Source organism: Parasphingomonas frigoris (assembly GCF_036663815.1).
Lineage (GTDB): Bacteria > Pseudomonadota > Alphaproteobacteria > Sphingomonadales > Sphingomonadaceae > Sphingomonas.
On record NZ_JAXOJQ010000005.1, the window covers coordinates 1 to 57671 of the forward strand.

At 61.5% G+C, this 57671-nt stretch carries 54 protein-coding genes and 1 pseudogene (1 of these 55 running past the window's edge); 40 read left to right on the forward strand and 15 right to left on the reverse strand.

Annotated features, from left to right (window positions below; all coding sequences use genetic code 11):
- Nucleotides 1–293 precede the first annotated feature (293 nt).
- Genes U1872_RS15840 through U1872_RS15850 form a run of 3 tightly spaced genes read left to right on the forward strand, consistent with a single transcriptional unit; the run spans nt 294 to nt 1037 of the window.
- Complete coding sequence (locus U1872_RS15840) at nt 294–614, forward strand: conjugal transfer protein TraD (protein ID WP_332793886.1); 321 nt, start codon at nt 294–296, stop codon at nt 612–614.
- A 19-nt stretch (nt 615–633) separates the two neighbouring features.
- Nucleotides 634–858, forward strand: a complete 225-nt coding sequence (locus tag U1872_RS15845) for a conjugal transfer protein TraD (RefSeq protein ID WP_332793887.1) — start codon at nt 634–636, stop codon at nt 856–858.
- 5 nt (nt 859–863) lie between these two features.
- Nucleotides 864–1037, forward strand: a complete 174-nt coding sequence (locus U1872_RS15850) for a hypothetical protein (RefSeq protein ID WP_332793888.1) — start codon at nt 864–866, stop codon at nt 1035–1037.
- Here the strand turns inward: U1872_RS15850 and U1872_RS15855 are convergent.
- The 3 genes from U1872_RS15855 to U1872_RS15865 all read right to left on the reverse strand — a co-directional run bounded on the left by U1872_RS15855 (nt 1034) and on the right by U1872_RS15865 (nt 3292).
- Nucleotides 1034–1957, reverse strand: coding sequence for a nucleotidyltransferase and HEPN domain-containing protein (locus U1872_RS15855; RefSeq protein ID WP_332793889.1), 924 nt, complete (start codon nt 1955–1957; stop codon nt 1034–1036). The two genes, U1872_RS15850 and U1872_RS15855, sit on opposite strands and share 4 nt — an antisense overlap.
- A gap of 70 nt (nt 1958–2027) precedes the next feature.
- Nucleotides 2028–2372, reverse strand: coding sequence for a sigma-70 region 4 domain-containing protein (locus tag U1872_RS15860; RefSeq protein ID WP_332793890.1), 345 nt, complete (start codon nt 2370–2372; stop codon nt 2028–2030).
- Nucleotides 2369–3292, reverse strand: a complete 924-nt coding sequence (locus tag U1872_RS15865; RefSeq protein WP_332793891.1) for an ArdC family protein — start codon at nt 3290–3292, stop codon at nt 2369–2371. Before U1872_RS15865 ends, U1872_RS15860 begins: the two co-directional genes overlap by 4 nt.
- 709 nt (nt 3293–4001) lie before the next feature.
- Here U1872_RS15865 and U1872_RS15870 point away from each other — a divergent pair.
- The 3 genes from U1872_RS15870 to U1872_RS15880 all read left to right on the forward strand — a co-directional run bounded on the left by U1872_RS15870 (nt 4002) and on the right by U1872_RS15880 (nt 5495).
- On the forward strand, nt 4002–4205 hold the full coding sequence (locus U1872_RS15870; RefSeq protein ID WP_332793892.1) for a helix-turn-helix transcriptional regulator: 204 nt from the start codon (nt 4002–4004) through the stop codon (nt 4203–4205).
- Complete coding sequence (locus U1872_RS15875; protein WP_332793893.1) at nt 4198–4413, forward strand: helix-turn-helix transcriptional regulator; 216 nt, start codon at nt 4198–4200, stop codon at nt 4411–4413. The genes U1872_RS15870 and U1872_RS15875 overlap by 8 nt, the downstream gene beginning before the upstream one ends.
- 473 nt (nt 4414–4886) lie before the next feature.
- Nucleotides 4887–5495, forward strand: a complete 609-nt coding sequence (locus U1872_RS15880) for a histidine kinase dimerization/phosphoacceptor domain -containing protein (protein ID WP_332793894.1) — start codon at nt 4887–4889, stop codon at nt 5493–5495.
- Here the strand turns inward: U1872_RS15880 and U1872_RS15885 are convergent.
- Nucleotides 5492–5908: a low affinity iron permease family protein gene (locus U1872_RS15885; protein ID WP_332793895.1), complete on the reverse strand. Its 417-nt coding sequence runs from the start codon at nt 5906–5908 to the stop codon at nt 5492–5494. The two genes, U1872_RS15880 and U1872_RS15885, sit on opposite strands and share 4 nt — an antisense overlap.
- Before the next feature lie 333 nt (nt 5909–6241).
- On the opposite strand from U1872_RS15885, the gene U1872_RS15890 reads away from it, so the two are divergent.
- The 10 genes from U1872_RS15890 to U1872_RS15935 all read left to right on the forward strand — a co-directional run bounded on the left by U1872_RS15890 (nt 6242) and on the right by U1872_RS15935 (nt 16450).
- Nucleotides 6242–6715 (forward strand): DUF2721 domain-containing protein, encoded by a 474-nt coding sequence (locus U1872_RS15890; RefSeq protein WP_332793896.1) that lies wholly within the window; start codon nt 6242–6244, stop codon nt 6713–6715.
- Between the two features lie 360 nt (nt 6716–7075).
- Nucleotides 7076–8143 (forward strand): catalase family peroxidase, encoded by a 1068-nt coding sequence (locus tag U1872_RS15895; protein WP_332793897.1) that lies wholly within the window; start codon nt 7076–7078, stop codon nt 8141–8143.
- 102 nt (nt 8144–8245) lie between these two features.
- Complete coding sequence (locus U1872_RS15900; protein WP_332793898.1) at nt 8246–8470, forward strand: hexameric tyrosine-coordinated heme protein; 225 nt, start codon at nt 8246–8248, stop codon at nt 8468–8470.
- Between the two features lie 43 nt (nt 8471–8513).
- Nucleotides 8514–9905 carry a cytochrome ubiquinol oxidase subunit I gene (locus U1872_RS15905; protein WP_332793899.1) on the forward strand — a complete coding sequence of 464 codons (1392 nt, stop codon included), beginning with the start codon at nt 8514–8516 and terminating at the stop codon, nt 9903–9905.
- Nucleotides 9906–9908: 3 nt separating this feature from the next.
- Nucleotides 9909–10919 carry a cytochrome d ubiquinol oxidase subunit II gene (locus tag U1872_RS15910; RefSeq protein WP_332793900.1) on the forward strand — a complete coding sequence of 337 codons (1011 nt, stop codon included), beginning with the start codon at nt 9909–9911 and terminating at the stop codon, nt 10917–10919.
- A gap of 100 nt (nt 10920–11019) precedes the next feature.
- The gene (hemA, locus tag U1872_RS15915) at nt 11020–12288 is read left to right on the forward strand and encodes a 5-aminolevulinate synthase (protein ID WP_332794118.1); all 1269 of its coding nucleotides are present in this window, start codon (nt 11020–11022) and stop codon (nt 12286–12288) included.
- A 580-nt stretch (nt 12289–12868) separates the two neighbouring features.
- The gene (locus U1872_RS15920) at nt 12869–13978 is read left to right on the forward strand and encodes an NAD(P)-dependent alcohol dehydrogenase (RefSeq protein WP_332793901.1); all 1110 of its coding nucleotides are present in this window, start codon (nt 12869–12871) and stop codon (nt 13976–13978) included.
- Nucleotides 13975–15510: a linalool dehydratase/isomerase domain-containing protein gene (locus U1872_RS15925; protein ID WP_332793902.1), complete on the forward strand. Its 1536-nt coding sequence runs from the start codon at nt 13975–13977 to the stop codon at nt 15508–15510. Before U1872_RS15920 ends, U1872_RS15925 begins: the two co-directional genes overlap by 4 nt.
- The gene (locus tag U1872_RS15930; protein ID WP_332793903.1) at nt 15507–15983 is read left to right on the forward strand and encodes an SCO family protein; all 477 of its coding nucleotides are present in this window, start codon (nt 15507–15509) and stop codon (nt 15981–15983) included. The genes U1872_RS15925 and U1872_RS15930 overlap by 4 nt, the downstream gene beginning before the upstream one ends.
- A 104-nt stretch (nt 15984–16087) precedes the next feature.
- On the forward strand, nt 16088–16450 hold the full coding sequence (locus U1872_RS15935; protein ID WP_332793904.1) for a TehB family protein: 363 nt from the start codon (nt 16088–16090) through the stop codon (nt 16448–16450).
- On the opposite strand, the gene U1872_RS15940 is transcribed toward U1872_RS15935, so the two are convergent.
- Nucleotides 16426–16944: an Rrf2 family transcriptional regulator gene (locus U1872_RS15940; protein WP_332793905.1), complete on the reverse strand. Its 519-nt coding sequence runs from the start codon at nt 16942–16944 to the stop codon at nt 16426–16428. The two genes, U1872_RS15935 and U1872_RS15940, sit on opposite strands and share 25 nt — an antisense overlap.
- 237 nt (nt 16945–17181) lie before the next feature.
- On the opposite strand from U1872_RS15940, the gene U1872_RS15945 reads away from it, so the two are divergent.
- From U1872_RS15945 to U1872_RS15990, 10 genes and pseudogenes are all read left to right on the forward strand, one after another.
- On the forward strand, nt 17182–17580 hold the full coding sequence (locus U1872_RS15945; RefSeq protein ID WP_332793906.1) for a group III truncated hemoglobin: 399 nt from the start codon (nt 17182–17184) through the stop codon (nt 17578–17580).
- Nucleotides 17577–18791 (forward strand): NO-inducible flavohemoprotein, encoded by a 1215-nt coding sequence (gene hmpA / locus U1872_RS15950; RefSeq protein WP_332793907.1) that lies wholly within the window; start codon nt 17577–17579, stop codon nt 18789–18791. Before U1872_RS15945 ends, hmpA begins: the two co-directional genes overlap by 4 nt.
- A 27-nt stretch (nt 18792–18818) precedes the next feature.
- The gene (locus U1872_RS15955; protein WP_332793908.1) at nt 18819–19052 is read left to right on the forward strand and encodes a hypothetical protein; all 234 of its coding nucleotides are present in this window, start codon (nt 18819–18821) and stop codon (nt 19050–19052) included.
- Nucleotides 19052–20980 carry an FTR1 family protein gene (locus U1872_RS15960; RefSeq protein ID WP_332793909.1) on the forward strand — a complete coding sequence of 643 codons (1929 nt, stop codon included), beginning with the start codon at nt 19052–19054 and terminating at the stop codon, nt 20978–20980. The genes U1872_RS15955 and U1872_RS15960 overlap by 1 nt, the downstream gene beginning before the upstream one ends.
- A 230-nt stretch (nt 20981–21210) precedes the next feature.
- A pseudogene (locus tag U1872_RS22880) lies at nt 21211–21324 on the forward strand (IS3 family transposase); the annotation flags it as partial.
- Nucleotides 21325–21550: 226 nt separating this feature from the next.
- On the forward strand, nt 21551–23122 hold the full coding sequence (locus U1872_RS15970; RefSeq protein WP_332793910.1) for an MFS transporter: 1572 nt from the start codon (nt 21551–21553) through the stop codon (nt 23120–23122).
- Nucleotides 23119–24309: an HlyD family secretion protein gene (locus U1872_RS15975; RefSeq protein WP_332793911.1), complete on the forward strand. Its 1191-nt coding sequence runs from the start codon at nt 23119–23121 to the stop codon at nt 24307–24309. Before U1872_RS15970 ends, U1872_RS15975 begins: the two co-directional genes overlap by 4 nt.
- Entirely contained in the window at nt 24306–25712 is a 1407-nt protein-coding gene (locus tag U1872_RS15980) for an efflux transporter outer membrane subunit (RefSeq protein WP_332793912.1), read from the forward strand. The genes U1872_RS15975 and U1872_RS15980 overlap by 4 nt, the downstream gene beginning before the upstream one ends.
- A 105-nt stretch (nt 25713–25817) precedes the next feature.
- Entirely contained in the window at nt 25818–26279 is a 462-nt protein-coding gene (locus U1872_RS15985; protein ID WP_332793913.1) for a carboxymuconolactone decarboxylase family protein, read from the forward strand.
- A gap of 136 nt (nt 26280–26415) precedes the next feature.
- Complete coding sequence (locus U1872_RS15990) at nt 26416–26838, forward strand: organic hydroperoxide resistance protein (protein ID WP_332793914.1); 423 nt, start codon at nt 26416–26418, stop codon at nt 26836–26838.
- Here U1872_RS15990 and U1872_RS15995 read toward each other — a convergent pair whose 3' ends face one another.
- Nucleotides 26839–27762, reverse strand: coding sequence for a LysR family transcriptional regulator (locus U1872_RS15995; protein ID WP_332793915.1), 924 nt, complete (start codon nt 27760–27762; stop codon nt 26839–26841). It abuts the gene before it with no gap.
- 488 nt (nt 27763–28250) lie between these two features.
- Here U1872_RS15995 and U1872_RS16000 point away from each other — a divergent pair, with 488 nt between their 5' ends.
- The 7 genes from U1872_RS16000 (at nt 28251) to U1872_RS16030 (ending at nt 34064) form a co-directional block, all read left to right on the forward strand.
- The gene (locus tag U1872_RS16000; RefSeq protein ID WP_332794119.1) at nt 28251–28541 is read left to right on the forward strand and encodes a cupin domain-containing protein; all 291 of its coding nucleotides are present in this window, start codon (nt 28251–28253) and stop codon (nt 28539–28541) included.
- Between the two features lie 10 nt (nt 28542–28551).
- Complete coding sequence (locus U1872_RS16005; protein ID WP_332793916.1) at nt 28552–29136, forward strand: NADPH-dependent FMN reductase; 585 nt, start codon at nt 28552–28554, stop codon at nt 29134–29136.
- Nucleotides 29133–30617, forward strand: a complete 1485-nt coding sequence (locus U1872_RS16010; RefSeq protein ID WP_332793917.1) for an aldehyde dehydrogenase family protein — start codon at nt 29133–29135, stop codon at nt 30615–30617. Before U1872_RS16005 ends, U1872_RS16010 begins: the two co-directional genes overlap by 4 nt.
- 10 nt (nt 30618–30627) lie before the next feature.
- The gene (locus tag U1872_RS16015; RefSeq protein WP_332793918.1) at nt 30628–31278 is read left to right on the forward strand and encodes an OmpW/AlkL family protein; all 651 of its coding nucleotides are present in this window, start codon (nt 30628–30630) and stop codon (nt 31276–31278) included.
- A gap of 69 nt (nt 31279–31347) precedes the next feature.
- Nucleotides 31348–32322, forward strand: a complete 975-nt coding sequence (locus U1872_RS16020; protein WP_332793919.1) for an NADP-dependent oxidoreductase — start codon at nt 31348–31350, stop codon at nt 32320–32322.
- A 27-nt stretch (nt 32323–32349) separates the two neighbouring features.
- A complete protein-coding gene (locus U1872_RS16025) occupies nt 32350–32808 on the forward strand; it encodes a DUF4126 domain-containing protein (RefSeq protein ID WP_332793920.1) in 459 nt (152 codons plus the stop codon).
- Between the two features lie 590 nt (nt 32809–33398).
- Nucleotides 33399–34064, forward strand: coding sequence for a response regulator transcription factor (locus U1872_RS16030; protein WP_332793921.1), 666 nt, complete (start codon nt 33399–33401; stop codon nt 34062–34064).
- A 264-nt stretch (nt 34065–34328) separates the two neighbouring features.
- On the opposite strand, the gene U1872_RS16035 is transcribed toward U1872_RS16030, so the two are convergent.
- The 3 genes from U1872_RS16035 to U1872_RS16045 all read right to left on the reverse strand — a co-directional run bounded on the left by U1872_RS16035 (nt 34329) and on the right by U1872_RS16045 (nt 38342).
- A complete protein-coding gene (locus tag U1872_RS16035; protein ID WP_332793922.1) occupies nt 34329–36401 on the reverse strand; it encodes a TonB-dependent receptor in 2073 nt (690 codons plus the stop codon).
- 65 nt (nt 36402–36466) lie between these two features.
- Nucleotides 36467–36865, reverse strand: coding sequence for a response regulator transcription factor (locus tag U1872_RS16040; RefSeq protein WP_332793923.1), 399 nt, complete (start codon nt 36863–36865; stop codon nt 36467–36469).
- Complete coding sequence (locus U1872_RS16045) at nt 36858–38342, reverse strand: sensor histidine kinase (protein ID WP_332793924.1); 1485 nt, start codon at nt 38340–38342, stop codon at nt 36858–36860. The genes U1872_RS16040 and U1872_RS16045 overlap by 8 nt, the downstream gene beginning before the upstream one ends.
- 288 nt (nt 38343–38630) lie before the next feature.
- Here U1872_RS16045 and U1872_RS16050 point away from each other — a divergent pair, with 288 nt between their 5' ends.
- Both U1872_RS16050 and U1872_RS16055 read left to right on the forward strand, forming a co-directional pair.
- Nucleotides 38631–39479, forward strand: a complete 849-nt coding sequence (locus tag U1872_RS16050; protein WP_332793925.1) for a helix-turn-helix domain-containing protein — start codon at nt 38631–38633, stop codon at nt 39477–39479.
- Nucleotides 39480–39623: 144 nt separating this feature from the next.
- A complete protein-coding gene (locus tag U1872_RS16055) occupies nt 39624–40688 on the forward strand; it encodes a helix-turn-helix domain-containing protein (protein WP_332793926.1) in 1065 nt (354 codons plus the stop codon).
- A gap of 801 nt (nt 40689–41489) precedes the next feature.
- On the opposite strand, the gene U1872_RS16060 is transcribed toward U1872_RS16055, so the two are convergent.
- Entirely contained in the window at nt 41490–42698 is a 1209-nt protein-coding gene (locus U1872_RS16060) for an MFS transporter (RefSeq protein WP_332793927.1), read from the reverse strand.
- A 431-nt stretch (nt 42699–43129) separates the two neighbouring features.
- Between U1872_RS16060 and U1872_RS16065 the strand changes: the two genes are divergently transcribed.
- Nucleotides 43130–45400: a TonB-dependent receptor gene (locus U1872_RS16065; RefSeq protein WP_332793928.1), complete on the forward strand. Its 2271-nt coding sequence runs from the start codon at nt 43130–43132 to the stop codon at nt 45398–45400.
- Nucleotides 45401–45498: 98 nt separating this feature from the next.
- Here U1872_RS16065 and U1872_RS16070 read toward each other — a convergent pair whose 3' ends face one another.
- Nucleotides 45499–46881, reverse strand: a complete 1383-nt coding sequence (locus tag U1872_RS16070; RefSeq protein WP_332793929.1) for an amidase — start codon at nt 46879–46881, stop codon at nt 45499–45501.
- 98 nt (nt 46882–46979) lie between these two features.
- Nucleotides 46980–48836 (reverse strand): alpha/beta fold hydrolase, encoded by a 1857-nt coding sequence (locus tag U1872_RS16075; protein ID WP_332793930.1) that lies wholly within the window; start codon nt 48834–48836, stop codon nt 46980–46982.
- On the opposite strand from U1872_RS16075, the gene U1872_RS16080 reads away from it, so the two are divergent.
- Nucleotides 48762–49991 carry a cupin domain-containing protein gene (locus U1872_RS16080; RefSeq protein WP_332793931.1) on the forward strand — a complete coding sequence of 410 codons (1230 nt, stop codon included), beginning with the start codon at nt 48762–48764 and terminating at the stop codon, nt 49989–49991. The two genes, U1872_RS16075 and U1872_RS16080, sit on opposite strands and share 75 nt — an antisense overlap.
- 315 nt (nt 49992–50306) lie before the next feature.
- On the opposite strand, the gene hisD is transcribed toward U1872_RS16080, so the two are convergent.
- Nucleotides 50307–51608, reverse strand: a complete 1302-nt coding sequence (hisD, locus tag U1872_RS16085; RefSeq protein WP_332793932.1) for a histidinol dehydrogenase — start codon at nt 51606–51608, stop codon at nt 50307–50309.
- Nucleotides 51609–51764: 156 nt separating this feature from the next.
- On the opposite strand from hisD, the gene U1872_RS16090 reads away from it, so the two are divergent.
- From U1872_RS16090 to U1872_RS16100, 3 genes are all read left to right on the forward strand, one after another.
- Nucleotides 51765–52793 carry a LacI family DNA-binding transcriptional regulator gene (locus tag U1872_RS16090; protein WP_332793933.1) on the forward strand — a complete coding sequence of 343 codons (1029 nt, stop codon included), beginning with the start codon at nt 51765–51767 and terminating at the stop codon, nt 52791–52793.
- 278 nt (nt 52794–53071) lie between these two features.
- Nucleotides 53072–55393, forward strand: a complete 2322-nt coding sequence (locus U1872_RS16095) for a TonB-dependent receptor (protein WP_332793934.1) — start codon at nt 53072–53074, stop codon at nt 55391–55393.
- Between the two features lie 100 nt (nt 55394–55493).
- Nucleotides 55494–56780 (forward strand): MFS transporter, encoded by a 1287-nt coding sequence (locus U1872_RS16100; RefSeq protein ID WP_332793935.1) that lies wholly within the window; start codon nt 55494–55496, stop codon nt 56778–56780.
- 53 nt (nt 56781–56833) lie between these two features.
- Here U1872_RS16100 and U1872_RS16105 read toward each other — a convergent pair whose 3' ends face one another.
- The gene (locus tag U1872_RS16105) at nt 56834–56965 is read right to left on the reverse strand and encodes a hypothetical protein (RefSeq protein WP_332793936.1); all 132 of its coding nucleotides are present in this window, start codon (nt 56963–56965) and stop codon (nt 56834–56836) included.
- A gap of 396 nt (nt 56966–57361) precedes the next feature.
- A protein-coding gene (locus U1872_RS16110; protein ID WP_332793937.1) for an HpcH/HpaI aldolase family protein crosses the window boundary here: on the reverse strand, nt 57362–57671 show its final stretch. 443 nt of this gene lie beyond the right edge of the window; only the last 310 of its 753 coding nucleotides appear in the window; its start codon lies off the right edge, out of view — the gene reads right to left on this strand; the stop codon is at nt 57362–57364.

The following is a 57671-nucleotide window of genomic DNA, read 5'->3' on the forward strand; positions in this document are numbered from 1 at the left end:
GTCGTGATGGCGATCGAGCCGGTTATCGTAGAGCCGCGAGGCGGAGCGATAGGCCGCAGCAGCGAGCGCATTGGAGCCGCTGCCGCGCGAGATGACCTTTGCCGAGAAATGGTAGATTGCCATGACGGCAATCCACTTACACCTCAAAGCGCACGTCGGCACGACGTATAAGCGCGCCCTCAAAAGATTTCATCTTTCTCGGGACTGGGCAATCCCAAGAGATTTCAGGATATTGTGCCTGATCGACCGTGACGATAACTGGTTCGTCCTCACCCCGAGAAGGAGGAAGAACCATGCGCAAACCCTGTGACTACGACGCGGAACTGAAGTTGCTGAATGACAAGACGCGGCAACTCAAGGAGCAGCGGCTGCGCCAGCTCGGTGAGCTGGTAATCGCCACCAATGCCGATGCCTTGCCGCTCGAGCAACTTGCGGGCGCTCTGCTTGGCGCCACAGAGACGGAAGAGCAGACGACGAAGGAGGGTTGGCGCCGGCGCGGTGCCGCGTTCTTTCAGGTCGCAAGCAAAGCTGGCGGCGGCGCTCGCGACACTGCACGCTGCGAGCAGACGGACCGTGGCGGCGCGGCATCGGTTTCAGGCGAGGGCGGCGCGTAATGACAGCCGGGCATGGGCGGTGAAGCGTCGCGAACGAACGCGACAGCTGATCGAGCTGGGGGGCCTCGTTGCCAAGGCTGGCCTGATCGAGCTGACCGACGACGATCGCGCCGTGATCTTCGGATTGCTGCTGGGAGGCGTCGCGATGTTGCAGAGCGAACGCCGCGAAGAAATGCTCACGCTCTGGCGACGCCGCGGCAAGCGCGCCTTCGCGTTTGCCGCCGATGCAGCCACGTCCGAATAGGAACGATGAATGATGACCCACTGGCCGTGCTTACCGCCACGATCGCGCGGACGCCCGAATGGATTCGGCAGGAATTGCTATCGAAGGAGAAGGCCACGCGCGCCCGCGCAGAGGAAGCGCTCGCCGCGATGATCGCGGGCGCGCTACAGCGGAACGACGGCGATACGTCAGAGCGTTAAGCGGCCGCCTTCTGTTCGAGCGCGGCGATGCGTTCCGAACAGATCGCATGAACGACGCGACCCAGTTCGTCGACCTGCTCGCCAAGCCAGGAAAGCTCTTCCTCGCTGATCTTGTAATGCTTCGAGTAGCGCGCTTTCACATAGGCTTCCCGGAGCTTTTCGAACATCGCGCGCTGCTTGTGATTGTCGCGCGGCCAGACGTGAGTGAGCCGTCGATCAAGGCGCTCGGCTTGCGTCCGAAGGAAGCCGAGATTGTGGACGTGCGGTGTGTAGAAGGTACAGACCAGCAGCACGCAATGATAAAGGCTTTCGGCAGCCTGATGGAGCAGGAAGGCAGATTTCTTGTTCCATTTGCGGCTGGCCGCAAATTGCGCCGTCTCTAGGAACTGCTGCCCGCTGGGGAGCCATTCCTCGAAATAGTCCTTGGCCATGCACAGCGCCTGCGCCGGCGTCTTGGGCTTGGGCTCGTGAAGTTCGCTATCCTCGCTCTGATAAAGCGCGATGCCGTCCTTCGCGACGTCCATGAAGAAGTATCGGCCATGGGCCAGGCCGTCATTCACCTCGCCCAAGGTGTGGACGATGAAATTGACCGGCGTGCGCAGCGTCTTGGTGACCGACAGCTCGCGGATCAGCCGGTCGTCGAGCTTCGACCAATATTCGACCCGATCGGTCAGGCGCTTGTCGGTGACGATGATCAGCAGATCGAAATCGGATTGATATCCCTTGGCGGTATGGGGCTCGTCGACCCAGCCGCCGCGCGCATAGCTGCCGTAAAGGACGACCTTCTGAATGCGACCCTTCTTCTTCCACGGGTGCGTGGACAGCGCAAAGGCATCCTCGAATTCCTCGAAGATGATCTGCACGACACGCTCCAGCTCGCGCTGCTTGGCCGCCGGCAAATGGTCGAGCTCGGATTTCATAAACTCCTCCTAGCGTTACGTTGGCGCTGCGCCAATATCACCCGGCATGCGCCGGGCGATGTGCCGGATATCAAGAGAACCACCGTCGCCTTCGCGCATCCCACCAGCGCTGCCAGGACGTGCGGTCGTCACCGTCCAGGAAGCGTGACAGCCAAAGCAGCGCTTTCACCATGTGCCGCTCAACCTGTCGGATGCTCAGCCCGGTTGCCCGCGCGATTTCGGCATAGCTCGAACCGTCCAGCCGATGCGCGAGAAACACCTCGCGCGTCGTGCGCGAGAGAGACAGCATGGCGCGCTCCATCGTCGCCAGTTGCTCGGGATGAACCGGCCCGTGCCACTCGCCATGGTCCGCGTCCGTCGATCGATCGAAGGCGCGCCGGGCGCGCGCCTTCAGGTCTTCGGGATCGCCGGTCATGCGACCGACTCCTGCTGGGTAACGTCGGCACCTTCGCCGCGAAAGGCGAGCAGGTAATCCGCCGCCTTGCTAGCGGCGCTGGCCGCGCGGAAGATCGCCTTTTCATCTTCACGCAGCACGGCAAGCCAACTGCCAATATAGTCGGCATGCCGCACGGTGGGCTGGATCGACAGCGATGCACAGGCGAACGCGCTGGCCATCTCGGCAACCAGTTCCTCGCGGGCATAGTCACCACTGCCAAAGCTGCCGCGCTGATCACGATCCAATCGGCTCTTGTGCCCGGTCCAATGCCCGAGTTCGTGCAGTGCGGTGCGATACCAGTTGATCGGCTCGCCGAATGCAGCCTGCGGCGGCACCGCGACATAATCGCCACCGGGAGAATAATAGGCTTCCCCGCCCCCGACGTGAAAGTCTGCACCACTTGCTGCGATCAGAACCCGCACCTGCGGCAATATCTCCGCCTCAGCCGGCATGTCCGGCGTTGCGGTCAGCGCCTCGGGCAGTCCCTCACACTGGTCGACATTGAACACGGTAAAGCGCTTGAGAAACGCAATCTGCCGCGCATCGCGATCCTCGTCCTGCGCTCGCGCTTCCTCGCCCTTCGGCGTAAAGCGATCGGCATAGCAAACGGTCGTGCCCCGCTCACCCTTGCGTACATTGCCGCCTGCCGCGTGCGCCTGCCGGTAGGTCAGCCAGCGCTGCGACGCGTACCGTCCCTCGATCACCGCCGCCCACAGGATCAGTATGTTAATCCCGGAGTAGCGCCGCTCAGTCCCCGCATTGTGCGGCATGGTGCAACCGCATGACGCTGCGTCCCACGGTTGAACCCAAGGCAACCGTCCCGCCTCCAGCTCAGCAATCACGCGCGCCGTCACCTCGGCATAGAGGCTCGCACGGTTGGTCTCGGTCTTGTCCTGCATCGTCCTCACTCCTTCAAACCACCGCAACCGGCGCCGGAATGGCGGGGGTGGGCGGCAGGAGCGGACCGGCAGTCCCGCAAGAGTGGCGGGCGGCACCCGCAGGGCCGAAACATGAGTGGAGGAGCCGGCACAGCTGGCTTGCGACCCTCCGCGGCGGGACTACAGGGTAGCGACGCCCACCTCCGCCAATTCGAAAGCCGGAGGCCAACGACATCGCGCTCGCGCGATGTCCGCAGCACCGCAGCGCGAGGCGCTGCCCAGCTCCATCGGAGCTGCACAAAGACGCACTCTCGAATCCGGTCGGCGGCGCAACCGCGTGCGCGCGGGCATGTGGGTCAGCCGCCGCCGCGCCCTCCGGTCGTATCGAGTGTGCCACGCGGAAAACAAAAACGCTGCGACCCCTGACGGCTTCGCAGAAGGCCGTCAGCGCGCGCTCAATTGGTCCCCGCGTACCGCTTCACACGGCCGTGCCGCTGCGTCAGTGATAATCATCCCCATGGACCAAGACGCGTAAGCGACTCGGCGGCGCGCATGCGCTGGAAAGCACGGCCGCACGACAGCGCGGAACGTAATCCGACGCCTCCATTCAAAGAGGGCTACGCCCCAACAAGTCTTTGCACGCTATGGTACGAGGCGTGCGATCAGCCTCTTGATCCTTAAAAATTAACGCTGAATGCTCGCCAAGATGTATTGAAATCAGGAAGATGTCATGGCGAACGACAGCTCCGACCGTATCATTCGGCTCAACGACGTCCTTTTGAAGACAGGGCTTACCCGCTCGACGCTCTACCGCAAAGTCGCGTCCCGAACTTTCCCTCAACAGATCGCCATCAGCACCCGCTGCATGGGCTGGCGCGAATCCGATCTGAATGACTGGCTCAAAAATCCGATGGCGTATTCCGTTGATGAATAGCGATAGCGCCGATCGTTTGATACGGCTCGACGAAGTGAAACGTCGCGTCGGGCTCGGCAAGACGATGATCTATCGTCTGATCCAGCAGCAGCGCTTCCCAGCGCCCTACAAGATTTCACAGTTCGCCTCGCGATGGAGCGAACGCGAGATCGTCGCCTGGATTGACGCTGTGAAGGATGGGTTCGAAGGCAAGAAGCGGGTATTGTGACGAAATTTTCGGCTTCCAGCGTGCTGCGGGGTGGCCAATTCCTCAAATCAGGGGACAGGGCAGGGCGTTCATTGCGTCGATGCGATTTCACCGACCTGAAAACAGCGCATTAGGCCGTAAGTTCGGCGGCCTCCGCGCCAGTCGAGGCCGCCTGCGGCCTACTCTCCGCAGCCGCACGCGTTGATGCCGCCTTCAAAAGATTTGGGTAGGTTCTCTATGCGAATGCTGATGATCCGGCCGAGATCGCGCCAGCGTTCAGGAGGCACTGGGGCACACCGGAGCATTGTGCCGTTTTTTCTTTATCGCCGACGAGCAGCCATGCCAGCGCGGGCAGACTAATGAGCGATTTTCGATTTTCGAATTGTCATGGCTTTTGCCTGTCATCCGAGGTCTTGAGCGATGCAGTCAAAATGCGCGCGCGAGAACCAAGAACGGATACCTGGACCAGGGTATCCGTTCTCGGGGAGGCTTCTATGAAAACGACGCTCAAGGTTTCGAAGGATCTGCACGAGGTGCTGATTACCGAACTTCACCACCGTTTCTATAACAGTTTGCAGGTCATCTCGTCCTTGGCTGGCGGCCTGCTGCGCGCGGACCTATCCGCTCTCGACCAGCGCCGACAGGCGGCGGAGCTGCAGGAACGGGTAGTCGTGATCGGGCAATTGTACCGCCTGCTCTCTGATAAAAACGAAACTGACTTCGAGCGGTCCTGCGAACAGCTGTGCGAAGCGGTCGCCCTTGTTTTCGCGCGAGAAGATGTTCGCTTCCGGCTTGCCGTCGACTCGGGCTCGATCGACGCTCCGAGCGCAGAGGGTCTGCTGCTCATCCTGACAGAGCTCGTTACCAACGCGATAAAGCATTCAGTCGCGGATGCCCCCATCCTGATAGAGGTGGATCTGGCAATCAAGAGGGAGGGCGGTTACGAACTGACCGTCAAAAGCCCCGGCGACCCCCGATGCGGGGACGACCTGAGGCTGCCGAGAGTCGCGTCCCAGCTGGCCCGTGGGCTGGGTGGAATTCTGACCGTCGACGCGAAACCAAAGCACGTTGTTCATGTCCAGGTGCCGAACTCGCTTAGCTAAATTCGGTTTTGCAGGCGCTGCACGGTGCTTCGCGCCGACAATGCGGGAATCTCGCCCTGGAATTCGTGCTCAAGCATGCGCCGCACCGCTTCGATCTCGATGTCCGTCAGATGTTCGATCCCGATAAATTGATTTCGAGCGCCATCGGAGGCGCGTATCAGTTCATCAAGTTTTGCTTGGATGGCGGCGGCATCTCGGTTCTGCGAGTTCTGGATGAGGAACACCATTAGAAACGTAACAATCGTCGTGGCCGTGTTGACGACAAGCTGCCACGTATCCGAATAGCCGAACAGCGGGCCCGTGGCACCCCAGAGGATTATGACGGCGAGCGCCGTGCCAAAAGCGCCTGGTTGTCCGGTCGCGGCCGCAATGCTTGCGGCAACGCCCGTGAAGACGCGATCAACAGCCTTCATATCCTTGCAGCCTCACTCATTGTGAATGCTTTGTCGACTGACAAGGCCCGATACGCCAACCGCCGTCCGCCGCTTCGAGCGCCGCAGCTAGGGGCCTGGACAGGTCTGGGATAGCTTGCATGGGTGTCTCCGTGGAATGGAGGCGGTTAGCCCGTCGATGCATTCGGTTCTTGTCCGTTTCAGGCACTTTTTGTCGGTGCGGGCACCAGTTGGTACTACACGCTGACAGATGGATGCTGCGAGAGCGCTGCTCCGGCTAGCAGGTCACCGTACGTTCGTCAGACTCGCGGGCGTGCGGTTGCCTTGTGACGTACTCCGATGGATGAGGAAGGAATGTTTGGCACCATCGACCCCACTGGCGCGGCGCACGTTGTCCAGCTCGCGCTGACGCCCATCTTCCTGCTGACTGGGCTTGCATCGCTACTCAACGTGTTTTCGACACGGCTGGGGCGCGTAGCTGACCGGGTCGATCGGCTGGCCGAAGATTCGACCGATCATCCTATACAGCTGGCACGCCTTCGATTGCGCTCGCGCGCGCTTGATCTGGCTGTTCTGCTGGCGACCTTTGCGGGTGCGCTCACCTGCTGTGCAGCCTTGACGCTTTTTCTCGGCGTGCTGCGCAACGCGGCCACCGGCTACATCCTGTTCGCGCTGTTCGGATCTGCACTCATCTGTTCGGTTGGAGCGCTGGCGGCGTTTGCCTTTGAGACCATATTGTCCGGCCGCTCGATCCGGGAGCAGGCCCAAGCAGGCGGCGACAAACAGGAGTTAAGCAGCCCGCTCGTTGGCGGCGATGTTGGGCAGTGAGAGCGAATTGACCGTTGGGACCCGAACGTGCGCAATTCCGAGGTGGTGCCATCAATCTCGATCTTCACCCCAGATGTCGTCTGTCGATCGATTGATTTCCGCTTGGCGACAAAGGTCGATCCTATCAGCTTCGCATCCGCGGGCATGCGCGACGCCCCGCGGCGACAGTTCGGGCGGACTGGGCGCAATCTGACCCCCACGTTGGCGTATTTCGTTTCCGTCGCCTTGTGACCGCCGATGCGCAGCAGTCGCAAACAAACGACGGCGGCCGGAGTAAAGAACGTCCCGCCACCAACGCCTATGGTCGTTCTGACGGGCACATCGATCCCGGCGCCAGCGATTGTCACGGGAGGAACCGCGATGAAAAAGATATTCTGGGGGGGCGCCGTAGCGAGTCTGTCGTGCGCATCTTGCCTGCTGTTGGCGCAATCGGCGCCGGCGCAATCGACTTTGCCTCCGGGTGTGCAGGTTGTGCCACCGGCGGATAGCCGGACGATCGCGGACCCCGAACAGTTGGCGGAGCGGACCCCCGGCCACCTCATCCAGGATCTCCACGCGGCCTTCGGTTCCCATGGTGCCCGCGCGGTGCATTCGAAGGGTACGATGCTCACGGGCTACTTCGAGCCAGCTCCGAATGCTCACTTGCTGTCGAGCGCCGCGCTATTCCGTTCCAAGACACCGGTCATCGCCCGATTTTCGGATTTCACCGGTATTCCCGACATCCCGGACACCCAGAACGGGGCTTCGCCCCGCGGATTTGCGATCAAGTTCCTGCTTCCCGATGGCAGCAACTATGACGTCGTCAACCACAGCTTCAACGGGTTTCCCGTATCCAACGCTAGTCAGTTCGGCGAACTGCTGGAGGCCATCGCGGCCAGCGGTGCCCAAGCACCCAAGCCCACGGCGCTCGATGCGTTTTTCGTGACGCATCCGGTGGCGAAGACGTTTCTCACGTCACAGGCGCCGCCTCCGGTGAGCTGGGCCACGACCGCGTATTTCGGTGTAAACTCGTTCCAGTTTATCGATGGTGCGCAACATGCCCGTTTCGTGCGCTACCGGTTCGTGCCCGACGCGGGCGAACGCTATTTGAGCGACGCGGAACTTGTCGGCCGTTCGCCTGACTATCTGGCGAGCGAGATCACTTCCCGAGTCTCGGCCCATCCCGTCCGCTTTACGTGGTATGCGCAGATCGCGGAGCCTGGTGACGTGATCGAGGATCCGTCGATTGCCTGGCCGAACAGCCGCGAACTGATCAAGTTGGGCGTAATCACCCTCGATCGCGTCGGCTCGAATTCGGCGCTTGCCGACCGGTCGGTGCTTTTCCTGCCTGGCACCACGCCCCCCGGCATCGCGCTTGCCGACCCGATGCTCGCGATCCGCAACGCAGCCTATCCGCTGTCGTTTCACGAACGCCAAGCACGCCGGTAGCGGATCCAGATCTGCCCGGGACGCCGCATTCTCGATCGAGACACGGAATGTACCGGGCGCCAAAACGAAAAGCTGCGCACAGCGCCATCGGGAGCAACGGCCATGGTTGGCTATCTACCCACGATCATCACCGAGAATGCCGAACAGGGGTTCGAGCTTGCGCTCAAGCTCTCTCGCCTAGCCGTCAAGAAGACCCAGCCGGACGACGAGGTCCGCGCCCGACTGCGTCCCGCATACGACGAGGACGCTGATGCGCTCATCTCGGCGTCGCTGGTCGTCGCGACGAACTTTCAGACGATCGCCGCGGCTAACAATTATTGGCGCTGACTACCGGGATCATTGTGGCTGACATTTGGAAGGCAGTTCGATCATGCATCTCGATCCACTATTCCTCTCCCGATTGCAGTGGGCGTGGGTGATCGGATGGCACATACTGCTGCCTGCGTTCACCGTCGGACTGGCCTCATACATAGCCGTATTGGAAGGCCTTTATTACTTCACCGGCAATTCGCCATGGTTGCGGATCTCACGCTTCTGGACTCGAATTTTCGCGGTGTCGTTCGCGATGGGGGTCGTGTCGGGCATAATCATGCCATTCCAGTTCGGGACGAACTGGTCGCGCTTCTCGGACGCAGCCGCCAACGTGATCTCGCCCATGCTGGCATATGAGGACTTGATGGCCTTCTTCCTTGAAGCCACGTTCCTCGGCGTCCTGCTCTTCGGGCGAACGCTGGTGCCGCGCGGCGTTCACTTCTTTGCCGCGTGCATGGTCGCAGTCGGGACTCTCTTTTCCTCGTTCTGGATCCTTTCCGTGAACAGCTGGATGCAGACGCCAGCGGGCTACGCGATCCACGATGGGCGCTTCTTCCCGACCGACTCGATGAAGATCATCTTCAATCCTTCGTTTCCCTACCGGCTCGCGCACAATGTCAGCGCGTTTTATGTCACGACCGGCTTCGTCGTCCTCGGAGTGGCCGCATATTTGATAAGACGCGGTGTCCACGCGGCCGATGGCCGTCGCATGCTGAAGATGGCGTTAGGCTTCCTGTCCGTATTCGTCCCAGCTCAGATCCTTCTTGGCGACCTGCACGGCCTGAATACGCGCGAATACCAACCAGCGAAGCTGGCTGCGATCGAAGGCCGTTGGGAAACCGGTCGCCGCGTCCCCCTGACGGTTTTCGCGATCCCGGATCAGGCCGGCGAACGCAATCGTTTCGCACTCGAGGTGCCCCTCGCAGGTAGCCTCATCCTGACCCACTCGCTCGACGGTGAGATCAAGGGGCTCAAGGCGTTCCCCGCAGATCAACGGCCCCCGGTATGGCCGGTCTTCTTCGCATTCAGGATCATGGTCGGGATCGGGCTGATCATGCTTGGCGTGGTTGCGGTCGGCTGGCTCATGCTGGTGCGTGGCAGGCTTTTCTCCAACTGGTATCTTCGGGCTTGCGAGTTCAGCGCGCCCTTGGGTTTCGTCGCCGTGCTCGCGGGCTGGACGACGACCGAAGTCGGGCGCCAGCCCTGGACGGTATACGGCCTGATGCGCACCGCCCATTCGGTTTCCCCATCGCTTACCGGCTCAGACGTCCTTCTGTCGCTTCTCGCTTACATGGCGGTCTATCTGATCATGTTCCCGGCGGGGATCTTGGTCATGGCGGGCATGGTCAGAGCCGGGCCAACGGCTGCGAGCACACCCGACGAGCCGGTCCAGGGTCTGCAGCACGAGGCGCCTTTCAGTGTTGCCGTCAACGAACCCGAGGGGGATTGAGACATGGGCGGCCTTCTGGACCTTGTCCTTATCTGGACAGTGATCATCGCGGTCAGCGTCTTTCTTTACGTGCTGCTCGACGGCTTCGATCTGGGTGTCGGCATCCTGTATGGTTTCGCGGATGAGCACGACAAGACGATGGTGATGAACGCCATCGCGCCGATATGGGACGGCAACGAGACATGGCTCATATTGGGCGGGGTCGCGCTCCTGTCGGTTTTCCCTCTTGCGTTCGCGATCATCATACCGGCCGTCTATTTTCCGGTTCTGATCATGCTTCTCGCGCTGGTATTCCGGGGCGTCGCCTTCGAGTTTCGTTTCAAACAGCCATGGATTTCGCGTATTTGGGCGCAGGGCTTCTGCTATGGTTCAGGAATCGCAACGTTTGCCCAGGGCGCGGTGCTAGGTGCCTTCATTCAGGGGTTCACCGTTCGCGGGCGCGAATTCGTCGGCGGATCATGGGACTGGCTGACGCCGTTCTCGATCACCACTGGCATCGCGCTCATGTTCGGATACGCGCTGCTCGGTGCTGGCTGGCTGGTGATCAAGACCGAGGGCGAGCTGCAACTGTGGGCCCGACGCATGGGCGGCCGCGCTCTTGCAGGCACCGTCGCCGCAATTGTCCTGGTAAGTCTTTGGACGCCGTCGACCGACCCCGACATCATGCGCCGCTGGTTCTCCTGGCCGAACGCACTTATCCTTTCTCCAGTCCCGCTGGCGACCGCCGCGATTTGTTGGTTTGGTTGGACCGGCGTGAAAGGCAGCGGCGGCGACAACCGTATATTCCTGTCAGGCCTGGGCCTCTTCCTGACATCGTATCTGGGGATCGCGATCAGTCTCTGGCCGATGATAGTGCCCCACAGGTATTCACTCTGGCAGGCGAGTTCGTCCCCGGACACCCAGGCCTTTCTGCTGATCGGAACGCTGTTCCTCCTGCCCGTGATCCTCTTCTACACCGCGTGGTCATACTGGGTGTTTCGCGGAAAACTGAAAGCCGGCGTCGGCTACCACTGAATTCAATCACGCGACGCTGGCTAGGCGGAAGGGCACAAAAATGTCGAACGGGGAACACCACGCGGCCGAACGTTGGTCCGGTAGCGTTGCCGGACCAGTGATGGAACGAGGGTCTGCTCTCGAGGCAGTGAATGCCGCTGTCCAGGTTCGGCCGCCTGAGTATCAGCGAGTCTTCCGACAAGCCATCGATCAGCTTCACGACGAGGGACGCTACCGCGTGTTCGTCGACATCCTTCGAGACCGTGGCGCCTTCCCCCGCGCGCAGTGCGTGGCCGGCACCGGCGGCAGCAAGCCCGTGACTGTCTGGTGTTCGAACGACTATCTGACGATGGGCCAGCATCCTGCCGTGATCGCAGCGATGGAAGCTGCGCTTCGGGATGTCGGCGCTGGCTCCGGCGGCACGCGCAACATCGGCGGCAACACACACTATCACGTTGAGCTTGAAGCTGAACTCGCTGATCTGCACGGCAAGGATGCCGCCCTGTTGTTCACGAGCGGCTTCGTCTCCAACGAGGCGACGCTCGCGACGCTTGCCGAGGTCCTGTCGGGTTGCATCATATTCTCGGACGAATGCAATCACGCATCAATGATTGCCGGAATCCGGAACTCGCGCGCCGAGAAGCGGATCTTTCGCCACAACGACGTCGGCCATCTCGAAGGGCTGCTGGCTGCAGCCGGCGCCCAAACACCAAAGCTCATCGCTGTGGAAAGCGTCTACTCAATGGACGGCGACGTCGCGCCCTTGCGCGAAATCTGCGATCTTGCGGACAGATATAATGCGCTGACCTATGTCGACGAAGTTCACGCTGTGGGGATGTACGGAGCCCGGGGCGGGGGCATCTCGGAACGCGACGGGGTCGCTGATCGGATCAGCATCATCGAGGGAACGCTGGCAAAGGCGTTTGGCGTCATGGGCGGATACATCGCTGGCGATCGCGCGATTGTCGACGTGATCCGGTCATACGCGCCTGGGTTCATTTTCACGACCTCGCTGTCCCCGGTTCTGGTGGCCGGCGCGCTCGCCAGCGTTCGTCATCTCAAGCGCTCGGGTGTGGAGCGGGCTGCCCAGCAAGCGGCCGCCCAGCGCCTCAAGCTCATGTTGCGGCAGGCCGGCTTGCCCGTTCTCGCCACGGACACACATATCGTGCCTCTCCTGGTGGGGGATCCAATTCGCTGCAAAGAGATTTGCGACAAACTGCTCGATCACTATGCAATCTACGTCCAGCCTATCAACTTTCCGACCGTGCCGCGTGGCACCGAGCGCCTACGCTTGACGCCTGGGCCGGCGCACGATGTCGCCATGATGCGCGATCTCGTGGCGGCGCTTGCCGAGATTTGGGGGGCGCTGGGGCTGAAGAGGGCAGCGTGATCACGGCCATGTCGCGCTACTAGGAAATAGCTTTCTGCCCACGGCCTACATCGATCTGAACGATCCACGGCAACTAGCACGCCAGTCGATCGGCATTGAACCGACACCTCACTGGTGCACGCTAGCTGGCTAATCCGCGCGCCGACGCGGGCCTAAATCAAGTCTCCATTGTGGAGGTAAGGCGATGCGAGGCGATAACGACGGTGGGTTGGGCCAACTTCTGCGTATCGTCGCTGGGCTGGATCCTCAGTTCGCGTATTTGATGGAGCTCATTGGCTTGGGCGCAGCGCTGTTCTTTAACATCTGGCAAAGTCACCGCCGCGCCGAGCCTCGCAGCCAGACATAACACCTGAAATTCACCGCTTCGTTCAGAACCGAAGGAGGGTTGTGCCGCTCTGATTTCGGCACCCGCTTTGCTCTGAATGTCCAGATCGACTGATCTAGGATGGGGTAGTAAGTCCGGCGCAGTTTCCAATTAGCCCAGTCGTGTCTCCGGGAGCATGAACGTCCGATCCCCGTTCGGAACGTTCAATACGACGCGGGATCCTCGTTGCAATGTTCTCGCCGAAAGGTGACGCACATGAAAACCACGGCTGCCGTTTGCAGAGAGCCTCGAACACCTTTCGTTTTCGAGGAAGTGGAACTGCCCGACCCTGGCGTCGGACAGGTTCTTATCAGGATCGCTGCTACGGGACTCTGCCACAGTGATGTCGCGAGCCGCGACGGGCTGCTTGGCGCGCCTTTCCCTGCCATCTTCGGTCACGAGGGCGCTGGGATCGCTCACAGCGTCGGTCCCGAAGTCACGAAAGTCTCGGTAGGCGACCACGTCGTTCTCGCTCCGATGTCCGATGGGACCTGCCGGGAATGCCAAATGGGTGCTCCGATGTATTGCGCGCATTTCGACGCACTCAATCTTCAGACTGAGCCGCAGGGCCAAGTCGCGCGGCTTGCCGATGGAGGAGAGGCGCGCATTGGCTATTTCGGCCAGTCGTCCTTCGCCTATTACGCGCTCGCCAATGAGCGCAACGCGGTCAAGGTGCCGCCGGAGGCGGATCTCACGCTGCTCGGACCGTTGGGATGTGGTATCCAGACTGGCGCCGGCACCGTGATGAACGGGCTGCGGCCGGAACCCGGTTCGACCATCGCAATCATCGGCACCGGTGCGGTTGGACTGGCGGCGCTGCTTGGCGCCGTGGTGTCCGGCTGCGCTTCCATTATCGCTATCGACCGCGTTCGGAGCCGGCTCGATTTGGCGGTCTCGTTGGGGGCAACGGACGTGATCGATACCAGCGATGGCCGCGACATCGGTTCAGCTATTCGGGCAATCGTGCCTCACGGCGTCGACTATGTCGTCGATGCGGCTGGCGTGCCAGCTCTGATAGGCCAGGTCATGGCAGGGATGGGCAAGCTCGCGACATTGGCCCTCGTTGCAGTTCCCCCCACGCCCGACCGTCAGTTGGAGTTGCCCTGGCTGACCATGCTTCTCGCCGGGCAGAAGGTTCAGGGCTTCATCGAGGGTGACTCGGTCCCCGACGTCTTTATCGATCGCATGATCCAGCTGCAGCGCCAGGGGCGGTTTCCGTTCGAAAAACTGATCCGGGTCTATGACTTCGCCGATCTCAATCAGGCCGTGGAGGACACCCATACGGGCGTGACCATCAAGGCGGTCGTGAGGATGGCGCAGTCGTGAGCGATACACATCATGCCGCAGGATTAGATCGAGAACAGGTCGGGCATCTGCGCCATTTTGCGAATCTATCGCGTCAGAAGCCAAACGACTGGTCGTTGATGAAGGGACGTTCGATCGGGCAGGACGATTTCGGCGGTTACCGTTTCCAGCTGGCCTATATGATGTATGCGCTGGCCCTTGCACATATCCATCGGCTGCCAGCAGCGCCCGGTGTCTTCAAACCGATATTCGAGCGACTGTTCGAGAAATTGCTGCTCCCCGAAGTCTGGATGTATTGGCGCGACGTCAGCCGCGGTGGGAGCATCTTCAACGCTCATTTATCGGACCGCTACCACGAGGAGTGGGATCCGGTCGGCCGGGACAACATAATGTATAGCGCATACGTCCAGTCGGCAGCGCTCCTGTTTCACTACCTCTTTCGCGACGACCGCTTCGCTCGCCCTGAAGCGATTGCCTTTCGGCATTGGTCATTTTTTTGGGGAGGGGAGCCGAAGGAATTCCTATACGACGAAAACAGCCTCAACGAACACGTATACTGGCTGATGGCGGAGAGCGGTTTTCTCGGCGTCGCGTGCGAACCCAACTGCATCTTCCAGATCTGCAATCAGCCCGCGATCCTGGGCTTTCGACTTCATGATCTAATCCATGGTCAATCACGCGCAGACGAGGTTATCCGCGGATACGAGGCTGCCTGGTCTGAATTCGGTCGGGCTGGAGACGATGGTCATTTCCTCATGATGGTGACGGCCGACAGCCGCACCCCGCGTCCCAACGCGCTGCGGTCTCCGTGGGTCGACGCATGGACGGGCGCACTGATGAATGCGTGGAACCGCGACCTGGTCCGTGCCCTCTATCCGCTGCAGAGCCATGATCTTCTCGTCACCGGGCCTGATGACACGATCTCGGTTCGGGTCCCGCAGCGCCCTGAGGTCATGGGTCAGCGCATCGTCAGCGACGATTGCGATTTCGGCTGGGCCGCGGTCTGGACCTCGGAGGTGGGTGATAAGCAATCGCTGACCGGGCTTCTGCGCCACGCTGATAGATTTATGCACCCGACCTGGGCTGACGGTGGCCTGTATTATCCCCGCAATGACCAGATACAGGATGCCGAGGGGAACCGCACCCTAGTGGAACCGCATACCGGGAACGTATTGCTCGGATATTCGCGCCTCAACGTGCCGGACGGGCTTTGGAAGCTTTATAATCGTCCCCTTGATGATGGATTTTTCGAAGCTCCCGCGCTCATCCGTATCGATGAGGATATCGCAGTCAGCCGGGCCTTCGTCAGAGAGGGGGCGTTGCATTTCGATATCGCTGGCCCGCTTGGAAACGAGGTAATTATTGGTCGGATGCCTCAGGGATGCGAGTGGACGCTGCAGCTTTGCGGCGAGGTCGTGGCGGAAGGATGCGGGGCAGGGACACCGCCCGGCAACGAATTTGTGCGCGCCGTAGAGGATGGCCTAGCGGTCCGATGCACATCGAACGGCCTGTTTGCCTTCACGCTGACCATGGCGAGGAGGATCGAGGCGTGATCACTCCGGAATTCAATCTGATAGACCACGATGGGAATCTTGTCACCGAACGCTCCTATCGCGGACGATACATGCTAGTCTATTTCGGCTTCACGCATTGCCGGATCGTGTGCCCACGGGCGCTTGCAAGGCTTAGTCAGTCGATCAAGCAACTCGAAGGCCAGGCGCCCGAAATCGTCGGCTTGTATGTCACCGTCGACCCCGAGCGCGACACGCCAGATGTCATGCGACGCTTCCTCGAACCTTGGCCTGGCTTCACCGGCTTGACCGGCAGCGCGAGTCAGATCGACGCCGCCAAGCGGGCTTTCAAGGTTTTCGCTGGAAACCGTGTAAGTGAGGACGATGGTTACCGCGTGCCGCACAGCGCGTTCACGCATTTTCTGGATCCGGTCGGTCGTCACATCGACCATTGGTCTGACGCTCTCGATGTTTCTGAAATCGTAGGCCGGCTGCGAACCGAGATCGAACGTTAACGCCGCCGCTAGCCGTCCACGGTGCCGACAGTCTCGCGCCCGTCACTACCACGTCACCAGATCATCTGCGGGCGTTTCAGCTGAAGGCCAAGAAGGAGTTCGAAGTGAACGAGATAGCAAATGAGCATGGGCTCGACGCGGATGCCGTTGGACACCCGTCGCGGCATATACCGGGGACCGACTCGCGGGCGCCTTCGGAGCCCTACAGGTCGTCACCCGTCTTTACCGCAGATACTCTTCCGAAAGCCTTGCAGCACGAGCATCGCACGAAGCGGGACGTCTGGGGGGTGATAAACGTTCTGGAGGGGACGCTACGCTATTGCAAAGAGGATGGATCCGCACCGGAAACGCTCACTCCCCAGTCTCCAGGTCTCGTGCGGCCGGACGAGCCGCATCACGTCGAGGTCATCGGCCCTGTCACGGTGCGCATCGATTTTTACGATCATGAGCCTAGGCCGGGACCCTGATCATCGTAGGATTCATCCTGAACTTCCTGAACTTCCTGAGCAACGGCAACGCGCTTAATCGTCTTTTTTAGCGGCTCGAAGGTGCCGAAAAGCGCCCGAAGATCCACACGCCGCACGAGGATGTCTTCGATTGTGTATTTATCGAGGACAGCCAGAAACGCCTCGGTTGCCTCTCTCAGGACACGCGGCATGGTGCACGCAGGGGCGATGAGGCAGGAGCCACAGTCGACCATCTCGAATCCGGGTTCGCTATGCCGCACGACATCGCCAATCCGAATTTCTGACGCGGGCCTGGCAAGTTTCATGCCTCCGTTCCGTCCCCGGACATTCGTCAGGAAGCCTGCGCGGCCCAAATCCTGAGCGACCTTCATAAGGTTGTTTTTCGAAATCCTGTAAGTGCCGGCTATCTCGGCGATCGACGACAGACCTTCTTCGCGCGCACCGACGTGAAGCAGCACGCGGATGGCGTAGTCGGTGAACCGGGTAAGTTGCATCGTCGTCTCCAAAAGCCACTGCGCATCGCCAATACCCCATCGTCGCCTTATTGAAGAGGTCTGGACCGCCGCCCGGGAGCGCCTTCGCGCTGAACTTTGCCGTGAATCCACCTCGGCCCTCGGCTTTGCACCGCCTGCGCTTCGGAGCCGTGCGCCGTCAATAAAAACATTCTTTTTTGTTGCATGTTTTCGTGATGTTTAATAGAGGCATATCAAATGCACCATTTAGGACCCGAGATGAGCGTTCAACCCCAGATCCAGGAACGGGCGATCGAGCCATTGCTCTCGTGCTTCTACGGCCTTGTCCGGGAAGACGAGATGCTTGGCCCAGTCTTCAATGCGGCGGTCGGCGACTGGCCCGCCCATATCCGCCGGCTGACGGATTTTTGGTCGTCGGTGATGCTCACGAGCGGCCGATACAAAGGCAATCCGGTCGCGATCCATCTCGAGCATGCGGCTGCTCTGACCCCCGCGATGTTCGGGCGCTGGTTGACGCTTTGGCGGGAGGCGACCGCAGCGATGCTGCCGGCTGCCGCGGCCGAAGCAATGCAGGCGAAGGCCGAGCGCATCGCGGAAAGCCTCCAGCTGGCAATCACTTACCGTCCCCAACGCACCCAACAGGGAGTAACGAAATGACCAATCAACTGAGCCCGCAGACAATTGCACTCGTCAAGGCTACCGTTCCTGCGCTCGTGGAGCACGGATCGACCATCACGCGGGTGATGTATGAGCGCCTATTCGAGGATGCCGATATCCGCGCCCTCTTCAATCAGGCGAACCAAGGCGAGGGTGGTGGCCAGGTGCACGCACTCTCGGCGGCGATCATCGCCTACGCGCAGAACATCGACAATCTGTCGGCGCTGGCGCCCGCGGTCGAGCGGATATCTCACAAGCACATCGGGTTTGATATCCTGCCAGCGCATTACCCCTTCGTGGCTACTGCCTTGCTTGGAGCCATCAGCGAGGTGCTGGGCGAAGTCGCCAGCGATGAGATCCTTGCTGCTTGGGGCGAGGCGTATTGGTTCCTGGCCGGCGTGCTCAAGGCCCGCGAGGCAGCTATGCGCGATGTGATCGTCCATTCGGAAGGAGGTTGGAGCGGCTGGCGGAAATTCGTCGTCGCCGAAAAGATTCGGGAGAGCGCGTTGATCACCTCATTCGTGCTTCGTCCTGTGGACGGCGGCAAGGTGATCCCGCATCGACCGGGTCAATATCTCACGTTCCGCTTCGATGCGGCAGACGCGCCTGGCTTGAAAAGAAACTATTCGATTTCGTGTGGGCCTCAGTCTGATCATTACCGGATCTCGGTGAAGCGCGAGGCAAACGGAAATGGCGGATCGCGACATCTTCACGACTTTGTCGATGTAGGTGACGTGCTGGAGACAACGCCCCCTTCGGGAGATTTCTTCCTCTCCAACGATCCCGCACGTCCCGTCATTTTGCTATCGGGCGGCGTTGGGCTCACGCCCATGGTCAGCATGATCGAGGCGATTGCCAAGCAACATCCGGCCCTGCCAACCTACTATGTGCACGCGACGGCCAGCAGCGTTACCCACGCCATGGATGCTCACGTTAAATCGCTGGCGGCCCGTCACGCCAACATCAAGGTCGCGACCTTTTACAGTGATGCGCAGGAGACTGACGTCCGGGGCCAGACGCACGACGAGGACGGCTTTGTCTCGGTCGACTGGCTGCGAGCGAACACCCCGCTAATGGAGGCGGAGATATATCTCTGCGGGCCAAAGCCATTTCTGAGGACGTTCGTCAGCGGCCTGACCCAGGAAGGGGTGGCGGGTGAGCACATCCATTATGAGTTCTTTGGCCCGGCCGACGAACTGCTGGCCGCCTGACCACTCGACCTATCAGGGGTAAAATGGATGTCCGTTCGGCGCGCTGAAGGATGGGTTTGCACCGGGTGTGGCGGGCAACTCAGCCGCGATATAACGGCGACGATCGTCGCCATGCCTGTCGTGGCTACGTTCGCCGCGATCGTCGCGTGGGGTGAAGAAACGCTGCCGGTCGTATTGTCATTTTTGACGATCGCGCCGCGGCTGTTCGACTTCGACGAGCAAGCGATCGCCGATGCTCATCTTAAGTTGCGGGACATCTGATGCGGTCGCTCATGATCTGGGTCGCGGTCGTCGCGCTTGGTCTGCTCAGCCCAGCTGTAGCCTTTGCAGGGACGGGCGATGCTCAAACGGCGTGGCGGCTGCTCGACTATGTGGCGGTCGATTATGGGGGGGCAGTTGCCGACGGGTCCGTAAAGAGCGGGTCGGAATATGCCGAGATGAAGGAATTTGCCGCCGACGTGACCGCCCACCTGCGGGCCCTTCCTGTCACCCCCGCGCGCGCGGCACTGGTCCAACGCGCGTCGAACCTTCAAGACGTGATCGCCCACAAAAGCTCGCCGCAGGAGGTGGCGGCGCTCGCGCATCGCCTCGCCGTGGATCTGCTCGCAGCCTATCCGGTTCCGCTCGCTCCCGCGCGGCCGCCTGATTTTGCGACAGGAACGCGGCTGTTCGCACAGAACTGCGCGTCTTGTCATGGCGTCAGCGGCGACGGGCATGGTATCTACGCGGCGAAACTTGCTACCCCTCCCATCGCATTTACTGACGTCGAGCGGGCACGCCAGCGAAGCGTGTTCGGACTCTATCAGGTCATAAGCCAAGGCATAGACGGCACGGCGATGCCAAGTTTCGCCAATCTCCCGGGCGATCAGCGCTGGGCGCTTGCGTTTCGCGCCGGCAGCTTCGCGCTGTCCGATGTGCAGGCGGCAAAAGGTGAGAAGTTATGGAAGTCGGACCCGCGGCTGCGGGCGCAAATTCCCGACCTCAAGACACTCGCTGGGCTTACTTCGGTGCAGCTTGCGGGCAGCATAGGACCGACCAGATCTGACGCGGTGCTCGCCTATCTGCGTCGCCACCCCGATCAGGTGATGAAGGAGAATCCAAGCGCGCTCGCGTTGGCGCGCAGTGATCTCGCGCTTAGCGCTGCTGCTTTCCAACGGGGCGATCTACCCTTGGCGAAGGAGCTGGCGCTGTCCGCCTATCTCGATGGATTTGAGCCGGTCGAACCAACGCTCGCGGCTCGCGACGCGGCGCTCATGTCTCGTATCGAACGAGCGATGGGCGAATACCGTGCCGCGGTTCAAAATGGCAGCTCCAATGATGCAATAAACAACCGGGTAGCGGCCTTGGGACGGCTTCTCGATGACGCCGACGCCGCTCTCGCGCCGAACGTCGCGACGCGGGGATCAACCTTCCTCGGCGCTTTTACGATCCTTTTACGTGAGGGAATGGAAGCTCTCCTCATCGTGGTCGCCATGCTCGCGTTTCTGCATAAGGCGGAAAGATTCGATGCCGTTCGATACGTGCACGGCGGGTGGGTCACCGCGCTTGTCGCCGGCGGGATCACCTGGGCAGTCGCCACTTATGCGATCGGAATAAGCGGCGCGAGCCGGGAACTCACCGAGGGCTTCGGTTCGCTGTTGGCAGCGATCGTGCTGCTGTCGGTTGGGATCTGGATGCACGGCAAGGCGCAAGCCGATCAGTGGCAGCGCTACATTCGGGAGAAAATGTCGCGCGCGCTGTCACGCGGATCTGCTTGGTTCCTTTTTGGGCTGGCGTTCGTCGTGGTCTATCGGGAGGTGTTTGAGACCATTCTCTTCTACGCGGCGCTCTCGACACAAGGGAACGAAGGCACGCTATTTGGGGGCGCCGGAGCTGCGATCGCATTGCTGGGTGTGATAGCCTTCGCGATGCTTCGATACAGCCGGTCGCTCCCTATCACCCAGTTTTTTCGCTATAGTTCGTGGCTGATGGCGGGGTTGACGATCGGGCTCTCGGGCAAGGGGGTAGCCGCGCTCCAGGAAGCGGGAATCCTGGATATCTACCCGGTGGACGGCGCACCCCAGCTCGCGATCCTGGGTGTGTATCCGACTTGGCAATCCATCCTCGTACAGCTTTTTGTGGGAGCGACGATTGCGGTCGGGTTCGGTCGGAATCGCCGAAAACATGCTTCGGCCGAATGCGTTGGCTGATACGGCTTCACTCCCTAGTCGCCAGCACCCTTGGCGATGACATCGGAGATGTCGCCTGCGGCTCGATCCCGTTGAGCTTGCAGGTCTCGATCACGGTGTAGATCGCGGCGGCCCGCTCGCCGTCGGCCTTCGCGCGGGCGTACAGCCAGTCCTTGCTGCCGATGGCGATCCTGTACGTTCCACACTCGGCGACTTCATTGTCGATCTCCGAGCTGCCGTCGTCGATGAGCCAGGTAATTGGCTTGTCGATGGGCGATACAATGACGGCGCAGCATGTCACCGATGCGCTGGTCGTGGCGATCTGGCGGCGCGGCAAGCCCGATGCGCTGCTGCATCGCTTCGACTGGCAACACGGCAGTCTGGCGTGAGCGGGATCGCACAAAGCGACAACGCGCAGCGGATTCCTGCAAGATAAAACCGCCTGTCCGCCGCACGCCCCACTGGGCGCTGTGTTTGCGATTGCTTCGCTTCCAGCACCAATCAGGTGCCACTCAGGCTGATTATCGCACCAATCGGCCGCCTTTATCAAAGCTGCATCGTCAACGCCCACAAGGCAAGAAGGAGCGTCGCATGGTATCGACCGCAGCCCAAGCCCGGCCCCCCATCGCCGCTCTTGCCGTTGCCGGATACGGTGCCGTGCTTGGATCGCTCTTCCCACTGATGGCGGTGATGACGGGCGCCGATATCTCCGGCGGTCTCTCCGTTGCGGCGGACAGCGGGGCTTTGGTCAACACCAGCCAGAATATTGGGGCGGTCGTCGGAATCCTTATCGCCCCGAGTTTTGCCGCCGGCATCGGGCGCGGTCGGACAATGGTGCTGACAGGAACGGGGTTCGTCCTTGCGTCGGTGGCATGCGCGCTGGCCCCATCCTTGGGCTTAATGCTTCTCGCTCGCTTCGTGCACGGCGTCTTCGGCGGCGTTCTGCCGTTGTTATTCATGTTGCTCGTCATGACCTCGCTGCGCCCCGGCGAAGGCAAGTTCGAAGGCATGACCCTTTTTGCGACATCAACGACCCTCTTCTTTGGATTGGCAGCGTCGGTCGGAGCGCTTCTGGTCGATACGTGGGGATGGCGCGCCCTGTTCTGGGCGCAAGCGATTGCCGCTGGCCCTTATTGTATCGCGGCGTCTCGGGTTCTCACCAGCGAAAAGGGGCGGCAGGGCGTGCTCGGGTCGACTGACTGGATATCCCACGCACTGCTATCGTTCGGTCTCGGTTTGATTCTCATCGCCCTTTCTGAGGGAGAGCGCCACTTCTGGCTCGAAGCCTGGTGGATTCCAGCCATGTTGGTTGGCGGCACAATCTTCACGGCGTTTGCCGTCTATAATCTCCTTACCGCAGCGCGTCCGCTTCTGACGCTGGCTGTCTTTCGGAGGTCGACCTTCAGCTGGGCCATCGCCCTCTCGCTGATCTTTCGTTTTGGGTCACTGTTCGCGATCTTCATCGTGCCTGCATACCTTGGCCGGATCCAGGGCTTTCGCCCGGCGGAGATCGGCGAAGTCCTCGCCTGGATGACACCTGCAGCTGCTGTATCGATTGTTGTCGCCTGGGCCGTCGCGAGGCATTGGGACACCCGGTGGCTGCTGTCCGCCGGGCTGGGCTGCTTCGCATTGGCATCATATCTCTGCGTTGGCCTCGGCTCCGAATGGGCAGTCGAGCAACTCCGCGAGGCGGCTGCCATCGCCGGCTTCGGCATGGGCCTCTTCGCCGTGGCGGTTCTGCGATACGCCGTGTTTGGTGCCACCATGCAGGACGGGCCCACCGTCGGGGTCATCTTCAACCTCGCGCGGGTTTTCGGTATCGTCGTGGGCCTCGCGATCCTCTCCCATCTGGTGGCAGAGCGCGAGAAGTTTCACTCCGCCATTCTGACCGAGCGCTTGGCAGCCACCGATCCCGAGACAGCGCAGCGCCTGGCCCTGTCGGCGGGCAGCTTCTCACGGTTCAGCGCTGACGCGGTCGCCGCGCAACGTGACGCCTTGGCGGGGCTCAGCCGCGCAGCGGCAGGGCAGGCTTTCACCTTGGCGTTCGCCGACGCCTTCACCGTCACCGCAATCGCGCTCGCTCTGGGCGCAATCCTGGTTTGGGCGCTTCCCGGCATTCCCGCCGAAGTTGCGCCCGCAACACGAGAGAGGAGCCTCGCATGACCACGATCACGTCGATCCAACCAGCGACGGCCGAAGGGCTGTCGCCTCCCGAGCCAACCGGCGCGCCTGGGCGCCGTGGCCTCACCGCCGGCCGCCGTCTTGCGGTAGCGTTTCTGGCTGCCGGAGCCTGCATCGCGCTCGTTGGTGTCGCTTACCGCGAAGGTCCCCAGACTGTCGGATTCGTTCGCACCGACAACGCCTATGTGAAGGGTGATGTCACGTTTATTTCACCCAAGGTCGCCGGCTACGTCACGCAGGTTCTGACCGAGAATGACAGGAAGGTGGCGCCGGGTGAGGTGCTCGTCCGGATCGATCCCACGGATTACCGTTCAGCGGTCGCGGATGCTGAGGCCGTTGTCGCGCAAGCCCGCGCGGCGATACGGCAGATTGCAGCGCAACACCTACTGCAGCGCGCGCAGATCCGTGTCGCAGACGCAGGCACGATTTCGGCGATGGCGACCGCGGGCAAGACTCGGGCTGACTTTGCAAGATCAGACGCCTTGGTCGGCGAAGGCGCGATAAGTCGCCAACTTTTCGAGAGCGCCAGGGCCGATAACGTCAAGGCCAGTTCAAGCGTTTCGCAGACGCAGGCGCAAGCCGACTTCGCGCGCAGGCAGATGGGCGTTCTGGACGCTCAGCGCCTTACTGCGGAAGCTCAGCTCAGCAGCGCTCAGGCGAGGCTTGTTCGCGCACGCGCCGATCTCGCCAGGACGGCGATCGTTGCTCCTCGCGAGGGACGCGTCGCGGCGCGCAACGTGAGGCTCGGCGAGTTCGTCAACACAGGGACACGCTTGCTAGCGATTACGCCAACTAGAGGATTGTGGGTCGAAGCGAATCTGCGGGAGACGCAGCTCGGTCGCATCGTTGCGGGTGACCGCGTCCAGATCTCCGCAGATGCGGTTCCGGGCGTAAACTATTGTGGGGTGGTGGAAGGAATACAGGGAGCCAGTGGCTCGGAGTTCGGCGTGCTCCCGCCCGACAACGCGACTGGCAACTTCACCAAGATCGTCCGTCGCTTCACAGTGCGAATCCAGCTGGACCCCAATCAGGCGGGCCTCGAGCGGCTTGCGACCGGAATGTCCGTCACTCCCAGCATCGCGCTCGGCTCCCACGTCGACGGGCGATCGCATGGCGGACTGATCAGCGGGCTAGTCGGCGGCAGCTTCCGCTGCGGGGGGCGGTCATGAAAAAGATCATTCTCGCCATGATGCTGACGACGGCGTTGGCTGGCTGCGTGACGCCGCCCCGGCTTGGTCCGCAGGCGACGGCGAAACCAGTGACGGCCTATGAAACGGTTGTTGGTTTTTCGGCACCAGACGCGCGGTGGCCGACCGAGCGCTGGTGGAGCGCATATGGCGACAGCCAGCTTGATGCGCTGATCGACGAGGCGTTGACCAACGCGCCAACCATGGCTCAGGCGTCGGCGCGCTTGCGGAAAGCGCAAGCGCTGGTCGGCGTGGCGGATGCAGCGACGCTCCCCACCATCTCGGCCGACGGCTCCTTCACTGCCGGAAAGCCAAGTACGCAGGACGGCATTCCCATCTTGCCGGAGCGTCAGGGATATCACGACTACGGCCGCGCAACCTTGGGGTTTTCGTGGGAACTCGATTTCTGGGGTAAGAATCGCGCGGCTGTGGCGGCCGCCACCTCGGATGCTCAGGCCGCCAATGTCGACGCAGCGGCAGCGCGACTATTGGTGTCATCCTCCGTGGCTGCAAACTACGCGGACTTCGCTCGTCTCTACGCCGATCGTGATGTACTGGCAGACACTCTTGCGATCCGCGAGAAGAGCTTGAGACTGGTCAAGGCTAGGTTTGAACACGGCTTCGATTCCGATGCTGACCTCGCCCAGGCGGAAGCAGGGCCACCCGCTGCAAGGGCAGAACTTGCGCAGGCCGACGAGGCGATTGGGCTGGCACGCAATCGCCTGGCCTCCCTGCTGGGTGAGGGACCCGACCGCGGTCTTCGTATCGAGCGCCCGAAAGCTCCCTTCCTGCGCGCCTTTGGCCTGCCCAAGAACCTGTCGGTTGATCTTCTAGGACGCCGCCCCGATGTGGTTGCAGCGCGCTGGCGAGCCGAAGCCGCAGCGAAGCGGATCAAGGTCGCGCGCGCGCAATTCTACCCGAACGTCAATCTTCTCAGCTTCATCGGGTTCGACGCGCTCGGCATCGGCAACCTGCTCAACAGCGGCGCCGACGTTGGCGGGGCAGGGCCGGCGATCAGCCTCCCGATTTTCGACGGTGGACGGCGGCGAGCGAACTACCGCGCCGCTCGGGCCGACGATGACCTGGCGATCGCAACATACGACGAGACGGTAAATCAGGCCATTCGCGAAGTCGCCGATGTCGTGGTTAGCAGCCGGCAGCTCGCCATCGAGCTAAGCAATGCTTCTGCCGCCGTCGTATCCAACGAACGTGCTTACCGCTTGGCTCAACTCCGTTACACCGCAGGCGCCGCCGATTTTCAGTCTGTCCTGCTTGTCGAAGACCGCCTTCTGACGCGCCGACGCGTCCTAAGCGCGCTCCAGTCGCGCGCTTTCATTCTCGACGTCTCGCTCACGCGCAGTCTCGGTGGCGGCTTCTCGAGCTGAAATCGATTGGCGGCGCTGAGGCATCAATCATGTGAGCCGCTGCTCACTAATCGAGGCCCGAGCGACATTCTATTTGCAGTTTACCAAAGAGTAGAGGAGAAAACAGTGTCCAATCGTCTCGATCACAATGCAGCGTCGCCGGCAGGCATGAAGGCACTTGGCCAGTTGTATGGTCACGTCGCTCAATCTGGTTTGCCCGCGCCGCTCCTTGACCTAGTTTATCTGAGGGTAAGCCAGCTTAATGGCTGCGCGTATTGCATAGACATGCACTCGCGCGACTTGCTGGCAAAGCAGGTTCCAGTCGAGAAGCTCTTTCTAGTCCAGGCATGGCGCGAAGGTGGTGGAATGTTCGACGAGCAGGAACGGGCTGCGCTCGCCTGGGCAGAGTCTGTCACACTTGTGGCCGACACCGGTGTTCCCGATGCGGAATATGCCGCGGTCAGTAAGGCCTTTGAACCGAGGGCTCTTGCGGACCTGACTCTGGCGATCGGCATGATGAACACATACAATCGCATGGCCATCAGTTTTCGCGCGACGCCGGGGTCGGTGATCCGGCTAGCCGGATAATTGGCGAGCTCCGGGCACCAATGAGATGGCAAATCGCGCGTTATGCCGCCCGAGAACCGTCCCTATATCTGTTTTGCGCCTGTCCGTTGACCCCCCACCCCCCACGGGCAGGCGCACCGCATTTTCGGATACATCAATGAGCATCATGTACACCACTCAAGCCACTGCGCTCGGCGGGCGGGCCGGCACTGCCGCCACTGCCGACGGGCGGCTCCGCGTGGAACTGTCGACGCCGCGTATTCTGGGAGGCGACGATGGACCGGGCACGAACCCCGAGCAGCTCTTCGCTGCCGGCTATGCCGCGTGTTTTCTGTCAGCGATCAAGAGCGCGGCCGTCGCCGCGAAGGTCGCGATAGCGAACGATAGCAACGTTACTGCCTCGGTCGGCTTGAGGACGAACGACCGAACCGGCGGCGAGGCGCTTGCAGTATCCTTGTCGATTGATCTGCCCGGCCTTGACCAGCCCACAGCGACGCGTGTGGTCGACTTCGCGCATGCCATTTGTCCGTATTCGAATGCCATGCGTGGTAACGTCGACGTCAGCTTCAGGATAAACTGATCAGCGTTCTATGCCGTTCGCCCAGGGTTGAGTGGCGAAATGTTCACGCAGGAAATCCAGGAGCACCCGCACGCGCGCCGGCCGGGCCCGGCCGGGGGGAGTCACCAGATAGACGGGCCCCGGGGGTGCCGCCCAGTCAGGGAGCAGTTCCACGAGTGCACCACTGTTGAGTTCCTCCCACAGGAAGTATTCGGGCATCAGCGCCAAGCCAAGCCCTTCGATGGCGGCAGGGACTATGGCGGCAACGCTATTGACCCTGAACGCGCCTTTCATGTGAACGGCGATCGGCGCATCGCCTTCCCGCGCGAATTCCCACTCCGAACCCCACGGGACGTGCGTCGGGATGATCGCAGGGAAGCGGATCAGGTCGCTTGGATGTTCCGGCAGGCCAAACCGCTCGATGAACTCCGGAGCTGCGACGAGCGGGCGCCGGAACGAGAAAAGGCGGCTCGTTCGCAGCGACGAATCTGCGCCCTGCCCAATGCGGATCGCGACGTCGTAGCCGTCCGCGACGACGTCGACCTGATCTTCCGTGAGGCACAGGTCGATCTCGATATCGGGGTAGAGCTTCATGAATTTTGGCAGGACAGGCGCAAGGGACTTGCCGCCAAACCCGGTGGTACAGGCCATTCGAACGAGGCCACGCGGTATAGCGGCCTCCTCTAGAATATCCGATTCGATCGCGGCACCATCGGCGAGTATGCGCAGCGCACGCTCGAGTGAAAGCCGCCCCGTCTCAGTCAGTGAGAGTTTGCGCGTGGTTCTGTGAAGAAGCGTCGTTCGCATCCGTTCCTCGAGCCGCGTAATTGTCTTTGACACTGTCGTCTTCGCGAGACCGAGATCCTCGGCAGCTTGGATGAACGACCCTTTTTCGGCGACCTTCGCGAAGATCGCCCATGCTTCGAAGTCAGGGAGATGAGGCATGTTTAGCGTCCCTTCGGTAGCTGTCGGACTTACGCGCGATCAGCCGTTAGATCATTTCCAGTCTAGCGAAAGACTGCCCGGGCGTCGTGAAGCGATCTGCCCACGGGACCTCGGTTTGTAATTGATGTCGGCCCTCAGGGACCCGAAGCGTTTGACCAGGAGACACGCGGCCACGGGCGGCCGAGACGATGCGACATCGATGAATCATCGTGCGGTTTCGCGCACGTATCGGCGGCGTGGCAAGCAGCTGCGAGATTTGCCCCGCCAACTTTGCTGACGAGAGCCAAAGCGCGCGGTGAACCTACAAGAACGGAGCGCGGTACCGGCTCACATGTAACGCAGTCCATTGGAGGTGCGCTATGTATCGTGCTTTGTTTCTTGGGGTCGGTTCCCTTGCATTGGGCGCCTCGGCGCCATTGCCGGAAACCGTGACCCCGGCGTTTCGTCACGCCATTTCTAACATTCCAGGCAAGACGATCTTGGCTGCGATGGTTGATTATCCGCCGGCGGGGGCATCGCCCGCGCATCGTCACCCGGCGTCCGCGTTCATCGTCGCCTATGTCCTGTCGGGCGAGATCCGAAGCTCGGTCAATGGTGCACCGGCGCGCATTTATCGCGCGGGAGAGAGCTGGGTCGAGGCGCCTGGCGCGCATCACACGGTCAGCGAAAATGCGAGCGCGACCGCGCCGGCGCGGTTGATGGCGACCTTCATCATGAACTCGAACGAGCGGGACCTCGTCGTTCCTGATCGGAACGATGCCCCCAAGCCGAAAAGATAGGAGATAGCGCGTGACCTACAAAATCCCTGTGGCGGTCCTGGTCGGCAGCCTCCGCGCCAACTCGTTCAGCGGTCAGGTCGCCGACGCGCTGATCGCTCGTGGCGATCCACGCCTCGTGCTGAGCCGTCTGCCGATCGGAGCTTTGCCCCTCTATAATCAGGATGAGGAACTCGACGCTCCGCCCGAACACACGGCGTTCCGTGAAGCTGCCCTCGCGGCCTCTGCCTTCCTCCTGGTCACACCGGAATATAACCGCGGCGTGCCAGGCGGCCTGAAGAACGCTCTCGACATTGGGTCGCGCCCGTACGGCCAGAGCGTGTTCGACCGCAAGCCAGCAGCCATCGTCAGTCAATCGCCTGGAGCGATGGGCGGGATTTTGGCCAACCACGCGCTGCGGTCAACGCTCATGTTCCTGAACATGCCGACCCTCGCTCAGCCCGAGATGTACCTGAGCAATTCGGCGGCGTTGTTCGACGGGCAGGGAAATCCAGCCACCGAAGGCTTCGCCAAACTCTTGGACAGCTTCATGGAGCGATTTGCCGATTGGGTGGAATTGCACGCGCGAGAAGCACAGCGAGCGGGGCCGGTGGCATGAACACGCAGCAGACCGCTCGAGCGGAAAAGTATCACTTTGGCGACCTCTACATCGCTGGCGAATGGCGCTCGGGCCAATCTGGTGAGGCAATGGATGTGCCAAGCCCGTGGAGCGGGGATACCATCGCACGCATTTCGAATGCCACGACGGAAGACATCGACGCCGCATACGAGGCGGCACAGGAAGCGCAACGAAAGTGGGCTGTTCAACTCCCGGGGATCCGCGCGGAAGTCTTCCGTGCGGCCGGCAGGATCATGGAAGTCCGACGCGACGAGATCGTCGACTGGCTGGTTCGCGAGTCCGGCAGCACTTTCGCAAAGGCGCAGATCGAATGGTGGGCGGTGCACAACTCGGTTCTGGAAGCCGCGACGCTTCCGTCACGTGTGGAGGGACGCATCATATTCGGCGATTATGCCGACAAGGAGAATAGGATTTATCGGCGGCCCGTAGGCGTCGTCGGAGTGATAAGCCCCTGGAACTGGCCGATGCACCTCAGCATGCGCTCGATAGCGCCAGCGATCGCTCTCGGGAACGCTGTCGTCGTCAAGCCTGCGATCGATACCCCAATCACCGGCGGCCTGCTGATTGCCAAGATCTTCGAGGAAGCGGGATTGCCCGCTGCAGTGCTTAGCGTGATTTCAGGCGATGTCCGAGTGCTGGGAGATCACTTTACCGGTCACCGCATACCGCGGGTGCTCTCTTTCACGGGCTCCACAGAGGTCGGCCGCCGTGTCGGGCGGATCGCCGTGTCTTCGCCGATGATAAAGAAGGCGATGCTGGAGCTAGGTGGGAACGGCCCTCTGGTAATCACGGAGGATGTCGACCTCGACACTGCGGTTCACACGGCCGTGGTCGGCAAGCTGTTCCATCAGGGTCAAATGTGCATAGCGGTGAACCGGATCATCGTCGCAGACGCCATCCACGACGATTTCGTCGATCGTTTCGTAACGCGTGCGGCCGCACTGAAAAACCAGGATCCGGCCGATCCCGCGACGGCATATGGCCCGATCATCAACCGCAAGCAGTTTGATCGTCTGCAGCGGATAATCAGTAAGGCGCTCGAGCAAGGCGCTCGCGTCCGACTATCCGGAGATGCCCATGGGCTGATCTTGCCGGTGCATGTCTTCGATAACGTGACGGCCGACATGGATATTGCACGTCATGAGATTTTCGGCCCGATTGCGCCGATCTTGCGCGCGCGCGACGACGACGACGCCGTCGATCTCGCCAACGCCACCGAATATGGACTGACGAGTGGCGTGCTGTGCCGCGACGAGGGCCGGGCGCTTCGGATCGCGCAACGCATCGAGGCGGGGATGACGCACATAAACGACATTCCCGCGATCGACATGCCGCAGCTGCCGTTTGGCGGCGAGAAGAACAGCGGCCTCGGGCGTTTCGGCAGCAAGGGGATGATCGACGAATTCACGACCGAGCACTGGATCTCGGTCCAGCACAGCTCGGCGCAATATCCTTTTTGAGGAGGTTGAGATGAAATGGTTTCCGGCCCTGGCGATCTTCCTCGTCAGTGCGTCGCCCGCCTGCGCCCAGGAAGCGAAGGATCGCTTCTTCATCAGGGGCGGCCCCGCTTTCGCGACCTTCGACGCGACCGCCAAGGTCGAGGTGGCGCGCCAGTCTGTGGCGGGTGCTGATGCCTCGGTCAGCAACAACACCGGATTTGCGTTCGAAGCAGGATGGTTCGTGCGTCCAAATTGGTCTGTCTCACTGACAGTTGGCATTCCACCCACAGCCAGGATTCATGGAGCCGGAACGCTATCGGGCGCAGGCCTGCTGGGGAGTGCTCACTATGGGCCGTCCGCGCTTGGGCTTCAGTATAACCTGCCGACGCTGGGGAAATTTCGACCGTATATCGGGGGCGGTTACAACTACACGCTCGTCTATCACGTTCGGGGTAGCGCGATCCGCGACCTGAAGGTCAGCGACGGCAACGGCCCACTGGTCCAGGCGGGCGCCGAATATCGCGTCACCAAGCACGCCGCTGTGTTCGTTGACGTCAAGAAGATCTGGGTCGCGGTGGACGCGAACGGGAAGACCGACACGGCGTCGGGGACACTTCCGGCCCATGCGCGCGTGGCGCTCGATCCGGTGATCGCCAGCGCTGGCGTATCGTTCCATTTCTAAGGGCATCTCGGCGTTCGCGACTGTCCTCTGGAATCATATCGTCTTGAACTAAGGCTTAGGAGTCACGTCATGCATAGCGAGAGCGACCATTCGCAACCGAATGACGCACCGAGCAGAACTTCGATGCTCGCGGCGCGCGTTCACGCGTTTGGCGGCCCCGATGCGGTCAAGATCGAGAAAATCTCGATCCCAGTCGCATCGGCAGATGAAATCCTCGTGGAGGTCCACGCCGCAGGCGTCGGTCCGTGGGACGGGTGGATCCGCGCCGGCAAGAGCGCCCTCCCGCAGCCATTGCCGCTGACGCTGGGGTCGGACGTGTCGGGCATAGTCGTGGACGTCGGACGTGACGCGACCTCGTTCGCGAACGGCCAGAGCGTATACGGCGTCACCAACACGCGGTTCACCGATGGCAATGCCGAATTCGCGGTCTGCAAGGCCGCGATGATGGCCCGAAAGCCCGAACTGATTTCGCATATCGATGCAGCATCCGTCCCCGTTATCGCTGCTACGGCCTGGCAGATGCTCTTCGATCACGCACACCTCGTCGGTGGCCAGAGCGTGCTGATCCATGGGGGCGCCGGCAATGTGGGGCGCTTCGCGATCCAGTTTGCGCGCGCGGCGGGTTTGAGGGTCTCGACGACGGCAAGCGCCGCCGACGCATCGGAGTTGAGGAAGCTCGGCGCTGACATTGTCTTGGACCGGGATTTCACGGGCGCTGAGAAGGTGGACGCCGCCATCGACCTTGTTGGCGGTGCGTCGCAGGACCGGCTCATCGGGCTGGTGCGGGAAGGGGGCGCGCTGATCAGTGCGGTTGCGGCGCCGGATGCGGCACTCGCTCGCTCTGCCGACATCCGCGCGGCCTTCATTCTGGTCGATGTGACGACGGATGTGCTTGATCGTTTCAGCGCGCTCTTTCGATCGGGCGGTCTGCAGACGTTCGTGGGATCGGTATTATCGCTGCAGGAAGCTCCGACCGCCCACAGAATGCTTGAGGGCGAGCTACCGCGTTCACCGGGCAAAATCGTCCTGAAGGTGCGGGACTGACGAACGGGTTAGACAGGGAGATCTGCTATGGTTCTTTTGCTCGCGCTTTTCATTGGGATGGTCGCTGGTTTGCGGTCGATGACCGCGCCCGCCATCGTAAGTTGGGCGGCGAATGTCGGCGTGTTCCCCGTCGAGGGGACGTGGCTCGCTTTCATGGGCTCGCTCTGGGCGTCATGGCTGCTGACGCTCGCGGCAGCGGTCGAACTGGTGACCGATCAGCTTCCTTCCACCCCAAGCCGAACGGTGCCGATGCAATTTGGCGCCCGTATCTTCTCGGGGGCCCTATGCGGCGCAACGGTGAGCGTCCATTCCAGCGAGCTTGTGATCGGCGCAGTCTGTGGCGCGGTCGGCGCTGTCATCGGCACGCTGGGTGGCGCAGCGTTTCGCGGGTGGCTCGCCACTCGGCTGAAGAGTGGCCGTCATGCCGCGATCATCGAGGACATTGTCGCCATCGGTGGCGGCGTGGTCATCGTGGCCTGTCTATAATGCTTCGATGCGTTCGCGTCGTCCAAGTGAAGCTAGGGCCGCATGCGCCATCTGCGCAACGCCCGCCCGCCACTCCGCCGACGTAGAACGCGGGATTTTCGGGCGGAACGCCGTTCTCTAGTATTTCGGGTTTAACCAGCGCCGTGCTGACCTGGCACCGAATCTGAAGCCCCGGGGTGATCTAGCAACGGAGGTTAAGGGAGTGGGCACGCTGCCACCGTCCACGTTGCTCTGCCGCTTGTGAAATGGCGTTAGATCGGACCCATTCATGCGTTGAGCAACCAATGCGAATGCCTGATGATGCAAAGCGTCATACGCGTTGATCAGCAATGGCTGGATCTCCCGGGGAAATCTCCTCCGGTACAGATCACACTGATCAAGCGGAACTGGGGCCGAACCCAACTTCGAAGCCTACCCCGAGTCCGAACATTTCATGGGCGCGACGAATACGGTGGCGGCTGTGCGTGCACGATCCTTCCAGGTGAGGTCAGACACGCCGAACCGCGACGTGGCGCCTGGATTGCGCAACCTGGGATAAGACGGCACGCGGACGCAGGCATACTTTCTCAAGGAGAAGAAAGGACATCAGCGTGCAGGCATGTCAACTCAGTGCGGAGGTCGATACGGACGTGTCGGTCTCGGGGCGCGTTCACATCGTCGATGATGACGAGCTGCTTCGCGCGGCTCTAATACGCCTTGTCTGTTCGCACGGCCTAGATGCCGTGGGCCATGCGGACGCGGCCGGTCTGCAAGAGGCTCTCTCGACAGAAACGCCGTCCTGCATCGTGCTGGATATGAGGCTCGAACGCGAAAGCGGCCTCGCGGTGCAGGCCGCCCTGCAGGACGGCGGGAGCACCACGCCGATCATCTTCCTTACCGGCTACGGCACGATTCCGATGACCGTTCGGGCCATGCGGTCAGGTGCGGCCGAATTCCTCACGAAGCCTGTGGACGAGACGGTGCTTTTGGGAGCGATACATGAGGCGCTCAAGCTCGATGCCTGTGCCACCCTCGAACGCGTCGAACAGCGTCAGCTCAATAGCCGATTCGCGACGCTGACCGACCGCGAGCGCCAGGTGATGACTCTGGCTATCGGTGGCCTGATGAACAAGCAGATCGCCGGCGAGCTCGGGATCACCGAGATCACCGCCAAGGTCCACAAGGGTCGTGTCATGGAGAAGCTATGCGCGAGATCGTTGCCTGACCTCGTCAGGATGGCTGAATCGCTCGGTGTCATCGCAGCACGCCGGCGATAGGGGGGCGCACTTGTCCCGAGGCGACAAAGAATTCCGCGCTAGACGAAGGCCAAAGTGGAATACGAGGTCGGCGAATCCTGACCGTGGGCGCGCCGGCGCTATTCCCTGCGTTCAGAAACGTCGTTCGATCTTGAAGCCATATGTTCGGGGCGGAGCATAGATTGCGAAATCGCCGGTGTCCTGCGACGCCAATGCCACGGCATATGTCGCCTGAGTGAGGTTGTTGCCCCATACGATCAAACTGGTGAGCCGATCATGCAGGGTTTAGGCGATCCGGGCATTGACCACGTTATAGGCCGGCTGCCGCAGTCGGTTCTCCGGCTCGGCAAAGAAGCCGTCATTGTGGTTCCAGGTCGCGTTAGCGAACACTGTGCCCCAACGCTCCGCAACGATGGTCGTCGGCAGCTTGTAGGTGAGGCTGGCGCTGATAGTGTAGTCAGGCGCCAGGCCCAGACGGTGCCCCTTTACGTCACCACGCGTGAAACCTGTCCCCCCACCGGGCAGCGGGATCGCGATCGTGGCATCGGGAAAGCTCGTGAAGCGATCATGGAGGTACTCGAAGCCCGCGGTGAGCGTGAGTTGCTGTCCAAGGAATGCCTGGGCATCGATGTCGACGCCATATAACCGCGCTCTGGCGGCGTTGCGGATGATCTCGACACCGAGCGGATATTCGACCGTCTGGATGTTCTTATAGTCGTAGTAGAACACCGCGGTATTCAGACGCAGCCGTTTCCGGAAAAAATCGGCTTTGGCGCCCATTTCGTAGGCGTCGAGGGTCTCGGGCTCATAAGACTGGGGCGGCGTTAGATAATCGTTGAAGCCGCCAGCTTTGAAACCGCGATTATAGGACCCGTAGATCATTGCATTGGGCGACAGTCGGGTATCGAGAGCAATGCGCCATGTCAGCTTGCTGAACGTCTTCTGGGCCCGCTCAGCAGGAACCGATGACTTTGCGCCAGTGAAGGTTTCCAGCGTCTCACCAATTTCGAAATTTCGACGTTCGGTGGTGAAGCGCAGCCCGGTTGTGAGGTTGGTCGCCGGCAGAACCTCGCCGGTGGTCTGACCGTAGATGGCGATCGAGTCCGTTTTCTGCTGCGAGGAAACATAGATGTTGTTGAGGCCGTCCGGAGGCGGCCCAAAAGCTCCAAGCGTGGTGATCACCAACGGATCGGATTTGCCGTCGGCATGAAAGAGGTACAGGCCTGTGGACCATTTTAGCCCGCCCACGCCAGTCGAATTAAGCTGCAACTCTTGAGTGAGCTGAGCGTGCTTTTCGAAAATCTGAAGGTTGAGAACTGAACCTGGGTCTCGGGTGAGGCCGCCATCGAATGCCACGAATACGTTGGAAGCGCGATAGGCACTTGTGCTGATCAGCTCCGCACTGCCGAACCTGTGTTTGATCTGAAGGCTGATGCCCCCTTGGTTCAATCGTCCGTCAGGGTCGAAGATACCGTTCAGCCCTTGCGGATCCCCGGTATAGGGCGTGTCGCCGGGTGGCTTCGTGCCCGGTGCGGGGACGTATGCCTGGCGAAAGGTCTGGTGCTGGTAATCGACGCTCAGCCGCACCGACGTGTCTGCCGACGGGGTCCACAGCCATTTGCTGCGGACAGAAAGGTCCAGGGTCTTGTTGACCTCGTTACCGGTAAAGAGGTTGGTCCCGAATCCCTTCCCTTGGTCCTGGAAGTGCACGGCAAGATCGCCTGCAAGCGTGCTCGCTGCCCCGCCGGTCAGGTAGAGATCCGCCACCACGGTCTGGTAGCTGCCGTAGCCGGCAGTGATGGAACCTGCTGGCTGCTGGGAGGGATCCTTTGTGGTTATCTGGATGAGACCGCCGGTCGCATTGCGTCCGAACAGGGTGCCTTGCGGGCCTTTCAAGACCTCGATCTGCTCGACATTGTTGAGGGTCATGATCGAGCCGATCATCGCGCCGTAGTACACACCGTCCACATACAGCGCGACCGGGCTTTCGACGCCAGGTCCCGTGGCGGTCGTGCCTATACCGCGCAGAAACGGCTGGCCGTAGGCAGCCTGCGTGCCGAACTGCAGACCCGGCGTGACGATCGATAGGTCGATCGTTGAGTTGACACCCGACGTCGCCAGCTGATTTGCGCTGAAGGCGCTGACCGCAATCGGAACGTCGCTCAGTCGCTCGCTGCGACGCTGGGCCGTCACGATTATCTCGTCTTCATCCGCCTTGACGGCGTCCACTCCAGTTTGGGTGAGCCCAGAAGCGATGGTCTGGGCCGACAGAGGGGACGCACCCATCCACGTCGCGGTGGCAAGTGAGATAATGAGAAGTCGTGATATCTTGAGTTTTTGCTGCGTGACCCCCCACATACGCGGTCCCCTCCTGAATAGGGTCTAGACGGCCTACATTAAGTAGCGCCGATCATCATGAATGATTACAAAGGCCTATGCCTCGAATCCACTTTAGAGAGCCACGCTTCCAATCGGCCGATGTCCAGCGGTTTTGTCAGATATTCGCTCGCGCCCGCGAGGAGCGCGAGTTCGCGATTTGCTAGGCTCGGATAGGCGGTCATGACCATGACAGGGACTTTCACCCCTCGTTTGACGAGCTCTTTGACAAGGTCGAGGCCATTCATTTGAGGCATCTGTATATCGGTGATGATGCAGGTTGGCAGGAAGTTTTCGATCTCGAGCAGCAGACCTTCGGCGCTTGGAAAGGTGCGAGAGTGATATCCAATTGTCCGGATCAGCCGGCCAATTGCCATTCTAATAGCCTCGTCATCATCGACTATCGCGACGACTCCAGCGTGCGGCTCAACCGCGTTCTCAGTCATGGTAGATTGGCAATGTGAAATGGACTGTCGCGCCTTTTGTGACATCACTCGTCGCCCAGATGTTGCCCCCCTGCGCATCGATGCAATTGCGACAGATGGCCAACCCCATTCCGATCCCATCGCGCTTCGTGGTGTAGAAGGGATCGAATATCCGCTCGAGCTCCGTTGCTTCGATCCCGTGGCCAGTGTCGGCGATGTCGATACGAACGTTCTGGCCATCGCGGCTCAGCGTTAGGGTGACGTCTCTTGACCCCTCCTGATCAGCAACGGCGTGCGCGGCGTTGATGAGGAGGTTCGTGAGGACCTGCTGTGTCTGGACGAGGTCGCCATTCACGCGGGGCAGCCCCGGGTCCGCGCGGAGATGAACCGCCGCACCACAGACCCGCAGTTCTCGTTCGACAAGCAAATTCGCTTCGCGCGCGGCGGCCACCACGTCGAATGGTCCCATCGGCGTCGCGGTGTTACTGATGAAGGCCCGGGTTCGCGCGATGATGTGTTGCGCGCGCGTTGCATCGGTAACGACTGCGGCAATTGCTTCGGTTGCCTCCTCCACGTCTGGGTCAGCCCGTTTCAGCCAGCGAAGGGCCGCCTGTGCATTTGCGAGCACCGCGGCAAGTGGTGAGTTCACCTCATGCGCGATCGAGGCGCTGAACGCTCCGACGGACGAAATGCGCGAGGCCCGCGCGATCGCCGCGTCTGCTGCGAGCAGTTTTGCCTGCTGTATCTTGTATCCAGTGATGTCTAACGATGTGACGAAGATATCGGCGAACCCCTTGAGATCGCGTGGTAGCGTTGCCGTGAACAGGCTTTCTGACTGGGCGCCGCCCGGACGCGTTATGTGGGCTTCAGACCTGAAGAAGCGATCGCCCTGCGCGAATGCCACAAGCCACTGGACAAAGGTCTGATCGGTGTGCGGAAGCATGGTATCCAGCGGGCCCTTCAGCGCGGCCTTGTCGACCGCACCCGCTTCCTCGACCGCGAATGCGTTGCAGTCCTTGATTGAGACCTGGGCGCACAGCTCCCGTAGCTCGTCGGGTCTGGTCGCGAAATATCCTTCCACGTCGCTAACGCCCGCGCGCTTTAGCGCCGATATTTTCCTGCCGACTGCACTCCAGTCCTCGAGCCAGGTCGATACGCTGGCGCGTTCGAACACCGCTTCGTAGCGGGCTTTGTAGTCGGTGAGCGCTGCTCGACTGAGGACGATGTAGGCTATAGCCGTTGCCAGGCTAAGAATGATTGCAAGAGCGAGCGGTAGAGGGACCCAGCCGAGGGCACCTTCGGTCATGCCGCCTGCGAAAGCGAGCGCGGCCGGAGGAAGGACGGACGCCGCTGCCGCCCCTAGCCATCTCGCCTGCTGAAGCCACGCCGTTCGTGACGGAGTGAGCATCCACTCTGGATATTGCGGCTTCGGCCCCTCGTCGTTCGTCCGCGCCGATGGTTGGGTGTGGCTCGGCCAGCGCGAGAAGACCTTTTCCATGGCGTGGGCGTTTCCTTTCGGTCAACCTATTGCGTTGTGCGATGAGGCAATATGATACGGGCGTATAATAGGCGCTGCCACACACACCGCTCATGCATTACACAGACGGCCTATATTCAAGTTTTCCGACGATACTCGGTCGTCATGCTATTTGCTTGCTACGAAACAGGTTGAGGGAATGGTGGTAGGCTGCGGGGCCGGGTTATTCCCGGGTGTTTCCAGATAGCCCAGAGGTTGAGGAGCAACGTTGTGGAAGGGCACGGAATAGAAAAGTTCAGGGACGCTGCCTTGATCGCGACGTCGAAGCACCGCTCGTGGACACTTCTGTCTTCCGAGCTTCGAAGCCATAAAGTCGGCGAGATTCCGGCGTTCACGACCCAGGACGCCGAGATAACCCAAGTCATCCGTGATACAGGGCACGCCACTTCGACGCGTTCCTCGGGCGGGGTCACTCAGGAAGTGATCACGGCTCCAGACACGATGTGGCTTTGTCCGGCCGGCATAAAGGAGGAAGCGACTCGCCTTTCCAGCGACTTTCCCGAAGTGCTTCATATTTACATCCCACAGCACACCTTCGTTCAGGCTCAACGTGAATGGGGGCTTCAATGCACAGCCCATAACATTCGCTACGAATGCGAAGTTTCAGACCCGATCATCAATAATATCACGCGTGAGATCGTTCGTGAACTTCGTAATGAGAGCTCATCAGGCGGATTGAAGATTGACGCACTGGCAATAGAGCTAATTACAACGCTTGCCACTGATCATCTGGAAACATCCTCAAAAATTCCAGTGGCGCTCGCAAAGGGCTTGCTCGATCCGAAACGATTGGCCCGCGTCTTGCACTTCATCGAGGACAATCTTGAAGAAGGGATCAGCGTCAAAGAAATTGCGGACGCCGCATGCTTCAGCCAATTCCACTTTATGCGAGCATTTCAGTTGGCCATGGGGCGCTCCCCCCATGCGTATCTCAGCGAACGCCGACTGGACAGAGCGAAGCATTTGCTTGCCTATTCGGACACACCGCTCGTCGACATATCGCTTACCTGCCAGTTCTCCGGGCAAGCCAATTTCACAAAGGCCTTTAAGCGGGCAACCGGAATCAGTCCGGGGCGATACCGCCAAGCATGCAGATAAGTATGAGATTCTTAAAATAGTTATCAAGCTAGAGATGAGTATTATATGTTCGTATACTTATACATAAGTATCGCCTGATCTCATTTAAGCGCATGTAGCAATATTGGATAATACTGATCTGCGCCACGTGTCCAGACCCTCCTGATGATGGAGGATGACGACATGGCATACTTTTCTCACAAAAAATCATTTGGCCCGGTGCACGTTGAGGTTGAGCGGGTATCGCCCATCGCGCCATCGCGTAACTCGGAAGTCTCCGTTTCGCTTGGGGAAGCTATCGGAGCATCCGCTTGGGTGGGGGGCACAGCGGTCACCGTCTCGGACTACGAGCAGATTGGCGGATTTCGGGGAGCCACCTGCCAAGCTCGTGACGCGTTGGTTCTGAGATTTCCGCTGAGTTCGATTGGCGTCCATCGATCCAGCGACGACGTCGGCTCGGAGCTCGGCTGCGACCTGGGCTCGGATCAGGTGATAATGCTCGACCTCGGCACGAATCCGCGACTCTGGCGCACCGGCTCGTCGCGTTGGCTCCATATCGGGTTTGACCGTTCGTTCCTGGAGGGTGTCGCTGATCGCGCGGGTGGTCATCACTGCGGAGTTATGGATCTGCTTCGGACGGCGTGCGGTCGGGCCATCTCGGACCCGGTCATTCGCGAACTATGCGCGAGCTTGGCGAGTTTCGCAGGCCACGCTGTTTCCCGGCCGACCTTCACGCGAGACCAGATCCTGGTCGCACTGGCTAGTCACTTGGTATTCGAATACGGACGACTCGAGTCGATTACGGTCACCGCCCGTGGCGGCCTCGCGCCGTGGCAGGTTCGTAGATCGCAGGAAAAAATGCGGGCGCGACTGTATGAGCCGCTTAATCTCGAAGAGGTCGCCAACGACTGTGGCCTATCGCTCAGCCATTTTTCGCGAGCGTTCCGATGTTCCGTCGGGATGCCGCCGCATGCGTGGCGGGTTAGGGAAAGAGTGAATCATGCCAAAGGGCTTATGAAAGATCCGAGGAAGACGCTTGCAGAAATCGCAATTGAATGCGGCTTCGCGGATCAAAGCCACTTCACGCGCGTGTTTTCGAGAGAAACCGGGGCTAGCCCGGGCCACTGGCGTCGCAGCACGTGCGACAAGCCTGCTCAGCTTGTTAGGGTTGTAAACAAGGAGCCTTCGCAAGAGCCGAGCAAGGACCGTGTGTTCGATTGCCACATTTGACGTGCGTTACGGATTCGCATCTGCGCAGATTTGCTCGCGCACTCGCGAAATGACGCACGCTAAGAGCCGACCGTTCCGCATCACCGAGTTATCAAGAGCGTTACGCCGCAAAGCGGTCAAAATTGAAAGAGACGTTGGACGCCGGCCGCCAAAGCGGCGCGCCCGCGGCTGATAGCCGCTATGGCTCCCGGACTGTCTGTCGTCGGTGATTTAATGGGTCTGTTCGCGCAGTTAGAGTCAAGATCGACGAACCAAACGCCGTTGCAATTCCCGGCGAAGTTCGAGCGGTAGCTCGCGTAATTGGATTACGCCAACCGACCACATGCACTGTGACGCCGACGTCCACGCACTTGCCTTCGGCGACGTCGAACGGCGACGCAGCGATCGGCGCCAATGACGTCACCGCGACGAGTTTTGCGCGCGTTCGTAACCCGCAATTTAAGTGGTATCGCGCGGATGAAAACGGTTGGCGACTTGTGCGCGTTTTCAGCCAAGTCCGCTCGGATCGGTAAAGACGTTCGCTAGCCAGAAAGACAAAACCGTCTCAACGGTAGCAAGGCAGGCCGCTTCGTACAGATTGAAGCGGGCGGTAGGGTTAGTAGCCGAGTTCGTCGCAGAGATACAGATCAGCCGCCTCCCGCCCTCCCTCCGGGCGCGGCTGCCAGGGGCGCTGGCCTTCCCCCCCCCCCGGCCAGCGCCCCGCCACATTACGCAAGATGACTATTCATACCCAAGTATCCAGGTTGGTCGCTTTACGTCAGCTGATCTTCCCCGTTTTGACGGACTGACCTGCTCCCCCGATTACACGCTATGCTCGTTGAGCGTTTCACGCTGCAGGATCCAGATTACTGCGGCAAGGCAGAAGCTGACGCACGCCGCCCCCATCGCTGCCGCGAGCCCGAAGCTACCCGCGATCTGAGCGGTCACAAGCGGGGCAAAGAAACTGATGATCCGGCCCCAGTTGAAGATGGATGCGGCCGTCGAGCGCAAATGCGGGGGGTATAGTTCGGCGAGCCAAGGTCCCCATATGACGCTTGAGCACAGGGTCGCGCCATAGACGAAGCCTATCGCACTCAGCAGCGCGATGTCGGACGGCGCGGCCAGAAAACACGCTATGGCGACCGACGCGATAACGAAGCCGATAGCGTTGAAACGCCGCCCGAACCGATCCGCCGTCCACCCCCACAGAAAACCTCCGAGAATGTTGCCCGCGAACTGCCAGGCGACAAGCTCGCCGCTAACCGTCGAGGACAAGCCGCGCGTTTCGGTGAGGTAGGTCGTCAGCCATCCACTATAGGCCTGATAGCCGAAGAAATTGAGCCCGGTCATCGTCGCCAGTAACAGCGTCTGGCGACGGAGCCCGGGTCGAAACAGTTCGCCGATCGGAAGTTTGCCGCTCCGAACGTGGAAACGATCAATCGACGAGTGCGCCGGGATCAGGAGCAGGACAACCGCCGAAAGGACGAGCGGCGGCACGCCGCCGATCCACAACAGGATGTGCCAGTCCGCGCCGCCGAGCTTGCCGAGCGCCAAGCCCAAGGCAACGATCGAAAAGCTGAAAAAGGCGTTCAAGGTGCCCGCCAATCGACCGCGGACGCGCGCCTCGAAGAGATTGACGTAAATGCCGACCCCGACAGGGAAGGAGCCACCCATGAACACACCGATTACGAAGCGTTGCAGCAGCAATTCCGGGTAGCTCGCCACCGCGACACCGGCGATCAGCGTAATCCCGTAGCCGAAGACCAGAATCGCAAAAACCAGCCGGCGTCCGAAGCGATCGGCCAATTGGCCAAGCAAGATTGCGCCGATCAGCGCGCCCGCACCTTGCGCCGAATACGTCGATCCAGCCTCGAGCAACGACAGATGCAGGGCGGCGCGTTGAAAGGGGCGAAGGACGTCGACCGAGTTCCAAGCCCAGCCATAAAAGAATTCGGCAATTAGCAGAATCGCAAAAATGGCCAGTCGTCGATTGCGCGACACAGCAGCTCTCATATCCACCGGCTCGACCACTTTGCTACCCGCCCCCCAAACAGACTAAAGGCTTTTAGACTGACTTCGGATGCAATTGTAAAGCCGCTTATTGGCCGTTGCAGCTGGCGTGGCAGAGTGGTCGGTGGGTGGCACAGCAAAGAAATCGAGCATGGGCGTCGGTCGGACGGGGAGATGGATATGCGCCTCGCTTAAACCGTGAGCACTCTGGAAGCGGCGCGCGTTTTACCGGAACCTGTGCGGTATATGAATCGCGGCAGCGCCACCACGTGACGACCCGAACCACCGAAAATACACCTTCTGCATTCGAATGCACAAAATTGTGGACAGTTTTGTTACGCTGCGATAGCTCACTCGAGTCAGTCGCAACAACGCGATGGCTCAAAAAGGGGACCGTCATGCTAAATCGAACGCTATTGATCTGCGCATCAACCATAGCTTTGACGGTCGCCATGTCGCCCGCGACGGCGCAAACGGCACCGGCGAGCAGCGCGGTGGATACCGGCGGCACCGCGGCTCCGGACAGCGAGCCGGGCGATATCGTGGTCACCGCGCAGCGCCGCACCGAGCGTCTGCAGGACGTCCCTATTGCGGTCACCGCGCTTTCGGCCGCCGATCTCAATCGCCTGCACGCCAACGACGTCAGTCGTGTCGCGCTGGTGACGCCCGGTTTCACCTGGGGCCAGCAGGGCTCCGACAGCTTCCCGGCTATTCGCGGCGTGCGCACCAGCTTGGTTAGCGCGCAGAACGATCCGGTGATTGGCTACTATCTCGACGGGATCTATCAAAGCCGTACGCAGCAGCAGAGCTTGCCGATCTTCGACGTTGGTCGGATCGAAGTGCAACGCGGCCCGCAAGGAACGCTCTACGGGCGTAACACCTTTGGCGGAAATATCAGCGTCGTCACCGCCGAGCCGACCAAGGTGCTCGCGGCTGCCTTGAACGCCGACTTCGGCAATTACGCGTCGAAGCGGATCGACGGCTTCGTCAACCTGCCGATCAGCGATACGCTGCAGCTGCGCGTAGCGGGCGTTTTTCAAAAGCATGACGGCTATGTCCGCTCGACCACGCCGGGTGTGCGGCTGGTCGACAATGACGAGAATGCGCAGCGTGTCAGCCTGAAATGGAAGCCCACGTCGGAGCTCGAGGTTCAGATCCACGCCGGCCGTTGGCAGCGCGATGATGCGGGCGCGGGCTCGTACGGCTATAAGGTCGCGGGTACGCTGATCAATCCGGCGACAGGGTACCAGTCGATCAACGGCGTGCCCTATGCCGTCAATCCATCGGTCCATAACGGCACCGCGATCGTCAAGGGCGTCGATATCGGCGTGCCAGTGACCGGTGGTGCCTACACCAACGACTGGGATTATCAGCCGTTCGAGCACATCCTGGAAAACTATGTGTCGGGTACAGCCAGTTACGATTTCGGTCCGGTTACATTGCGTTCGATCACCGGCTACACCTTTTTCCGTTCGCATCGCAGTGCGGATAACGACCAGAGCAGCGTGATATTCCAGGCCCCTGCCGCCGGGTTCGGCTCGGGAATCCAGGAGCCGAACACGCGCGCACGCACCTTCACGCAGGAAGTTCAGCTCGCGTCGACCGCAACGACGCCGCTCCAGTGGATCGTCGGCGGTTACTATCTGCATGACGATATTTTCGAGACCTACCAGCAGAAGATCACCGCGCCCAACTCGACGGTTACCGGCTTCCGCGCCGACGCTGCACTTAAGACTGATGCCTATGCCGCATACGCCCAAGCCAGTTATTTCGTCGTTCCCGATAAGGTGCGGATCATCGGCGGGATTCGCTACAGCAGCGAGAAGAAGGCCTTCAACTTCGCCGATTTCGCCGACGCGGCGCCGAACACCTATAATTTCATCACGCCCTACAGCGTCACGTCGGGAGCGCCGTCGTTCGACAGCACGACCTGGCGGGCAGGACTACAATACACGCCGGACCGCAACACGATGCTCTACGCGACCGCATCGACCGGCTTCGCCTCGGGTGGTGTCAACGACACCGGCGGCAGTGCCGTGATCCCCGCATCCTATGCGCCGCAGAAGGTCAATGCCTATGAGGCGGGCCTCAAGAACCGCTTCCTGGCCGGCAAGCTGCAGACCGAACTGAGCGTCTTCTACAATCGCTATTCGAACCTGCAGATCAACGTCTACACGCCGCTCGTCTCCTATTTTGGATCGGCCGGCAAAGCGCGCAGCTATGGCGCCGAGTTCGCGGTGCGCAGCTTGCCGATCACAAACCTCCACGTGGATGCCTCGCTCGCCTATCTGAATGCGCAATACACGCAGTACATCAGCGGCAATAATTTCTACGGGGCGTCGAACGGGCAGGATCCCGTGTCGGTCAATCTGGCGGGCAAGCGCGTGCCAATGTCGCCTCGCTTCAAGTCGACGGTTCAAGTCTATTACGACCTGGACCTCGGGAATGCCGGCGTGATCGCCCCGTATGTGAACTGGCTGCACTCGACGAGCTACTATACGACCGATTTCAATACGGTCCTCGATCGGCAAGGCGAATATAATCTGATCGATCTGTCGCTGCGGTGGACTGAAAAATCGGGCAAATATTATGTCGAGGGGTACGGCAACAACGTCTTCGGCAAGCCCGTGCTCTACAGTGCCGTGGTCGGGCGCAGCCAGCGTGTCCAGGTCTCGTACGGACCGCCGGCGACGTACGGAATACGCGCAGGCGTTCGCTTCTAAACGAGACCTGCGCCTATCGTTCGACAGGGCCTGGCGCTGCCAGGCCCTGTGTTTCGAGCGACAGGGCCTGGCAATGCCCAGCCCTGTGTTTCAAGCGGTCATATCAGTGGCGGGACGGCACGCGGGCCAACGGCTCGCTCGATATGCCGCGCCAGATCGAACAGGATGTCTTCCTGGTGGGCCTGCGCCAACAATTCGAGCCCGATCGGTATCCCCGACACGGCCCGCCCCATCGGAACCGAGAGCGCCGGCCAACCGCTGCAAGCGGCAAGTTCGGGACCCCATCCGCCCTTGGGATTATCCAGCGACTGGGGCACCGTGACCGAGACGGGGAGAGCCAAGGCATCGAGCCGCAACGCGCTCATCATCTTCGCTAGCGCGGAGCGCAGTTCGGCATGATAGGCGAGCACGGCTGCCCGTTGCGCACCGCCCGAATGCGCCAGCCGCATTCGAAGAACCTCTGCATAGTCGGCCAATGACGCGCCGCTCTCGACGATCGCCGCGACCGAGGCAGGTGCTGTTCCAACGACGAAGTTCGTCGAGAGATACCGATCGAACGCATCGACGAATTCTTCATCGACGATATGGGGCCGATCCACCGGCAAGAGATGATCGGGCAAGGCAGGAACGGAAAGCACCTCGACTCCGTCGCGCCTCAGCGCCTCCAACGCACCGTAGATAGCTGTCAGAACCTCCGGATCGGTGCCGAATGCCTGTTCGACCACACCCACGCGTCGGCCCCTGATCGGGCGGGCGGCATTGGGACGATTGCGGCCCGCCATAAGCGCGAAGATCAGCGCAGCGTCGTCCACGGTGCGTGCGATCGGTCCTACCGTGTCAGTACTCGGCGCGAGCGGAGCGATACCCGTCATAGCCAATCGGCCAAAGGTCGGCCGTAGCCCGACGAGGCCGGTATAGGCCGCCGGCACTCGGATCGATCCACCGGTGTCGGTCCCCAATCCCGCGACCGCAAAGCCGACCGAAACCGCGACTGCGGTGCCTCCGCTCGAGCCCCCCGAGGTCACGGTTCGCCGAAACGGGTTGAGCACGTCGCCGCCAAGCGAACTGCGCGATCGTACCTCGAACGAGAATTCGGACAGATTGGCCTTGCCAATGACGACTGCCCCGGCGCCACGAAGTCTCTGCACTTGCGCGCAATCTGCGCGGGGCATCGCGCCGGCCATTGAACGATTGCCTGACGTGGTGGGCAATCCCGCCACATCGATATTGTCCTTCACGATGACCGGCACGCCGTGGAGGGGGCCAAGCGACCGGCCGGCCTGCCGCTCCGAGTCGCATTTGCGGGCGTAGTCAAAAGCCCGCTCGTCGAGTTGAAGGGTTGCGCCAAGGCGCGCCTCCCCTCTGTCGAATTTGCAAATTCGCGAATGCGACTCGTTCAGGAGCTCGACCGCCGAAATCCGCCCACCGGCTAGCGCTGCCGCCACTTCCCTCAGAGATTTATCAAAGATCGCTTCGGACAAGCGCTCGCTCCCATGCTGTCATCGCGAGATACGCGTCGCCCCGGCATCAACACCAAGCTGGCGGGGATCGCCCGATCCCCGCCAGCTGTCCCGCCGGATTATCCCGCGGCTTGCTGCATCGCTGCCATCTTCAGCTGCACCAGCATCGAGAACTCGTCATAGACCGTCCACTCGTCGATGATCTGGCCGTCGACGACATGATAATGGCTGAAGCCCATCACAGACACTTTGTGTCCGGTCGGCGCGCCCAGCGAGCCATAACCGAAATGATGGCCTTCCATGGTCCAGCGCACTGCGATTTTCTCGCCGCCTTCCTCGCTCTCGTTCGAGCAGATGTGCTGCACGACATATTCGCAGTCTGGGATCATCGCGACCAAGCGCATCGTCTGCTGCAGCACCGCGGCGCGGCCCGACAGTTCGCGCATCAGCGGCCCGTGCCACTGGCAATTCGGCGCGTAGATCTCGTTGATTTTGCCGAACATCCGCATCGTAAAGATATGGTGCAGCCAGCGCAGCATCTGCTCTTCGCCAGGCGTATGCGCGATCGAGACGTCTGCTTCCGACTGCGGGGGATATTGTCCGAGCAGGCGACCGCTCTCGGCGATTTCGGGAACCGCCTCGCCGCGCTCGAGCTTCGCACGCGCCCAAGTCTCGGCATAAGCGTGCGGCTCGATCCCGAGTTGGATCAGCAGCGCCATATTGTCGCGTACGACCCACTCGCGATAGATCTTGTTCTCGAGGATCATGCAATCGACGATCGTGCGCGTGACGAACGGGCGCCCGGTGGGCTTGCCCCACTGGTTGAACTCGGTGTGGCGCCCGACCCCGTGCGTCATGTGGCTCGTATAAAAGCCATCGACGTCGTTGCCACGCCAGATCACCGACGTCGCCATGCCGCGGCGGTCGGGCAATTCGACCAGGCGTGAGATCGTCTCGCGCACCAGCGTCTCGCGATCATACATCGTGAACAGGTTGCCGTAGACGACGCAATTGTGCGTGTAGTGCGTGTAGATCAGACCGACATCACGTTCGTCCCAAATGCGGTGCGTGCAGCGCACAATGTAATCGACGATATCGGTATATTCCGGGTCGAAGCCGCGCATGCTCTGGACGCGCGGCCGATCGGTCGGGATCAGCTGGGTAAGGTCGCGACGCTCGACCTGGAGCACGGCGCGGGGGTCATCCGCAGGCTCATCGACGGGTTTGGGGCTCTTGGAAGCGTCGGTCATGGGATCTCCTGTGGATGGAAGGTGTGGCACGAATGTATCTTCGAGTGGTGTAGCAAGTCGGGCAAGCCACGCGCCGACCTCGGCCGCGACCGCGATCGGACGTTCGAGCGGGGCGAAATGGCCGGCATCAGCGATCAGGACGAGTGTCGCATCGGGAAGGCCGTCGGCGAGCTCTTGCTGCCAAGCGGGTGGGCACAGCGCGTCGTGCGCGCCGGCAAGCACCAGTGTCGGCATGGTAAGCCTCGCCAAGCGCGACCGGCTGTCGCGCCGCGACAAAGCGAGCGCGGTCTGACGTTCGAGTCCGTCGCTACCTACCGCTTTCGCCATCGCCTCAATGCTTGCACGCAGATCAGCGTCGTGCCGGGCCGCGGGCGCGACGTAATCGGGCCATAGCCGCGCGACATGCGCGCTGGCGCCCTCCGCCGCCTCGGCACGGCGCAGGGCGTGGAGATCGGGGACGACGGCGCGGGCGTTGCTGTCGACCAACGCTAGGCCGACAACGCGGTCGGGTGCTATCGCGGCAAGCTCCAGTGCGACCATCCCGCCGAGCGAAAAGCCGAGCAACGCGAAGCGCGGCGGGGCCTCGGCGAGGATCGCAAGTGCGGCGGCGCCGATTTCGTCGTGGCACAGCGGTGCGACGCGCGCATCGATATGGGGCAGCGCGGCCAGCATCGGCGCGAACATCCGTTCGTCGCACAGCGTGCCCGGGATCAGCAGCAGCGGCACACGCACGTCCGTGCTTGCGACGCATCGGCTCGAGGTTGCTACGTTCATCCGTCGTTTCCACATCCGGCTTGCGACTTGGTATCGGATGTTCTACCTGCGATGCATTCGAATGCAAGTATGCGCGGGAGCTTAATCGTGACGACCTCGACTCAAGCGGCAATGAATGCGCGGCTAGTTCGTTATGCCGACCTCATTCCCTGCCGCACCGCCTTTCTCGACACCAAGACACCGGGATCGACCGAGAAGGAAAATTTCACGATCATCGGCGCGGGTGTCTCCGAAAGCGCGGACCAGCACGTCCACATCACCGAAAAGCACGGCTTCAACATCGGCGCCGCGCGCCAGCCGTTCGGGTGCATCAACTCGCAGCATAGCCATGACACCGCCGAGGTGTTCATGATCCATTCGGGACGGTGGCGGCTGCTTTTCGGGGCGAACAAGGAAGACGGTACGCTCGAAATTGGCCCGGGTGACGTGGCCTCGGTGCCGATCCACATGTTTCGCGGCTTCGAGAAGATCGATGACGGCGTCGGCTTTCTGTTCACGATCCTTGGCGAGGACGATCCCGGCAAGGTGACATGGGCGCCTGCGGTGTTCGAAGCCGCCGCCGATCACGGCCTGAAACTCGCCAAGGGCGGCCGGTTGATCGACACTTCGCAGGGCGACTATGTCTTGAAGGATGTTGAATTGGAGGGCGTTCTCGACGCCGATAGCATTGCGGAACTCAAGACTCCGCCGATTGAAAAGATTCTCGAATGTGTGGTGCCTTACGGCTCGGCCAAGGCCAACGCCAACTCTCCGCTGGCCGCCGAGGGTGTTGAGGAAGCTGGAATCATCGTACCGCAGGCGACCGGTGACGGCTTTGCCGCCGGGCCGATCACGGGCTGGTGGCCGCACGGGTGCAACCTGCGCCAGTTGACCCTGCAGACCGGGGCGTATGTTCCGCATCACGCTCGCGCCGAAGCCGAGGTGCTGATTGTGCAGGAGGGGACGTTCGAGGTTTCCTGGGCGGACGGTGCGATCGTGATGGGGGCGGGGGATATGTTGACCGTGCCGATCGGCTTGCCGCATGCCTTCCGCAATACGGCGTCGGTTCCGGCGGTCGTGTTCGTCGTGCGCGGTACCGAGAGTCCGGTGATGCCCGTATTTGGCTAACGTGCCCGACTTCGAGCGGGCGCGCGCCGCTCTGCGACGCGCGCCGCCGCACTACGTCCAATGTCCTGCGGTGCGGTAATCGTACTGCACGGGCAGGGCGCGGCGGCAGGGTGCGGCCTACCGCAGCAGCAAGGCGCCGACTGCGAACTGAGTACCCAGCGAGTTCATTAGCGGGACCCCGGGGGCCACAGGGCTTGCATACCGTCAGTGACGAATATGACTGCTATTGAACTCCCGGGTGTCCGAAAACGAGCTCGTTTTTGAGGGACCCGAGCTGGTCGGCCGAGACGAGGGGCGGCGGACCGCCCCTCACACTTATGCCACTGCGTTCAAGCGCTCGAGACGGATCGCGGCGGCCTTGCGGTGACCTTCGAGTCCCTCGCTATCGCTTTGTCGCATTGCTGCCGGGGCGACGGCCCGGATAGCATCGGATTCGAGCCATTGGTACGTCGCGATCTTGACGTAGGAGCCAACCCACAGTCCGCCGGTATATTTGCCGGCGCCCATCGTCGGCAATGTGTGGTTGGTGCCGACATTCTTGTCGGAATACACAACGCTGGCGTTCTCGCCGACGAACAGCGAGCCATAGTTGCGCAGCTTCTTGGCGAAGCCGTGCGCGTCGGCGGTGTGGACTTGCAGATGCTCGGCGGCGACGTGATCGGAATAGGCGATCATCGCCGCATCGTCGGCGCAGAGGACGATCTCGCCATAATTCTGCCAGCTCGGCCCGGCGATGTCGGCGGTAGCGAGCATGCGCAGCTGGCGCTCGACCTCCTTGAGTGTCGCTTCGGCCAGCGCGCGATCGGTGGTGATCAGCCCGACCCGGGTGCGGACGTCGTGCTCGGCCTGCGCGAGCAGGTCGGTCGCGATCAGTTCCGGGTTTCCGGTCGAATCGGCAACAACGAAAATCTCGGACGGGCCGGCGAGCTGGTCGATTCCGACCGGACCAAAGACCTGGCGCTTGGCCTCGTTCACGAAGGCGTTGCCCGGCCCCATGATCTTGTCGACCGCGGGGACGCTGTCGGTGCCATAGGCCATTGCCGCGATCGCTTGCGCCCCGCCGATCAGGAAGATGCGGTCGGCACCCGAAAGGTGGCAGCCAGCGACCATCGCCTTGTGCGCGTTTGGCGGCAGGCACGCGACAACCTCGTCGCAGCCGGCAACCTTGCCGGGCACGATTGTCATGATCGGCGCGGAAAGCAGCGGGAAGCGTCCACCGGGTACATAGGCACCGACGCGCTGGATCGGGATCACGGTGTGCCCGAGATGAAGGCCGGGCAGCGGCTCGACTTCGAGCGGCAGGATCGTGCCGAGCTGCGCGGTGGCGAAGCGGCGGACATTCTCGATCGCGAATTCGGTATCGGCGCGGGTCTGCTTGTCGAGCTGATCGACTGCGTGCTGGCGATCGGCCGGCGATACTTCGAACTGGTCGAGCGACACGCCGTCGAACTTTTGCGAATAGTCGCGCACTGCCGCATCGCCGCGCTCGCGCACGTCCTTGAGCACCGTGGTGACGAGCTCAATGACTTGGCTGTTGTCACCGATATTGTCGCGCTGCGGCGCTTTGACATATTCGAGGCTGCCCTGGAGGGATTTGGGAGCCGACACGCTGGCCATTCGGGCGATCCTTTCATGGGAAAACTGGCCACGCACGGCCATGCCGACGCGATCTAATGCATTCGAATGCAGATGTCACCCGTCGAGGTGGGTGGAGCGTGTTTATTCTGCGCTCGCGAGCGCGTAGGATCATCCGCAGTCACCCGAGGAAATATCATGAGCGACGAGATCAAGCCGCCGATGCGGCGCCCGACCTCCTACGACGTCGCGCGCGAGGCTGGCGTATCGCAAAGCGCGGTGTCGCGGTGTTTCGCTCCGGGTGGCAGCATCGCGCCCAAGACCCGCGCGCGCATCGTCAAGGTCGCGACCCAATTGGGGTATCGGCCCAATGCGTTAGCGCAGGGGCTAATTTCTGGACGGACGAAGATCGTCGCGCTCCTGATCTCGAACCTGACCAACCTATATTATCCCGAGGTCCTGGCCGAACTCACCCGGCGCCTGACCGAACGCGACACGCGCGTGCTGCTGTTCTCGCTCGGCGCCGAAAGCGATGTCGATGGCGTGCTCGATCAGGTCTGGCGCCACAGCGTTGATGGCGTGATCTGCGCCGCGCGGCTGTCGGACGAACAGATCCTGCTTTTCGCCGAGCATCGCGTACCGCTCGTGCTCTACAATCGCATGCCCGACACTGCGCAGGCGGCGAGCGTCTGCTGTGACTCCGCCGCGGGCGAACGTGAATTGGTCGAAAAACTGCTCGCAGCAGGGCATCGCCGGTTCGGGATCATAGCCGGGCCAGAGGATTCTTATGTCGGCGAGGAGCGCCGTCGAGCCGCGCTGGCACGTCTTGCCGATGCGGGTCTGCAGGAAGTGGCGGTGGTACGCGGCGATTTCAGCTACGAGAGCGGTGGGGCAGGGCTGCGTGCGTTGCTCGATAAAGAAAAAACACTCGATGCGGTTATCGCGGTGAGCGACCTGATGGCGATCGGCGCGATCGACACTGCGCGGGACGTGTTCGATCTGCGGATTCCCGACGATATGTCGATCGTCGGTTTCGATGGCTCTGGCCCGGCGAGCTGGACGAGTTATCAGGTGACCTCGATCCAGCAGCCTGTTGCGCGCATGACAGAGGCGGCGGTGATGATGCTGATCGAGCGGATTGAGGATGACAGCGCGACAGCCGAGCGGCGGCTGTTTGCGGGCAAATTCATCGCCGGGAAGTCCGCTCGAATCACACCCCGATTCTGACGCATTCGAACGCAGTCGCGCGCCTTTCGTTTCACGCACGCGACACCGGTGGACCATGTCCGATATCGGCCACAGGGTGACGACTGGTCCCACATGGTAAATTTAGTCGCTAAATAACAGCGATATGGCCCGGCCGTGCGGCGCGCGGACAACACAAAAATAAGGCCGCGCCCCAATGCATTCGAATGCATTTTGTAATGGACGCTTACCGATCCGCTTGATAGCATTCCATCATTGACCACGGTTTGCACAGCCGGCGGCGGCTTAAGGGGAACGATATGCGCAATCGAGTTTGGCTTTTCGGAGCGTCGGCGATTTCCTTGGCGCTGTGCGCGAGCGTAGCCTCGGCTCAGGAGACGAGCCAATCCTCTTCGTCCGCGATTCCTGCTCCGCAGCCGGCCGACAGCGCCGACATCGTGGTGACCGCGCAACGCCGCAGCGAGCGCCTGCAGGACGTGCCGCTCGCGGTCACCGCGCTAAGCGGTGCCGACCTCGCCCGCACTCACATCAACGACGCGAGCCGCCTACAATATCTGACTCCTGGCCTGACATGGGGCCAACAAGGCGCCGATTCCTTCCCGGCGATCCGCGGCGTACGCACTCAGTTGGTCAGTGCGCAGAGCGACCCGGTTATCGGCTTCTACCTCGACGGGATCTACCAGAGCCGCACCCAGCAGCAGAGCATTCCGATCTTCGACGTTTCGCGGATTGAAGTGCAGCGCGGGCCGCAGGGCACGCTCTATGGCCGCAACACCTTCGGCGGAAATATCAGTGTGATCACGCAGGAGCCGACCAAAAGCTTCGAGGGTGGCCTCAACGCCATGGTCGGCAACTACGACGCTCGCCAGTTCGACGGCTTCCTTAATATCCCGGCGAGCGACACGCTGCAGTTCCGCGTGGCGGGCTATCACAGCGAGCATTCGGGCTATGTCAGCTCGACGACCAACCCCGACATCAAGCTCAACGATGAGAACCAGACCGTGGTGCGGGCCAGCGCCAAGTGGACGCCAACGCCCGAGCTCGAGATTCTCGTCCACGGCGCGCTGTGGGATCGTAACGACGCCGGTGCCGGCGCCTATGGCTACAAGACGGTCGGCACGCTGATTAATCCGACGACCGGGGCCCGCTCGATCACGGGTGTGCCCTATGCGGTCAACCCGAGCGTCCATAACGGTTCCGCGTTCGTCAACGGTGTCGATATCGGCGTGCCCGTCACCGGCGACGCCTATCACATCCAAGCGGATTATCAGCCGACCCAGAAGCTGCACGAGCGCTATATCAGCGGTCAACTTAGCTACGATCTCGGTGCGGTGGTGGCGAAGGCGATCACCGGCTACAATAGCTTCCGCTCGAAGCGCAGCGGTGACCTCGACCAGACCTCGGTCGTCTTTCCGGCAGCAGGCGTGACGTCGAGCTTCGCGGGCTCGGGCCTGCAACAGCCCGACACGCGCGACACTTCGTTCAGCCAGGAATTGCAGCTTTCGTCGAACAGCAAGAGTTCGCCGCTGCAGTGGATCGTCGGTGGCTATTACTTCCATGACATGGTCGACGAGCTGTACAGCCAGGTTTATACCGCGCCGACCGCAACGGCGCTTGGTACGCGCTCGCGCACGCGGATCGATACCAAGGCTTATGCAGCATATGGCCAGGCGACCTATGCGGTTATCCCCGACACGCTGCGCATCATCGGTGGCATCCGATACTCCGACGAGACCAAGAACTACACGATCACGAACTTCACGGCGCCTCCCGGAACGTTCAACTTCGCAACGCAGACCGCGGCCAGGGCATCGGGCGAGGCAAAGTACAACAAGGTGACGTGGCGCGCCGGCGCCGAGCTCAACCTGACGCGCAACAACATGCTCTACGCGACGGTTTCGACCGGGTTCGAGTCGGGCGGCATCAACAACAACTCTTCGAACGCGCTCATCCCGCAAAGCTATGCACCGCAGACCGTGACGGCCTATGAGATCGGCTCAAAGAATCTGTTCGATGCGGGCCACGTCTCGGTCAACATCAGCGCCTTCTACAACAAGTACAAGAATCTGCAGATCACGATCCTCGATCCGAGCACGAACCTGTCCTATTATGCCAGTGCTGGCGCGGCGCGCAGTTACGGCGCCGAGTTCGAAGTGAGGACGATGCTGTATCAGGGGCTCCACGTCGATCTGACCGCGGCCCTGCTCGATGCCGAATTCACCAGCTACACCCGGCCCAACCCGTTCGGCAACACGACGCTGGTCAATCTGTCGGGCAAGGACGTGCCGATGTCGCCCACGTTCAAGGGCACAGCAAGCGCCTATTACGACATCGATCTGGGCAACGCCGGCCGCCTGACGCCACACGTGGACGTCCTGTATTCCTCGTCTTATTATTCGACCGACTACAACACTGTGCTCGACCGCCAGAAGGCGTACGGCGTGGTCGATCTCAGCCTGCGCTACACCTCGAAGCCCGGCTCTTATTACATTGAGGGCTTCGTCAACAATATCGGCAATTACGCGGTGATCTACAGTGCGACGCTCGGCAGCTCGGCGCGCATCCAGGAATCCTACGGCCCGCCGCGGGTCTTCGGCCTGCGCGTCGGTGGAAAGTTCTGATGCGCCGCGGTCCGGCAGGAGCGTATCGCATGTCGCCATTCTCGCGGCCGTCGCTTCCCGCCGGACCGCCGTCCTGGCCCACCGTGCCGGGTGCGGCAGCGTGACCGCCGGGACAGGAACTCTCGGCACTCGAGAAACGCTGCCGCCGGCATTCGCTGACCAGCCCGCCGAGCCGACCACCGCGTATCCCTCGACGCGTCGAGCGGTGGCGGCGTTCGCTTTTCTAATGGTCGCGGAGTTCTTTTACAGCTGGGCGTGGAATTCGATCGACATCCTCCGGCCGTATATTCGCGATAGCCTCGGCCTGACCCTGACCGAGGCCGGATCGGGCTATTCGGCGCAGGGCGCCGGTGCGCTGATCGGCGCGGTGCTGATCGGGCAACTCGCGGATCGCATCGGCCGCCGCAACATGCTCGTCGTGGTCATGGTGGGCTATGGGCTTAGCCTGCTCGCCGGCGTCGCGGTCGCGACCTATCTCCAATTCATCGCGCAACGCTTCGTGCTCGGCGTGATGATGGGCGGAATCTTCCCGATCGTCGTCGGCATCTATGTCGGGCTGTTCCGGGGGAATGTCCGCGGTCGGCTTGCCAGCTTGATCAACGCGATCTTCGGGCTCGCGGTCATCGTGATGGGTATCGCGGTGCGGCAATTGCCAGTGCATGCGGGGGAGCAATGGCACCTGCTGCTGTGGATTGGCGGCGTCCCTCCGATCGTGCTGGCGGCCTTCGCTTATGTCATCGTGCCGCACAGCGTCGATACGCGCCACCGCGAACAGCCGCGCGGGCGCTTGCCGGTACTCGAACTGTTCGGTCCGGGGCTCGCATTGCAGACCGCGATGCTCGCGGCGCTGATGGGACTGAATTTCTTCGCCTATCAGGCGTTCAGCGGCTGGCTGACGACCTATCTCAAGGACGTCCGGTTGTTGTCCTCGGCTGCGATCGGCGCATTGGTCGCCTGGACCTTTGCCGCCAACATCGCCGGCGGCTTCTTCTGGGGCTGGGCGGGCGATCGCTTCGGTCGCCGCTTCAATGCGCTCGGCTTCTTCCTGGGCGCGGCGGCAATCGCGGCCTATCTGCTGGTGCCAGGCAACATGGTGCTGCTCGGCGTGATCGGCGCGCTGTACGGCTTCATGCTCTCGTCGAGCGTGGTATGGGGACCATGGCTCACCGAACTCTATCCGCCGCACCTGAAATCAACCGCGGCCTCGATCTTCAATTGGGGGCGAATCGTCAGCTTCTTCGCACCGCTGATTACCGGCTCGCTGGCAGGCGCGATCGGACTTGGCGCGACGATGGGGGTGGCGAGCGTGATCTTCGTCATCGCCGGCCTGCTGTGGCTCATATTGCCAGAAACGCACCCGAAGCCGCTCTGGCGCTCGGCCGGCTAAAGTAGGGCGGGCGCGGCCCGCGCGTCGCGGACGTGCGAGACCGTGATGCCGGATTATGGCAGCATGATTGCGGCGATCGCGCGCCACTGCAGCATGCCGAGCCGCTCTCCGAGGATCGCGAAGGCGGCCAGCGCGCCGATTCCCAGCTCGAGGCTGACCCGCACGCTGAAGAGATGTGCCGGCAACGTTCCAGCGCGATCGTCTCGAGCGAATATGGCAGGGCGCTGCACAGCAGCGCGGCTATGCAGCCGACACCGAGCACATCGGGTCGCAACCGCACGGCACAGGCGGTGGCCCAGCCGTGCGGGACCGCAATCAGCGCCGCAGCGATCACCCCGAGGCATACAACCTGCGTTTCGCGCAGGACCGCGGTCGCTTGGCATCTCCAGCCGCCAGCGCCACGGCCCCTCCGACCCGAAGGTCAGCAGCATCGACAGACCCAGGCAAAGCGTGGTCATGCCCTCAGGGCCGCCACCGGAAAACCGCCTTGGCGTAGGACGTGCCGATCCATAGCGAGATCATCGAACCCAGCAGCGGCAACACCGCGCTGGCCGCTCCGTGTCGCCGGACGGCGGTCGCGCTCAGGTCTTTGCGGCGGCGATCAGTCCGGCGGCCCCGCCGAGCAGGAAGCCGTGGTCGGAGCCGAGCAGAAAGAAGCTGGCGCCCTTTGCCGTCCAGACCGGGACATCTGCGACACGGGCGAGGAACATGCCCACCGGGCGCCCGTGGCGCAGGCCGGCGGCGCAGACCGCTTCGATCGCGGAGACGACGTGGGGATCGTCCTGGCTGGTCGCGCCATAGGCGACGGTCAAGTCGACGCGCCCGACGAAGAGCGCGTCGATCCCCTCGACCTGGGCGATCGCATCGATCGCATCGATCGCTTCGGGATCC

Coding starts and splice junctions, on each gene's coding strand:
- U1872_RS15840 (WP_332793886.1), top strand. CDS start 294: ATGCGCAAACCCTGTGACTACGACGCGGAACTGAAGTTGCTGAATGAC.
- U1872_RS15850 (WP_332793888.1), top strand. CDS start 864: ATGAATGATGACCCACTGGCCGTGCTTACCGCCACGATCGCGCGGACG.
- U1872_RS15855 (WP_332793889.1), bottom strand. CDS start 1,957: ATGAAATCCGAGCTCGACCATTTGCCGGCGGCCAAGCAGCGCGAGCTG.
- U1872_RS15860 (WP_332793890.1), bottom strand. CDS start 2,372: ATGACCGGCGATCCCGAAGACCTGAAGGCGCGCGCCCGGCGCGCCTTC.
- U1872_RS15865 (WP_332793891.1), bottom strand. CDS start 3,292: ATGCAGGACAAGACCGAGACCAACCGTGCGAGCCTCTATGCCGAGGTG.
- U1872_RS15870 (WP_332793892.1), top strand. CDS start 4,002: ATGGCGAACGACAGCTCCGACCGTATCATTCGGCTCAACGACGTCCTT.
- U1872_RS15875 (WP_332793893.1), top strand. CDS start 4,198: ATGAATAGCGATAGCGCCGATCGTTTGATACGGCTCGACGAAGTGAAA.
- U1872_RS15880 (WP_332793894.1), top strand. CDS start 4,887: ATGAAAACGACGCTCAAGGTTTCGAAGGATCTGCACGAGGTGCTGATT.
- U1872_RS15885 (WP_332793895.1), bottom strand. CDS start 5,908: ATGAAGGCTGTTGATCGCGTCTTCACGGGCGTTGCCGCAAGCATTGCG.
- U1872_RS15890 (WP_332793896.1), top strand. CDS start 6,242: ATGTTTGGCACCATCGACCCCACTGGCGCGGCGCACGTTGTCCAGCTC.
- U1872_RS15895 (WP_332793897.1), top strand. CDS start 7,076: ATGAAAAAGATATTCTGGGGGGGCGCCGTAGCGAGTCTGTCGTGCGCA.
- U1872_RS15900 (WP_332793898.1), top strand. CDS start 8,246: ATGGTTGGCTATCTACCCACGATCATCACCGAGAATGCCGAACAGGGG.
- U1872_RS15905 (WP_332793899.1), top strand. CDS start 8,514: ATGCATCTCGATCCACTATTCCTCTCCCGATTGCAGTGGGCGTGGGTG.
- U1872_RS15910 (WP_332793900.1), top strand. CDS start 9,909: ATGGGCGGCCTTCTGGACCTTGTCCTTATCTGGACAGTGATCATCGCG.
- hemA (WP_332794118.1), top strand. CDS start 11,020: ATGGAACGAGGGTCTGCTCTCGAGGCAGTGAATGCCGCTGTCCAGGTT.
- U1872_RS15920 (WP_332793901.1), top strand. CDS start 12,869: ATGAAAACCACGGCTGCCGTTTGCAGAGAGCCTCGAACACCTTTCGTT.
- U1872_RS15940 (WP_332793905.1), bottom strand. CDS start 16,944: ATGCAACTTACCCGGTTCACCGACTACGCCATCCGCGTGCTGCTTCAC.
- U1872_RS15945 (WP_332793906.1), top strand. CDS start 17,182: ATGAGCGTTCAACCCCAGATCCAGGAACGGGCGATCGAGCCATTGCTC.
- hmpA (WP_332793907.1), top strand. CDS start 17,577: ATGACCAATCAACTGAGCCCGCAGACAATTGCACTCGTCAAGGCTACC.
- U1872_RS15955 (WP_332793908.1), top strand. CDS start 18,819: ATGTCCGTTCGGCGCGCTGAAGGATGGGTTTGCACCGGGTGTGGCGGG.
- U1872_RS15960 (WP_332793909.1), top strand. CDS start 19,052: ATGCGGTCGCTCATGATCTGGGTCGCGGTCGTCGCGCTTGGTCTGCTC.
- U1872_RS15970 (WP_332793910.1), top strand. CDS start 21,551: ATGGTATCGACCGCAGCCCAAGCCCGGCCCCCCATCGCCGCTCTTGCC.
- U1872_RS15975 (WP_332793911.1), top strand. CDS start 23,119: ATGACCACGATCACGTCGATCCAACCAGCGACGGCCGAAGGGCTGTCG.
- U1872_RS15980 (WP_332793912.1), top strand. CDS start 24,306: ATGAAAAAGATCATTCTCGCCATGATGCTGACGACGGCGTTGGCTGGC.
- U1872_RS15990 (WP_332793914.1), top strand. CDS start 26,416: ATGAGCATCATGTACACCACTCAAGCCACTGCGCTCGGCGGGCGGGCC.
- U1872_RS15995 (WP_332793915.1), bottom strand. CDS start 27,762: ATGCCTCATCTCCCTGACTTCGAAGCATGGGCGATCTTCGCGAAGGTC.
- U1872_RS16000 (WP_332794119.1), top strand. CDS start 28,251: ATGGTTGATTATCCGCCGGCGGGGGCATCGCCCGCGCATCGTCACCCG.
- U1872_RS16010 (WP_332793917.1), top strand. CDS start 29,133: ATGAACACGCAGCAGACCGCTCGAGCGGAAAAGTATCACTTTGGCGAC.
- U1872_RS16015 (WP_332793918.1), top strand. CDS start 30,628: ATGAAATGGTTTCCGGCCCTGGCGATCTTCCTCGTCAGTGCGTCGCCC.
- U1872_RS16020 (WP_332793919.1), top strand. CDS start 31,348: ATGCATAGCGAGAGCGACCATTCGCAACCGAATGACGCACCGAGCAGA.
- U1872_RS16025 (WP_332793920.1), top strand. CDS start 32,350: ATGGTTCTTTTGCTCGCGCTTTTCATTGGGATGGTCGCTGGTTTGCGG.
- U1872_RS16035 (WP_332793922.1), bottom strand. CDS start 36,401: ATGTGGGGGGTCACGCAGCAAAAACTCAAGATATCACGACTTCTCATT.
- U1872_RS16040 (WP_332793923.1), bottom strand. CDS start 36,865: ATGACTGAGAACGCGGTTGAGCCGCACGCTGGAGTCGTCGCGATAGTC.
- U1872_RS16045 (WP_332793924.1), bottom strand. CDS start 38,342: ATGGAAAAGGTCTTCTCGCGCTGGCCGAGCCACACCCAACCATCGGCG.
- U1872_RS16055 (WP_332793926.1), top strand. CDS start 39,624: ATGATGGAGGATGACGACATGGCATACTTTTCTCACAAAAAATCATTT.
- U1872_RS16065 (WP_332793928.1), top strand. CDS start 43,130: ATGTCGCCCGCGACGGCGCAAACGGCACCGGCGAGCAGCGCGGTGGAT.
- U1872_RS16080 (WP_332793931.1), top strand. CDS start 48,762: ATGGGGCAGCGCGGCCAGCATCGGCGCGAACATCCGTTCGTCGCACAG.
- hisD (WP_332793932.1), bottom strand. CDS start 51,608: ATGGCCAGCGTGTCGGCTCCCAAATCCCTCCAGGGCAGCCTCGAATAT.
- U1872_RS16090 (WP_332793933.1), top strand. CDS start 51,765: ATGAGCGACGAGATCAAGCCGCCGATGCGGCGCCCGACCTCCTACGAC.
- U1872_RS16095 (WP_332793934.1), top strand. CDS start 53,072: ATGCGCAATCGAGTTTGGCTTTTCGGAGCGTCGGCGATTTCCTTGGCG.